At 74.0% G+C, this 57671-nt stretch carries 38 protein-coding genes (2 of these 38 running past the window's edge); 20 read left to right on the top strand and 18 right to left on the bottom strand.

Annotated elements, in window-relative coordinates; all coding sequences use genetic code 11:
* Positions 1-4799, bottom strand: partial view of a beta strand repeat-containing protein gene (locus ACFFIC_RS22865; protein WP_377054682.1) — the 5' portion only. The gene continues 2254 nt to the left of window position 1, outside the view; 4799 of the gene's 7053 nt are visible here — the first part of the coding sequence; the start codon lies at positions 4797-4799; the stop codon falls past the left edge of the window.
* A 589-nt stretch (positions 4800-5388) separates the two neighbouring features.
* Between ACFFIC_RS22865 and ACFFIC_RS22860 the strand changes: the two genes are divergently transcribed.
* The 12 genes from ACFFIC_RS22860 to ACFFIC_RS22805 are packed head-to-tail and all read left to right on the top strand — an operon-like array spanning position 5389 to position 19328.
* Positions 5389-10548 carry a hypothetical protein gene (locus ACFFIC_RS22860; protein ID WP_377054680.1) on the top strand — a complete coding sequence of 1720 codons (5160 nt, stop codon included), beginning with the start codon at positions 5389-5391 and terminating at the stop codon, positions 10546-10548.
* Positions 10545-12437: a hypothetical protein gene (locus ACFFIC_RS22855; RefSeq protein ID WP_377054678.1), complete on the top strand. Its 1893-nt coding sequence runs from the start codon at positions 10545-10547 to the stop codon at positions 12435-12437. The genes ACFFIC_RS22860 and ACFFIC_RS22855 overlap by 4 nt, the downstream gene beginning before the upstream one ends.
* Positions 12434-13063, top strand: coding sequence for an SCO family protein (locus tag ACFFIC_RS22850; RefSeq protein ID WP_377054676.1), 630 nt, complete (start codon positions 12434-12436; stop codon positions 13061-13063). Before ACFFIC_RS22855 ends, ACFFIC_RS22850 begins: the two co-directional genes overlap by 4 nt.
* The gene (locus tag ACFFIC_RS22845; protein ID WP_377054674.1) at positions 13060-13674 is read left to right on the top strand and encodes an SCO family protein; all 615 of its coding nucleotides are present in this window, start codon (positions 13060-13062) and stop codon (positions 13672-13674) included. Before ACFFIC_RS22850 ends, ACFFIC_RS22845 begins: the two co-directional genes overlap by 4 nt.
* Positions 13662-15191: a hypothetical protein gene (locus tag ACFFIC_RS22840; protein WP_377054672.1), complete on the top strand. Its 1530-nt coding sequence runs from the start codon at positions 13662-13664 to the stop codon at positions 15189-15191. The genes ACFFIC_RS22845 and ACFFIC_RS22840 overlap by 13 nt, the downstream gene beginning before the upstream one ends.
* Before the next feature lie 41 nt (positions 15192-15232).
* Positions 15233-15715, top strand: coding sequence for a type II secretion system major pseudopilin GspG (gspG, locus tag ACFFIC_RS22835; protein WP_377054670.1), 483 nt, complete (start codon positions 15233-15235; stop codon positions 15713-15715).
* A gap of 4 nt (positions 15716-15719) precedes the next feature.
* Complete coding sequence (locus ACFFIC_RS22830) at positions 15720-16154, top strand: GspH/FimT family pseudopilin (RefSeq protein WP_377054668.1); 435 nt, start codon at positions 15720-15722, stop codon at positions 16152-16154.
* Positions 16135-16533: a type II secretion system protein gene (locus ACFFIC_RS22825; RefSeq protein ID WP_377054666.1), complete on the top strand. Its 399-nt coding sequence runs from the start codon at positions 16135-16137 to the stop codon at positions 16531-16533. The genes ACFFIC_RS22830 and ACFFIC_RS22825 overlap by 20 nt, the downstream gene beginning before the upstream one ends.
* Entirely contained in the window at positions 16530-17204 is a 675-nt protein-coding gene (locus tag ACFFIC_RS22820) for a hypothetical protein (protein ID WP_377054664.1), read from the top strand. Before ACFFIC_RS22825 ends, ACFFIC_RS22820 begins: the two co-directional genes overlap by 4 nt.
* Positions 17201-18289: a PilN domain-containing protein gene (locus ACFFIC_RS22815; RefSeq protein WP_377054662.1), complete on the top strand. Its 1089-nt coding sequence runs from the start codon at positions 17201-17203 to the stop codon at positions 18287-18289. The genes ACFFIC_RS22820 and ACFFIC_RS22815 overlap by 4 nt, the downstream gene beginning before the upstream one ends.
* Entirely contained in the window at positions 18286-18855 is a 570-nt protein-coding gene (gspM, locus tag ACFFIC_RS22810) for a type II secretion system protein GspM (protein ID WP_377054660.1), read from the top strand. The genes ACFFIC_RS22815 and gspM overlap by 4 nt, the downstream gene beginning before the upstream one ends.
* Entirely contained in the window at positions 18852-19328 is a 477-nt protein-coding gene (locus ACFFIC_RS22805) for a hypothetical protein (RefSeq protein WP_377054658.1), read from the top strand. The genes gspM and ACFFIC_RS22805 overlap by 4 nt, the downstream gene beginning before the upstream one ends.
* 15 nt (positions 19329-19343) lie before the next feature.
* Here the strand turns inward: ACFFIC_RS22805 and murJ are convergent, their stop codons facing one another.
* The 4 genes from murJ to ACFFIC_RS22785 all read right to left on the bottom strand — a co-directional run bounded on the left by murJ (position 19344) and on the right by ACFFIC_RS22785 (position 24669).
* Positions 19344-20873: a murein biosynthesis integral membrane protein MurJ gene (gene murJ, locus ACFFIC_RS22800; protein ID WP_377054656.1), complete on the bottom strand. Its 1530-nt coding sequence runs from the start codon at positions 20871-20873 to the stop codon at positions 19344-19346.
* A gap of 13 nt (positions 20874-20886) precedes the next feature.
* Positions 20887-21888, bottom strand: a complete 1002-nt coding sequence (trpS, locus tag ACFFIC_RS22795; protein WP_377054654.1) for a tryptophan--tRNA ligase — start codon at positions 21886-21888, stop codon at positions 20887-20889.
* Between the two features lie 126 nt (positions 21889-22014).
* On the bottom strand, positions 22015-23391 hold the full coding sequence (locus ACFFIC_RS22790; RefSeq protein ID WP_377054652.1) for an ATP-binding protein: 1377 nt from the start codon (positions 23389-23391) through the stop codon (positions 22015-22017).
* 30 nt (positions 23392-23421) lie between these two features.
* Positions 23422-24669, bottom strand: a complete 1248-nt coding sequence (locus tag ACFFIC_RS22785; protein WP_377054650.1) for a penicillin-binding protein activator — start codon at positions 24667-24669, stop codon at positions 23422-23424.
* On the opposite strand from ACFFIC_RS22785, the gene rsmI reads away from it, so the two are divergent.
* The 4 genes from rsmI (at position 24612) to ACFFIC_RS22765 (ending at position 29987) form a co-directional block, all read left to right on the top strand.
* On the top strand, positions 24612-25601 hold the full coding sequence (rsmI, locus tag ACFFIC_RS22780; protein WP_377054648.1) for a 16S rRNA (cytidine(1402)-2'-O)-methyltransferase: 990 nt from the start codon (positions 24612-24614) through the stop codon (positions 25599-25601). The genes ACFFIC_RS22785 and rsmI overlap by 58 nt on opposite strands.
* Before the next feature lie 46 nt (positions 25602-25647).
* On the top strand, positions 25648-26802 hold the full coding sequence (locus tag ACFFIC_RS22775; protein ID WP_377054646.1) for a glycosyltransferase family protein: 1155 nt from the start codon (positions 25648-25650) through the stop codon (positions 26800-26802).
* A gap of 93 nt (positions 26803-26895) precedes the next feature.
* Entirely contained in the window at positions 26896-29238 is a 2343-nt protein-coding gene (locus tag ACFFIC_RS22770; RefSeq protein ID WP_377054644.1) for a xanthine dehydrogenase family protein molybdopterin-binding subunit, read from the top strand.
* The gene (locus ACFFIC_RS22765; RefSeq protein ID WP_377054642.1) at positions 29235-29987 is read left to right on the top strand and encodes an SDR family oxidoreductase; all 753 of its coding nucleotides are present in this window, start codon (positions 29235-29237) and stop codon (positions 29985-29987) included. Before ACFFIC_RS22770 ends, ACFFIC_RS22765 begins: the two co-directional genes overlap by 4 nt.
* A gap of 40 nt (positions 29988-30027) precedes the next feature.
* Here the strand turns inward: ACFFIC_RS22765 and acnA are convergent, their stop codons facing one another.
* Both acnA and hemW read right to left on the bottom strand, forming a co-directional pair.
* Positions 30028-32655 carry an aconitate hydratase AcnA gene (gene acnA, locus ACFFIC_RS22760; protein ID WP_377054640.1) on the bottom strand — a complete coding sequence of 876 codons (2628 nt, stop codon included), beginning with the start codon at positions 32653-32655 and terminating at the stop codon, positions 30028-30030.
* A gap of 79 nt (positions 32656-32734) precedes the next feature.
* Positions 32735-33901, bottom strand: a complete 1167-nt coding sequence (hemW, locus tag ACFFIC_RS22755; protein WP_377054814.1) for a radical SAM family heme chaperone HemW — start codon at positions 33899-33901, stop codon at positions 32735-32737.
* Between the two features lie 132 nt (positions 33902-34033).
* Between hemW and ACFFIC_RS22750 the strand changes: the two genes are divergently transcribed.
* Positions 34034-35476, top strand: coding sequence for an MFS transporter (locus ACFFIC_RS22750; RefSeq protein ID WP_377054638.1), 1443 nt, complete (start codon positions 34034-34036; stop codon positions 35474-35476).
* A 56-nt stretch (positions 35477-35532) separates the two neighbouring features.
* On the opposite strand, the gene ACFFIC_RS22745 is transcribed toward ACFFIC_RS22750, so the two are convergent.
* The 3 genes from ACFFIC_RS22745 to ACFFIC_RS22735 form a co-directional block, all read right to left on the bottom strand.
* Positions 35533-35820, bottom strand: coding sequence for a hypothetical protein (locus tag ACFFIC_RS22745; RefSeq protein WP_377054636.1), 288 nt, complete (start codon positions 35818-35820; stop codon positions 35533-35535).
* Positions 35821-35910: 90 nt separating this feature from the next.
* On the bottom strand, positions 35911-38142 hold the full coding sequence (katG, locus tag ACFFIC_RS22740; protein WP_377054634.1) for a catalase/peroxidase HPI: 2232 nt from the start codon (positions 38140-38142) through the stop codon (positions 35911-35913).
* A gap of 239 nt (positions 38143-38381) precedes the next feature.
* Positions 38382-39842: an MFS transporter gene (locus tag ACFFIC_RS22735; RefSeq protein ID WP_377054632.1), complete on the bottom strand. Its 1461-nt coding sequence runs from the start codon at positions 39840-39842 to the stop codon at positions 38382-38384.
* A gap of 153 nt (positions 39843-39995) precedes the next feature.
* Between ACFFIC_RS22735 and ACFFIC_RS22730 the strand changes: the two genes are divergently transcribed.
* Positions 39996-40811, top strand: a complete 816-nt coding sequence (locus ACFFIC_RS22730; RefSeq protein ID WP_377054630.1) for a Crp/Fnr family transcriptional regulator — start codon at positions 39996-39998, stop codon at positions 40809-40811.
* A 13-nt stretch (positions 40812-40824) separates the two neighbouring features.
* On the opposite strand, the gene ACFFIC_RS22725 is transcribed toward ACFFIC_RS22730, so the two are convergent.
* From ACFFIC_RS22725 to ACFFIC_RS22710, 4 genes are read right to left on the bottom strand one after another with little or no spacing between them, the layout of a single operon-like run.
* Positions 40825-41346: a hypothetical protein gene (locus ACFFIC_RS22725; RefSeq protein ID WP_377054628.1), complete on the bottom strand. Its 522-nt coding sequence runs from the start codon at positions 41344-41346 to the stop codon at positions 40825-40827.
* Positions 41343-41636, bottom strand: a complete 294-nt coding sequence (locus ACFFIC_RS22720; RefSeq protein ID WP_377054626.1) for a hypothetical protein — start codon at positions 41634-41636, stop codon at positions 41343-41345. The genes ACFFIC_RS22725 and ACFFIC_RS22720 overlap by 4 nt, the downstream gene beginning before the upstream one ends.
* A complete protein-coding gene (locus ACFFIC_RS22715; protein WP_377054624.1) occupies positions 41626-42663 on the bottom strand; it encodes a radical SAM protein in 1038 nt (345 codons plus the stop codon). Before ACFFIC_RS22715 ends, ACFFIC_RS22720 begins: the two co-directional genes overlap by 11 nt.
* Complete coding sequence (locus tag ACFFIC_RS22710; protein WP_377054622.1) at positions 42660-44690, bottom strand: S8 family serine peptidase; 2031 nt, start codon at positions 44688-44690, stop codon at positions 42660-42662. Before ACFFIC_RS22710 ends, ACFFIC_RS22715 begins: the two co-directional genes overlap by 4 nt.
* Before the next feature lie 157 nt (positions 44691-44847).
* On the opposite strand from ACFFIC_RS22710, the gene ACFFIC_RS22705 reads away from it, so the two are divergent.
* Positions 44848-47760: an AAA family ATPase gene (locus ACFFIC_RS22705; RefSeq protein WP_377054620.1), complete on the top strand. Its 2913-nt coding sequence runs from the start codon at positions 44848-44850 to the stop codon at positions 47758-47760.
* Between the two features lie 302 nt (positions 47761-48062).
* On the opposite strand, the gene ACFFIC_RS22700 is transcribed toward ACFFIC_RS22705, so the two are convergent.
* The 4 genes from ACFFIC_RS22700 to ACFFIC_RS22685 all read right to left on the bottom strand — a co-directional run bounded on the left by ACFFIC_RS22700 (position 48063) and on the right by ACFFIC_RS22685 (position 57201).
* Positions 48063-50114 carry a TRAP transporter permease gene (locus ACFFIC_RS22700; protein ID WP_377054618.1) on the bottom strand — a complete coding sequence of 684 codons (2052 nt, stop codon included), beginning with the start codon at positions 50112-50114 and terminating at the stop codon, positions 48063-48065.
* Positions 50114-51085, bottom strand: a complete 972-nt coding sequence (locus ACFFIC_RS22695; protein ID WP_377054616.1) for a TAXI family TRAP transporter solute-binding subunit — start codon at positions 51083-51085, stop codon at positions 50114-50116. The genes ACFFIC_RS22700 and ACFFIC_RS22695 overlap by 1 nt, the downstream gene beginning before the upstream one ends.
* 79 nt (positions 51086-51164) lie before the next feature.
* Positions 51165-52445: an MFS transporter gene (locus tag ACFFIC_RS22690; RefSeq protein ID WP_377054614.1), complete on the bottom strand. Its 1281-nt coding sequence runs from the start codon at positions 52443-52445 to the stop codon at positions 51165-51167.
* A gap of 79 nt (positions 52446-52524) precedes the next feature.
* Positions 52525-57201, bottom strand: coding sequence for an NAD-glutamate dehydrogenase (locus ACFFIC_RS22685; protein ID WP_377054612.1), 4677 nt, complete (start codon positions 57199-57201; stop codon positions 52525-52527).
* A gap of 456 nt (positions 57202-57657) precedes the next feature.
* On the opposite strand from ACFFIC_RS22685, the gene ACFFIC_RS22680 reads away from it, so the two are divergent.
* A protein-coding gene (locus ACFFIC_RS22680) for a curli assembly protein CsgF (RefSeq protein ID WP_377054610.1) crosses the window boundary here: on the top strand, positions 57658-57671 show its 5' end (the start). 445 nt of this gene lie beyond the right edge of the window; the window shows 14 of its 459 coding nt (coding positions 1-14); the start codon lies at positions 57658-57660; its stop codon lies beyond the right edge, outside the window.

Below are 57671 nucleotides of genomic sequence, written 5' to 3'. Positions count from 1 at the left end.
CCGACAAGCACCAGGTTCTCCAGCCCCCCGCTCAGCAGGAAGGTCACGCCCGGCTGCGTGAGGGAAACCTGCACGGTGTCGAGGCCCTGGTCGGTGCCCACGGCCTCGGCCACGCGATCGCCCAGGTTGTCGACGATGTAGAGGTCGTCGCCCGTGCCGCCCGTCATGGTGTCGGCGCCGGCGCCGCCGTCGAGGGTGTCGTGGCCCGCGTTCCCGAACAGCGTGTCCCGCCCGCCGCGCCCGAGCAGGAGGTTGTTGCCGTCCGTGCCGGTGATCAGGTTCGCCAGGCCGTTGCCGGTGCCGTTGAAGTCACCGGCCGAGCCCGGGGTGAACTCCAGGTTTTCCAGGTTCGCGCCCAGGACGTAGCTTCCCGCGGCCCGGACCGTGTCGTTGCCCGCCCCGGCCGTCTCGACCACGACATCGCCGTCGCTGTTGACGAAGTAGAAGTCGTCGCCGGCGCCGCCGATCATGCTGTCGGCGCCCAGCCCGCCATCCAGCGTGTCGTTGCCGTCGCCCCCGTCGATCGTGTCGCGGCCCTGGCCGCCCGACAGGCTGTCGGCACCGGCATCGCCGATCAGGCGGTCGTTGTCGTCCCCGCCCAGCAGCGTGTCCGCCCCGGCCCCGCCGTCGAGGAGGTCATCGCCCGCCCCGCCCTCCAGGCGGTCGTTGTTCTGCCCGCCCGACAGCGTGTCGTTGCCGTTGCGGCCGAACAGCAGGTCGTTGCCGGTGCCGCCCACCAGGCTGTCCGCGCCCGCCCCGCCGTCCAGCGTGTCGTCGCCGGCCAGGCCCAGCAGGACATCCGGGCCGCCGCGCCCCAGGATGGTGTCGGCGTTCTGTGTGCCCTGGATGGTTTCCCCCCTTGCGGTGCCGGTGATGGGCGCGCCGGGCGTTCCCGTGGGCGGGGGGTTGCCGGCGATCAGCTGGCCGATCGGAATGGACGGACGATCCGAGAAGGACACGAACTCGATGCCGCTGAAGGTATCCACCCCATCCGAGCCCGCCTCGGGCGAGTTGTGCGTGATGGTGTAGACGCCGTTCTGCACGATGACGGTGTATTCGGCGCGAACAAAGGCGAAGGTCAGCGTATCCGCCGTGCCGGCGCCGCCCACCACCGTGTCGTTCCCCGCGCCGGCGTCGAAGGTGTCGTCGCCATCGCCGCCAACAAGGGAATCACCGCCGGCCCCGCCCAGCAGGGAGTCGTTGCCGCCGCCGCCCTCCAGCGTGTCGCTGCCGCCATTCCCGATCAGCTCGTTCGCGCCCGCGGTGCCCGAAAGGCGGTCGTTGCCCTCGCCGCCGCGCGCGTTCTCGATGGAGGTGAAGGTGTCCTCCACCCCCGAGGCGCCGCTCGCGCCCGTCAGCGGGTCGCGGTTGCTCACCGTGGTCCCGGCGGCGAGGGCCACGGTGAAGCTGGCGAACTCCCCCTGGTAGGAGAGGGTGTCCGAGCCCGCGCCGCCGCTGATCACGTCCGCGCCGAAGCCGCCCAGCAGCAGGTCGTCGCCGTCCTCGCCGTTCAGCACGTCGTTCTCGCTGCCGCCGACCAGCGTGTCGTTCTCGGCGCCGCCGAACAGCGTGTCGTTCTCGCTGCCCCCGATCAGCAGGTCGCTGCCCAGGCCGCCATGGAGCTCGTCCTCGGCCACGCGGCCGTCCATCACGTCGTTGCCGGCGGTGCCCACCAGCAGGTCGGCGGGCGCGCCGTCGCGCGGGCCGATGATCTGCGCGCCGGGCGTGCGGGTGTCGAGCACCTGCCCGATGATCCCGTTCTCCGCCCCCCCGCTGGTGGTCAGCTGCCCCTCGGCAGCCACCACCAGCCGCCCGTCCGTCAGCCCCGCCGCCGAGAAGCCACCCGCTTCCGACAGGCCCGTGAGGGTGTCGAACACCGGCACCGTGCTGCCGGTGGGAGCGGCATCGGGGCCGAAGACCTGGGTGAAGATCGTGGTGGTGCCGAGTCCGGCGTCCGCCACCTCCCAGAACAGGGCGAAGCCGCCGCCCAGGTCGCTCTCGGCCGTGGGGGCGATGTGGAACTCGCCGGTGAAGCCCTCCGGAAGCACGAAGGGGGCGCTGGTGGCCACCACCTCCCAGCCGCCGCCCAGGGGCGCGACGATGCGCGCCTCGATCGCCGGTACCTCCACCGTGCCGACCAGGGTGGTGGTGGTGTAGGCGACCACGAAGCTGGTGGTCAGGCTGGCCACCTCATAGGTGGCGCCGGAGTCCAGTTCGGCGATGTTGAAGGTATCGGGGAATCCGAAGCTCGTGACTCCGCCGGTGGTGGCGGCGTCCAGCACCGCCGCCTTGAGCATGTTGCCCTCGACGAAGGTCACGACCAGCTCGCCGTCGTGCTGCGACACGGCGCCGACGTCGCGCACATCCCCCGCGATCTGGAGCCGGAGGCCGGAGGCGCCGTTCAGCGGCGTGGGCACGGGCGGCGATTCGACCGAGGTGGTCGGGTTGAAGGGAATGACGAAGCGGTTGACGTAGAGGTGGCTGACGTTGGTGGCGTCCACCTCGGTGTAGACCACGTTGAAGCCGTACTCGATCGTGTCGTTGTTCGCGTCCACGATCTCGTAGCCCACCACGGCGGCGTCGCGCTGGGTCGCGCCGGAGGCGGGAGCCGAGACCTGGATCGGCGCGGCCCCGGTCGGGCCGTTCACCGCCGAAACGTGGCGGGCATAGATCGCCGTCCCCGCGCCGGGATTCGCCGGATCCACGGGCGCCTGCCAGGTGGCGACGACGCCCAGCCCGCCCGCCATGCTGGCGGACAGGCCGGACATGCCCGGCACCGCCTCGCCCGAGGCGACCTGCAGCACCCCGCCGGCGCCGCCAAAGGCCGCGTCGGGCTGGCCGAGCGTGTTGAAGGCCTTGATCAGCACCTGTTCGCCGGCGCGCCACACGAAGGCGTAGTTGTCCAGCATCGAGACGGCGACGGGCAGGTCCTCCACCGCCGTGTCGCCGGGGTTCACCGCGAAGGAGGCGGTATCCTCCAGCCCCCAGGGCTGCGGCGTGCCGAACGCGTCGTAGCCGACCGGGACCTCGTTGTTGCCGCCGAAGAAGCTGCCCGTGGAGACCCATTGCGCGGCGGGCGGGAGCGTCAGCACCCCGCCCTGGCCCAGCGCGGTGCCGATGCCGGAATCGAAGGCCATCTGCTCGACGCCGTCGATGATGTCCTGGCCATCCGGCCCGGGGTCGCGGCCCCTGTTGCCCAGGCGCATGTCCTTGACGGTGAAGCTGCCGTCGCCGTTGACCGTGACGGAGTAAACCTCGCGCGCGCCCCGATAGGCGGCGACGTCGCTCCCCACGCCGCCATCCAGCACGTCGCTGTCGCCGCCGCCATACAGCGTGTCGTCGCCCATGCCGCCGAACACGGTGTCGGTGTCGCTGTCGCCGTTCCGCGCATCACCCCGGTCGGCGATGATCGTGTCGTTGACGATCGTGCCCACGATCAGGTCCGGGCGCGCATCCACCCGCTCGGGGATGCCGTCGTTGTTGGCGTCGCGCACCCGGTCGCCCAGCAGCACCGGGCTCGTGCTGGTGTCGCGCGTGTCCAGCATCTGGGCGCGGATGTTGTCGAAGCCGTCCGCCCCCACCACCACGAAGCGGTCGCTGACCAGCGTGGCCACCCCGAAGCCGCCGGAGGCGTTCAGGCTGGGATCGACGTCGGCCGCCACCTGGGAGGTGGGCTGGCCCCCGGCGTCGAAGCCGATGGCGTGGATGACGTTGTCCGACGTCGCGAAGGACACCACGCCGCCGTCATTGGCCTCGCCCAGCCCCACCACGCTGAAGGTGCCGGCGTAGTTGCCGGGCAGCTCGATGATGGTCCGCACGGGCTGCGGCACCCAGTCGTTGCCGCCCGCATCCAGCAGCAGGAAGGTCCGGCCCTTGAGCGCCAGGCCGCCCGCCGCGCCCTCGTCCACCCAGAAGACCCCGAAGTTGCCGGCGCCGAGCCCGACCACGTGCGCCTCCTGCCCGGCCGGCACGGTGATGCCGGCCAGCGCCGCGTTGAGGTTCACCGTTCCCGCGGAAAGCGGGGTGGTGAAGAACTGCCCGCGCAACTGGCCGCTCCCCTCGACCCAGACCACCGCGGTCTCGCCGTCGTGCAGCACCGAGACGGAGACGTCGCGCCCCAGCACCTCCGCGGCCCCGTTCAGGACCGGTCCGCCCGGTGACGGCACCAGCGACACGGGGTTGCCCAGCGCGTCGTTGGTTGCCTCGAAGCGCTCCATCCGCACGACGGACTTGCCGCCAAAGGTTTCCGTCCATGCGGCGATGAAGCCGATCACGGTGTCCGCGCCGCGCACCTCCTCGAAGAAGGAAAGCGACACGTTGCCCTGCACGAGCGAAGGGTCGGGGGCGGCCGGCGCCCCCAGCGCGAACTCCTCGCCGAGCAGGCCGGTCGGGCCCGTGGCGCGGGCGCGCAGCACGGTCTGCCCGGCACCGTTCAGCTCCTGCCAGACGCCGGCATAGCCCTCGCCCCAGCTCACCACGGCCGGGCTGGTGGTGCCGACAACCTTGCCGTTGCCGTCGTTGAGCGTGACGGGTCCCGGGAACACCTCGTTCAGTGGCTTGAGCACATGGTCGTAGGCGCGGAAGCGCACGTAGAACCCCGGCGCAAGCGCGCCCGGCTCGGGCGCGGCCGGATCGGGCGGCGGGACCTCGGAGAGGTAGACCACGCCGAAATTCTCGCCGGACGCGTCGGCCACGGCCGGACGCGATTGCAACCCGTCGGGCAGGTCCCCCCCGGGTCCGGTGACATCGAAGCCTGCCAGCTCATTGCTGGTATTCGCCCAGGCGCTCGGCACAACCATCACATGGCTCCTCAGGTCCGGCACGGGAAAAAATTCCGGGATTCCGCAGGACAGGGAGGGTTTCTAAATGCAACGCAGAGTTCCGGCACAAGTATAAATCAAGTCCTAACAGACTTGTGACCGGTTTACTTCTTGATCATTTGTTTAATTTGAGAAGTGAGCACATGAGGGTACTTCAGATTGAAGCATTGGCTTCAATCAGTTCTTGTTCCCGCCCAAGTCGTAGATCAGAGCGCGAAAATTTAAAAATGTTAGAAGTCGGCGTCGATCGTCTCAATTTAGACAAATGAGCATTCGTTTTCGTGATCAACATAGTTCTTGCTCTCGAAGTTGGCAACGGATTAATGGAAACCCTGGGAAGATCAGAACGACCTGGGCTTGACAGCCGGGATACGTTCTGAATTCCAAACGGACGTCCTTACAGTCTGCAACACTACCCAGCAAATCAACTCGTGGTTGCATTCCATTTCTTGCAAGTAAAGGGATGCACCCTTCCACAAGGGAGCGAGAGATGAATTCGCGCGGTTGGGCCGGTTCGCCTCGAATGGACGGTGACGCCGGAGTGAAGGGCTGTCGTTTCTCTTCGGCGATGGCCGGCCTGCTTGCCTTGGGCGCGGGCCTGACCGCCGCCGGGCAAGCCCTGGCCCAGACGCAACCCCCCGCGGCCACCTGCGTCCGCGAGCTTGTCGCGGACGTGGTCGCGATGGACCAGGCCGTTCAGTTCAACCGCTACGGCTCCCACCACCCGGCCTACATGGTCTACGCCCTGCGCGGGGACGTGGTGGCCAAGAACGGCGGTTCCTCGCTGACCCCGGGCGCCGTGAAGCTGCGCGAGGATCTCCGGCCGCGCCCGCTCGTGCTGCGTGCCAACATCGGCGACTGCCTGACCATCAACTTCCAGAACCTGCTGAACCCGACACCCGTTTCCGTGCCGGGCGTGTCGGTGGACCAGCCCGCCACGCGCGCGGCCGGCCTGCACGCGGACGGCATGAACTACGTCGGCGGCATCGGCGCGGACGGCGCCAACGTGGGCGCCAACACCTCCAGCCTCGTGCTGCCCGGCGGCCGGACGACCTACAAGCTGCATGCGACGCGCGAGGGCGTCTTCGGATTCTACAACCCCGCATCGCAGAACGGCGGGGAAAGCAACATCGGCTCGCTCGCCTTCGGGATGTTCGGCGCCATCGCCGTGCAGCCGCGCGGCGCGGAATGGTACCGCAGCCAGGTCAGCCGCGCGGAGCTCGACCTCGCGACCCGGCGGGATCCGGCCAATCCTGGCGTCCTGAGAACCCTGGACACCGGCCATCCCGACATCGACTACACCGCCGTGTATCCGGCCGGCCACCCGCGGGCGGGCCGGCCCATACTGGCGATGCTGCACGAAAACCAGATCGTGCACGGCGACATCAACGCCATCATCACCGGACCCAGCCGCGGGCGCTTCCCGGACAACACGTTCCGCGCCAACCCGGTGCTGGAGCCCAACCGCACCGTCGCGCAGGGCGAGGGAGCCGGCACGCGCACCCGCCACGATCCCTACCGCGAGTTCGTGCTGCAGTTCCACGACGAGGTGAAGGCGATTCAGGCCTTCTCGCAGTTCGAGGACCCCGTTCTCGGCCACACGCTGCACAGCGTGCGCGACGGCTTCGCCATCAACTACGGCATCACCGGCGCGGGCGCGCAGATCCTGGCCAACCGCTTCGGCGTCGGCCCCGCCGCCACCTGCGCGGAATGCAAGTACGAAGAGTTCTTCCTCACCGCCTGGGCCGGCGGCGACCCGGCCCTGCTCGTGGACGTCCCGGCCAATGCCCAGCTCGGCCCCGACGACAAGCGCGACAGCGATGTCGCGCCCTCCAGCCGCGCGCTCTACCCGGCGGACCCGTCCAACGTCACCTCCAGCTATCTCGGCGACCGCGTGGTGATGCGGAACCTGCACTTCGGCAAGGAAGCGCACATCTTCCACCTTCACGCCCACCAGTGGCTGTTCAACCCCGACCAGCCCGCCGGCTCATCCTATCTCGACAGCCAGATGATCGCGCCCGGCTCGGGCTACTCCTACGAGATCGCCTACAACGGTTCGGGCAACCGCAACCAGACGGTCGGAGACAGCATCTACCATTGCCACCTCTACCCACACTTCGCCCAGGGCATGTGGGGGTTGTGGCGCGTGCACGACGTGTTCGAGCGCGGCACGGAACTCGACGCCAACGGCGTCGCCATTCCCTCCTCGCGCGCCCTGCCGGACGGCGAGATCATGGCCGGCACCGCCATGCCCGCCCTGGTGCCGCTGCCCACCATGGCCCTGGCCCCGATGCCCGCGCCCGTGCACATCGCCAACGGCCAGGCCGTGTTCGACGCGCCCGGCACGGCGGCGGAGAACAACCCGGGCTTTCCCTTCTTCATCGCCGGCCAGGCCGGCCGCCGCCCGCCCCGCCCGCCCATGGACGTGATCGACGACGGCGGCCTGCGCCGCCACATCGTGGTCGGCGGCGAGGCCGTGGCCCAGATGACCCGCCACGACCTCGACAAGGTGAGCGAGAGCCTGGAGATCCGCTGGCTTGACGAGGCCGGAGAGCCGCAGGAGCGCGCGGCCATGGCCTTCCACGCGCTGCGCGTCCATCCCAGCCGCACGCCGGAGGGGACGCCGCGCGCCTTCGTCACCAACGGCCGCCCACCGGTGCGCGGCGCGCCCTATGCCGACCCTTGCGTGCTGGACAACGGCGCCGCGGCGCCCGGCGCCGCCACCCCGCGCGTCTACAAGGGCGCGGTCCACCAGATGCGCCTGGTGATGAACCGCGCCGGCTGGCACTACCCGCAGGCGCGCATGATCTCGCTCTGGCAGGACGTGCAGGCGACCTATGAGGGCACCCGCGCGCCCGAACCCCTGGTGATGCGCGCCACCTCCAACGAGTGCATCGAGTTCCACCACACCAACCTCGTGCCCTCGATCAGCGAACTCGACGACTACCAGGTGCGCACGCCGACCGACATCATCGGCCAGCACATCCACCTCGTGAAGTTCGACGTGACCAGCTCAGACGGTTCAGGCAACGGCTGGAACTACGAGGACGGCACCATGGCCCCGGCCGAGGTGCGCGAGCGCGTCCAAGCCATCCGCCGACACTACGGCTGCCAAGGGGACGACAGCCAGGGCGCCGGCAACTGCCCGGTGGCGCGCCCGCACCCCTTCTTCGGCGCGGGCCCGGACAACGCCTGGCTCGGCGCCCAGACCACCGTGCAGCGCTGGTTCGCCGATCCCGTGGTGAACACCACCGGCAAGGACAACACGCTGCGCACGGTGTTCACCCATGACCACTTCGGTCCCTCCTCGCACCAGCAGAACGGCCTCTACGCCGCGCTGGTGATCGCGCCCGAGGGCACGAGCTGGACCCACCCGGAAACGGGCGCCGCGCTGAACGCGCGCGGCGGGCGCGCCGATGGCGGCCCGACCAGCTGGATGGCCAATGTGCGCACGCCGAACGTCGCGGATTCCTACCGCGAGTTCGTGCTGCAGATCGCCGACTATGCCAGCGCCTACGAGTCCGGCGGCGGCATAGACAGCAACGGCCGCTCGATCCCCGATCCGGCCCGCGCCATCAACCCGCCCCATCGCGACCGCCTCGGCCTGCCCTACCTGATCGGCCGGCCGCGGGTCTGCCCCGGTGGCGGTTCGCCGCCCTGCCCGGAGGCCGTTTCGGCCGCCGACCCCGGCGTGTTCGCCGTGAACTACCGCAACGAGCCCCTGGCGCTGCGCCTCTACGACCCCAACGCGCGGCGCGCGGATGGCAGCGGAAACGGCGCCCAGGCGGCGGGCCTGGCGGGCGACCCCGCCTATGCCCTGCGCTCGGACGTGCCCCGCGCCATGCCGCAGTTCAACAGCCAGCCCAGCCGCAGCTCCACCAACTACACCCACCCCGCGCTGACCGCCGGGCTGGAACCGGGCGACCCCTGGACGCCCATGCTGCGCGCCTATCGCCGCGACCGCGTGCAGGTCCGCATGATGGCCGGCGCGCACGAGGAGATGCACCAGATCCATTTCGGCGGCCTGCGCTGGCTGTGGAACTCGATGGACCCGAACTCGGGCTATCGCTCCTCGTCCATCCAGGCGATCTCCGAGCACTTCGAGATGGAGATCCCGCTGGTGGCGCCCGAGGGCGACATCGGGCCGCACACCGACCACGTCTACGCCGCCTCGGCCAGCGCGGGTGGCTACTGGCACGGCACCTGGGGGCTGGTGCGCGCCTATGAGTACCAGCGGCCCGACCTGCGGCCGCTGCCCAACAACACCCCGCCCAGCACACCCACCAACCGCACCCTGTCCGACGGCACGGTGGTTCCGCTGGGCACCACGGCCACCGCGCGCAACCTGCCGAACTTCCGGGGCGTCTGCCCGATCGCGGCCCCGGTGCGCCGCTACGCGGTTTCGGCGGTCGCGGCCAACGTGGCGATCGGGGCCCAGGGCCTGGTCTACAACGACCGCCCGGGCAACTATTCCGGCCAGCGCGGCCCGCTCTCCGATCCCACGGCCGCGCTTTACGTGCTCGACAGCGACCTCAGCAACGGCAAGATCATCGCCGGCCGGCCGATCGAGCCGCTGGTGCTGCGCGCCGCCGCCGGGGATTGCGTCGAGGTGACGCTGACCAACCGCCTGCCGGCCAACTGGGCCGACCAGGTGGTGGCCACCGCCAACCACGGCTTCTTCGCCCTGCCGGGCAACGTGGACCGCTTCAACGCCAACCAGCTCAAGCCCTCCATGCGCGTCGGCTTCAGCCCGCAGCTCCTTGCCAGCGACGTGACCCGGGGAGAGGGCATCCATGTCGGCCTGAACCGCGCGCCGGCCAATGCCGCCCGCCAGCTCACGGTTGGGCCGGGGGAGACCACCACCTACCGCTGGTATGCGGGGCTGCTGACCATGTCGCCCACCAACGACCTGACGGCGACGCCCGTGGAGTTCGGCGCCCTGAACCTGCTGCCGGCGGATCGCCTCCGGCACAGCAACAAGGGCCTGATCGCCGGCATGGTGGTGCTGCCCCAGGGCTCCAGCTGGACCACCGACACCACCACCCGCATGGCGGCCACCGTCACCATGCCGGGCGGGCGGACGTTCCGCGACTTCGTGGTGATGTTCCAGAATGACGTGAACCTGCGCGCCGCCGGCCGGCCCGTCTGCCCCTCCGGCGCCATGGAGGGCCTGGAGACGGCAACGCCCCAGAGCGTGGCCACCGTCGGCTGCAAGGGCGCCGAGGACTGGGAGGATGCCGGCAACACCGCCATCAACTACCGCTCCGAGCCCATGTGGTTCCGCCTGGGCTTCCCGCCCGGTGAGAACATGGACCTGCTGCGGCGCGTGAACTACGCCAACGCGCTCTCCAACAGCCAGGCCGGGGGCGATCCGCGCACCCCCGTCTTCACCGCCCGCAAGGGGCAGGAGGTCCGCTTCCGCCTGCTCCAGAACGGCGGCCACCCGCGGGCGGGGATCTTCACCCTGCACGGCCACAACTGGTCCACCCTTCCCTACGCGAACGGCACCGTGCCGTCGCAGCGGATCGAGGGCGTGCGGACGCAGGCGGGCTACGTGCCCTCCCCGGCCTCCGGCACCCGCGACGCCATGGGCCCCGCGCAGCACCACAACGTCGTGGTGGAGCAGGCGGGCGGCCCCGCCGGGGTCACCGGGGACTACCTGTTCCGCAACCAGGGGCCCGATGCCTTCGACCAGGGCGCCTGGGGCATCATGCGGGTGACGCCGTGACGCGCATCGCCCACCGCTTGGCCGGAGGGGGGCTGCCCCTCCTCCTCGCGCTCGCCGGCGGGGCCGCGGCCCCGCCGGCCCTGGCCAGCGGCCCCTTCGCCGCCACGGCCTCCGACCGCGGCATCGAGGCGCGGCTGGAACTGCTGCCCAACGGGGAGGCGCTGCGGCCCGGCGAACCCGTCCGCATACGGGTGAGCTTCACAACCGCGGAGAACCCCGGCTCGGCCGCCGCGCCGCTGCGCGGCGCCCGCCCCGCCGCCTGGGCCGAGCGCGGCGGCGGCCGCGCCCTGGAATGCCGCGAGCGCGTGCGCGGCCTGATCGAGAAGCGCCTGGGGCGGGAGCCCGAGGTGGACTTCAACGCCTGGCACCTCGCCTATCTCGGCAGCAACGGCGCGGTGCAGGTGATCGACCCGCTGGGCGGCAACGCCCGCACCCGCCTTCTCGCCGCCCTCAACCTCGGCGCCCGCCCCGGCGGCTGGGCGGTGGACGCGGCGCGCGGCACCATCCACGTCTCCGTGCCCGAGAAGGGCGAGGTCGTGGAGATCGACGCCATGCGCTGGGTGGAGCGCCGCCGCATCGCGGTGGGCGGCCGCCCGGCCCGCCTGGTGCACGAGGCCGGCGCGGCCCGCCTCTGGATCGGCCAGGACGGGGAGGAGGGCGCGGGCCCCGAGATCGTGCTGCTGGACCTCAACAGCGGCGAGGTGGCGGCGCGCCTGCCCGCCGGCCCCGGCCCGCACCGGCTCGCGGCCACCGGGCCCGGCCAGGCCGTCGCGGCCTCCGCCGCCGGCGCCGTGCTGCTGGACGCGGAGGAGGCCCGCCCCCTGCCGGGCCTCGGCGGCGGCTTCGACGACGTCGCGCATTCCACCCTCGCCGGCGCCACCCTTCTGCTGGACGCGGCGGGCGGGCGCGTGATCGCCATCCGTGCGGATGGCCGCCCCGACTCCGCCTGGGAGGTCGCGGCCAGCGCCGCCGGCCTTTTCCTGGACCCGGCGGGCCGTCTTCTGTTCGTGCCGGAAGCCGGGGAGCACCGGGTCACGGTGATCGACCTCGCCCGCGGCGCCGTGGCCCATCGCGTGCCGGTGGAGGGCGCGCCGCTCCGCATCGGCTTCAGCGCCACCCAGGCCTATGTGCAGTCCGAGGCCGGCGCCTCGGTGGCGCTCATCGCGCTCGGCAGCCTGGGGGAGTCCGGCACCCCCGCCGTGACCACCATCGCGGCCGGGGAGGGCGGGCTGGTCCCGGGGGAGGCGCTGGGGCCCATGGTCGCCTCCGCGCCGGGGGACTCCGGCATGCTCATCGCCGCCCCGGCGGAGGGGGTGGTGCATGTCTACATGGAGGGCATGGCGGCGCCCGCCGGCCTGCTGCGCGTGCCGCGCGGCCGCCCCCTGGCCATCGCCCCGCTCGACCGCGGGCTGCGCGAGACCGCCCCCGGCCAGTTCGAGACCGACGGCATCTTTCCCGCCGCGGGCCGCTACGTCCTGCCCGTGCTCCTTCAGGGCAACAGCTTCCTCCACTGCTTCGAGGCGGAGGTGGGCGGGGAGGAGGTTCTCCCGCTCAGCCGCCGCCTCAGGCTGGAACTCGCGGGCAACGGCGCCGGGCCGGCCGCACGCACCCTGCAGGCCGGCGCCCCCGCCTCTCTCCGCCTGCGCATCCAGGGCCCGGAGGAGGAGGGCGCCTGGCGCGAGGCCGGGGATCTTTCCGCCCGCGTGGTGCAGTTCGTCGGCCACTGGCAGGCCCAGCTCCCCATGCGCCCGCTGGGCGACGGCCTCTACGAGGTGGCGGGCGTGGCGCCGCCGCGCGCCGGGCCGGTCACGCTTTACGTCGAATCCCCCTCGCTCGGCCTCGAGCCGGGCACCCTTCCCACCATCCTGCTCCGTGCGGTGGCCCCATGAACCCGATCTCCCGCCGCCGGGCGCTGGTTCTGCTCGGCGCCGCGTCCGCCTTGGCCGCGGCCCCCCCCGCCCTGGCGCATGAGGGCCATGCCGCCCCGGCCGTGCCGCTCCCGCCCGCAGCGGGCGCGACCGACCGCCTGCGCGGCCCCCTGCCCGATGCCCGCGTGGTGGACGCCAGCCAGCGCCGCCGCCGCCTGGTGTCGGAGGTGATCGGGCGCCGCGTGGTGGCGATCGACTTCGTTCTGACCGACTGCTCCACCGTGTGCAGCATCATCTCCGCGGGCATGGCGGGCGCGCAGTCCCTCCTCGGCCCGCGCCTGGCCGGGGAGGCCGGGCTGCTGAGCCTCGCGCTCGACCCCATCGGCGGCACGCCGGAGGAGCTGGCCCGCTATGCCCGGCGCTTCGGCGCGGGGCCGGGCTGGGACTTCGTGAACCTGCCCCCGGCCTCGCTCGACCTCGTGCTGCGCCGCCTGGGAGGCCCGGCGGCGGGCAATGCCGACCACGCCCCCATGGTGGTGGTGCTGGATCCCCTGCGCGGCGAGTTGCGCCGCCTGCCGGGCATGCCCGGCGCCGAGGCGATCGCCGCCGCCGTTGAAGCCGCCCTGGCCGCGAGAACGCAGGCATGAACCCGATCGCCCGCCGCGGCCTGCTGCTCGCCGCCCCCGCCCTTCTCCTGGGTGGCCTACGCCCGGATCCGGCCGCGGCCCTGGAATGCGACCGGCGCGAGCGCGAGTATTTCAGCAACCGCGTGCTGATCAACCAGCACGGCCAGCCCGTGCGCTTCTACGAGGACGTGCTGCGCGACCGCACGGTGCTGGTGGGCTGGATCTTCACCAGCTGCCCCGATGCCTGCCCGCTGCTGGCCGCGCGCTCCCTGCAGATCGCCGATGCCGCCGCGCGCGCCGGCGCGCCGCCCCGCATCGTCCACCTGAGCACCGATCCGCGCACCGACCGGCCGGAAAAGCTCAAGGCCTGGGCCGCCCGCTTCGGCGATTATGCCGACTGGGTGCTGCTGACCGGCGCCCCCGCGGACCTGCGCGACGTCGCGCGCCGCCTCGGGCAGACCGTGAACGAGGCGCGGCCCGACCAGCACACCACGCTGATGCTGGGCGGCAACGTGGCCGCGCGGCGCTGGGCCAAGCTGCGCCCGGACCTGCCGCCCGAGGCCGCCGGCGCCCAGCTGGCCGACTTCTCCCTCGTGCCGCGCGCGGTGGATGCCGCAGCATGCACGAGCTGAGCGCCACGGCCCCCCTTCCGCCGCCGGGCAAGGCGCGGCCCGAACCTGGCCTGCCCGCACCCCGCCGCCACACGCTCAACCCGCCCGGACGCTGCCTGCTCGCGCCCGCCCTGCTGGCCACCGCCCTGCTGCTGACCGGCGCCCCCGCGCTGGCGGACGCCGCCGCGCTGCTGGGCGGCGAGGCTCTTTTCACGTCCGGCACCCGGTTGGGCGGCGAGGCGCCGCGCGCCACGGTCGCCAGCGGCAACACCGTGTCCGCCTCCGCCCTGCCCTGCGCCACCTGCCACGGGGCGGAGGGCGCCGGCCGGGCGGCCGAGGCGGGCGTCGCCCCGCCCGCCATCACCTGGTCCGCCCTGTCCCGCGCCAGCGCCGCCCGCCCCGCCTATGACGAGCCCTCCGCGCTGCGCGCGGTGGTGCAGGGCATCGGCGCCGGCGGCCGGGCGCTGGACAACGTGATGCCGCGCTACGCCCTGTCCATCGAGGACGGGCGCAACCTCGTCGCCTTTCTGCGCGCGCTCGACACCCGCCCGCTCCCTGGGGTGGAGGACAGCCTGGTCCGCATCGGCCTCCTCCTGCCGCCCGGCCGTGCGGGCGACGCCTTCGCCGCCGCCTTCGAGGCCGCGCTGGCCGCCGCCGCGCCGGAGGGCGTCTTCGGCCGCAGGCCCGGCGTGCTCCGCGCCACCGTCGCCCGCCCCGGCGACGCCCGCGCGGCGGCCGAGCGCCTGCTGGCCCAGTCCCCGCTGGCCATCGTCTCCGCGCTCCCCGGCGAGGTCGCGGCGGCGGCGGCGGGCGCCGCCACGGCCGCGCGGGTTCCCGTGCTCAACGCGCGCGCCACCGCCGCCCCGCCGCCGCTGTCCTTCGCCCTGCTGCCCGGCATCGTGGAGGAAGGCGCGGCCCTTCTCGGCGGCCTGCCCGAGCCCGGCCGCGCGCTGGTGGTGGCGGCCAGTCCGGACCAGCGCCGCCTGGCCGACGCGATCGCCGCGCGCATCGCCCAGGTCTCGGACGACGAGCCCCGCGTGGTCTCCCCCGCCGACCTCCCCGTTGCCGCCGCCGAGGCCTCCGGCGTGCTGCTGCTGCTGGCGCCGCCCGCGGCGCTCTCGGCCGTGCAGGCCCTGCGGAACGGCCCGCTGCCCGTGCTGCTGCCCGGCGCCGCCGGGGGTGCTGAGGCACCGGACCTGGCCCAGGCCCTGGGACGCCCGCTCCGGGTGGGGATCGGCGTTCCCGCCGGCATCGGCGCCGGTGCCCCGGCCGAGCGCTTCGCCGCCGGCCCCGCCCGGCAATCCGGCCTGCCCGGCCGCCTCGGCCACGCGGCGGGGGAGGTGGTGGTGGAAGCCCTGCGCCGCGCCGGGCGGGACGTGACGCGGGACCGGATCGCGGCCGTCCTCGGTGCGCCGGAGACCTTTGAGCCCGGTTCGCTGCCCGGGCTGCGGCTGGCCGGCGGCGCCAGGGCGGGATCGGTCGCGGTGTGGACGGCGGATATCGGCGGCGCGGGCCTCATACCCCCGCCCGCGCCCTGAGGGCCGCGGCGGGCGGGCCAGGAAGGGGAGGAACCAACAACATGCAACACACCATCCGCACCTGGCCGTCCATGGCGGCCCTCGGGCACCTCCGCTTCGCAAGGCTCCGCCGGACCGCGGCGCGCCCGGGCTTCACCCTGGTGGAACTCCTGGTCGTGCTCGTGATCCTCGGCCTGCTCGCCTCCGTCGCGGCGCCCCAGGCCATGCGCTATCTCGGCGGCGCCAAGCACGACGCGGCCAAGCTCCAGCTCCAGGGCCTGATGACGGCGGTGGACCTCTACCGGCTGGATGTCGGCCGCTACCCCACGCGGGAGGAAGGGCTGGCCGCCCTGATGCAGCGCCCCTCCGGGGTGGACCGCTGGAACGGGCCCTATGTGCGCAAGGCCGACCAGCTCCAGGACCCCTGGTCCCGCCCCTACCGCTACCGCTTTCCCGGGGAGAACGGGGTTTATGACCTCTTCACCCTGGGCGCGGACGACCGCGCCGGCGGCACCGGCGAGGACCGCGACGTGACGAGCTGGTGACCCCGTGCGCGCGCCCGGCTTCACCCTTCTCGAAATGCTGGTGGTGCTGCTGATCATGGCGCTCGCCGCCACCGCCGCGCCGCGCCTGCTGGGCGCCGGGCGTGGCGGCCTTCTCCGCGCCGCGGCCGACGACGCCGGGGCCATGCTGCGCGAGGCCCGCGCCGAGGCCCGCCGCACCGGGCGCGACGCGCGCGTGGTGTTCGACACGGCGCAGGGCAGCTTCCACCGCGTGGGCGGCAACCGCATCGGCCGGGTTCCGGCCGGCGCCGCCCTGGTGGTGGACGGCGCCCGGGAGGAGGCCGATGGCGAGGGCCGCATCGCGCTGCGCTTCGACGCCGAGGGCGGCTCCACCGGCGGCCGCGTGCGCCTCGCCTCCGGCGCGGCCTCGGCGGGGGTGGAGGTGGACTGGATGACCGGCCTTGTCCGCGCCCTGCCCTGACCCCCGCCCGACCGCGAAGCCCGGCTTTACCCTGCCCGGCTTCACCTTGGTGGAGGCGCTGGTGGCGCTGCTGGTGATCGGCGGCGCCATCGCCGCGGTGATGCCGCCCCTGGGCAATGCCCTGCGCGCCAAGGGGGAGCGCGAGGCGGAGCTGTCCGCCGTGCTGATGGCCCAGTCCATCCTGGACGCCCAGGCCCCGCCCGGCCTGGCGCGGGAAGGCCTGCGCGAGGGCCGCTGGGCCGGCGGCCGATGGGCCCTGGAGATCGGCCGGGGGGAGGAAGGCCCGGAGGGCCTCGCGCTCCGGCCCGTCCGGGTCGCGGTCGGCACGGTGGTGCTGCACACGCTGCGGCCCGGCCCCCCGGCGGAGGCCCGGCCGTGACGCCTCTGGCTCGCCCCGGCATGACCCTGGCGGAAACCCTGGTGGGCCTTGTCCTGCTCGGCCTCGTGGCGGCCCTCGGCCTGTCCGCGCTGGGCCTGGTCGGCCGCGCCGCCGCCTCGGCGGGGGCGGATCCCGGCGCGGTCGGCGCCGCGCAGGATCTTCTCCGCCTCCGCCTTTCCGCCGCCCTGCCCAGCCTGGGCGAGGGGCGCCGCGGACAGGCCGCCCTTCTGTTCGAGGGAGGCCCCGAGCGCCTGACCTTTCCCGCCGAGCTTCCCCCCCGCTTCGGCCTGCCCGGCCCCGCCCTGCTGGAACTCCGCCGCGCGGAGGGCGCGCTGCGCCTCTTCTGGCGTCCCCTTTCCGCCGCGCCGGCCACGGCCCAGGGCGGGGAGGGGGCGGCCGGGCGCGTGCTGCTGGACGACGTCGCCGCCCTGCGCCTGCGCTATTTCGGCGCGCCCCGCCCGTCGGAGCCCGTTGCCTGGCGGGAAAGCTGGTCGGACGCCGCCCTGCTGCCCACGCTGGTCGAGCTGACCGTCGAGTTCCGCGACGACCCGCCCGGCGCGGCCCGCCAATGGCCGCCCCTGGTGGTCGCCCCCCGCTTCGCCCGCCCCGCCTCCACCGCCCCGGCGGACGCCGCCCCTTCGGCCCCCCGCAACGGAGGATCCTCCCGATGATCCAGCGCGCGGACCTCGCCTCCCTGCTGTCCCGGGGCGCGGCCTTTCTCCGGTGGTGGCGGCGGGAGCTGCTGGGCATGCTGCCCGCCTCCCTCCGCGCCGCCGGCCCCCGCACCATCCTGGACCTGCGCGGCGGCTCCCCCATCCTGGCCCGCGCGAAACGGGGCGCCTGGCATCCCCTCGCCCCGGCGGAAGGCGTCGTGCCCAAGGGTCCGATCGCCCGCGCCATGTGCGCCGAGGACCGGTTGGTGGTCGCCATTCCCTCCGCCTGGATCATGACGCGGGTGCTGCGCCTGCCCGCCGTCGCCGAGCCGCGCCTGGACGCGGTGCTCGGCTTCGAGCTGGAGCAGCATGTCCCCTTCGCCGCCGAGGAGGTGGTCTGGTCCCACCGCGTGCTGCGCCGCCTGCCGGATTCCCAGGGCATCGAGGTGGAGGCCGCGATCCTGCCGCGCGCCATGGTGGCTGCCGCCGCGGGGGCGCTCCGCGCGCTCGGTGCCCGGGCCCCCATCCAGGCCCGCCCCGATCCCGCCGCCGAGTGGCCGGCCATCCCGCTCGACGCGCTGAGCCCGCCCCGCCGCGGCTGGCGCGGCCGGGTGGAGGCGGCGCTGGCGCTGGCCGCCGCGCTCCTGTTGCTCCAGCTCGGCCACGACGAGCTCAGCCGCCAGCAGGCCGTGCTGGACGCCGTCCAGGCCCGCGCCGTCGCCGCCCGCACGGCGGCGGAGCGCGTGCTGACGCTGCAGGCCGGGGTGGACGAGGCGCGCGGCCGGCTGTCCGCCGCCATGGCGCTGCGCAGCGGCCGCCCCGCCGCCGTGGCGGTGCTGGAGGACCTGGCCCAGCGCCTGCCCGACGACGCCTGGCTGACCGAACTGCGCCTGACGGGCAGCCAGCTTTCCGTGTCCGGCTTCGCTGCCCGCCCCGACGCCCTGCTGGAGGTGCTCGACGCCTCCCCCATCCTCCGGGAGGTGCGCTTCGCCGCCCCCCTCACCCGCGGCCCGCGCGACACGGCGGACCGCTTCCAGCTCGCCATGCGCGTCGTGCCGGACGCCGCCCTTCCGGTGGCGCCGGTGCAGGTGGTGGCGCGGTGACCGCCCTCTCGCCCACCCCCCTGTCACCGGGGGCGCGGCGCGCGGCCGCCCTCGCGCTGCTCCTGCTGCCGCCGCTGCTGCTCTGGCTGCTGCTGGTCGATCCCTGGCTCTCGGCCCGCGCCGCGCTGTCCGACCGGATCGGGGAAGCGCTGGCGATGGAGGCGCGCGCCACCGCCGTCGCCGCGCGCGAGCCCGCGCTCGCCGCGGAGGGCGAGGCCCTGCGGCAGGCCCTGGCCGGGGCCGCGGACCTTCCCACCGCCGCCAGCCATGCCCTGGCCGGCGCCGAGCTGCAGCGCCGCCTGCGCGAGGCCGCCGCCCGCCACCGCGGCACCGTGCAGAGCCTGGAAACCCTGCCCGAGGACCGCGCCTCCGGCATGATCGGCATCCGCGCGCGGCTGCAGGTTGGCCCGGAAGGGCTGCAGGCCATCCTGGCGGAGCTGGAGGCCGGGCGGTCGCTGATCCAGGTGGAATCCCTCACCCTGGCCGTGGCGGGGGTCGGCACCCGCCGCCCGCTCGACGCCCAGCTTCACCTGCGGGCCCTGCGGCGCGAGGAGGCGCGGCCATGAGCGCCCGCCCGCTGCTTCTGCTCGCGGCCTGCGCGGGCCTGGCCGCGCTGGCCGTGACGCGGGAGGCGCCCGTTCTGCCGCCCCCGCCCGGCGCAGGCACGGCGGCCGGTGGCTACGCGCCCGTCGCCGCCCTGCCGGAGCCGCCCCGCGGCCCCTGGGCGGAGCAGGTCGCGCGCCCCCTCTTCGCCCAGGACCGCCGCCCGCCCGTCCTGGCCACGCCCGTCGCGACGCGCCGCGAGCCGGAGCCACCCCCGCCGCTGGCGGCGGCCGGCATCGTGCTCCAGGCCGGCGTAGCGGTGGCCCTGCTGCGCCTGCCGGACGACCGCGTCGTCCGCGTCGCGGTGGGCGACGAGGTGGGGGGTTGGCAGGTTTCGCGCATCGCCGACGACGGCGTGCTCCTCACGCGCGGTTCGCGCAGCGTGACGCTGAACGCGCGCATCGCCTCGGCCGGCGGCCTGTCCCGCATCCCCTAAGGAAAGGAGGGCGGCTCAGGCGCGCCGCCGCCGGATCTCCGCCAGGTGCAGCCCGCCGATGGCCTGCGCCACCCCGAAATAGGTCACCAGCCCCGCCCCGACATAAAGCGCCAGCACGGCCAGCCGCGCCGAGGAGCCCACGGGCTCCGGCACCAGCGCGCGCAGCGCCAGCAGCACCACCGCCATCGCCAGCGTCGCGATCAGCAGCCGCGGCAGGCGCCGGCGCAGCCGCCGGTCCGGCCGCCAGGCCGCGCGGCGCCGCAGCAGGAAGGCCAGCGCGGCCACGTTCACCCAGGCCGAGATCCCCGTGGACAGCGCGATGCCCACATGCGCGAGGTAGCGCGTCAGCACGAGGTTGAGCGCGAGGTTCAGCGCCACCACGGCCAGCCCGATCTTCACCGGCGTCGCCGTGTCGCCGCGCGCGAAGAAGCCGGGCACGAAGGCCTTCACCAGGATGAAGGCGGGCAGCCCCAGCGCATAGGCCGTCAGCGCCGCCGCCGTTGCCGCCGCCTCCAGCTCCCCGAAGGCGCCGCGCATGAACAGGCCGGAGATGATGGGCCAGGCCAGCAGCGCCTGCGCCGCCGCCGCCGGCAGGGCGAGGGCCAGGGACAATTCCAGCGCGCGGTTCATGGTGCGGTGCGCGGACAGGGGCTTGCCGCCCCGCAGCTGCTTGGACAGCAGCGGCAGCATCGCCGTGCCCACCGCCGCCCCGATGACGCCGAGCGGAAGCTGCCCGATCCGGTCGGCGTAATAGAGGTAGGACACGGCCCCCGCCGGCAGCAGGGACGAGATGATCACGTCCACTGCCAGGTTGAGCTGCGTCACCCCCGCTCCGATCAGCCCGGGGCCCATGCGCCGCAGCACCGTCCGCACCTCCGGCGTCATGCTGGGGCGCGAGACGATCCGCATCGGCATCCCCGCCCGCGCCGCCGCCACCCAGACCAGCAGGAGCTGCGCCGCCCCCGAGATCGTCACCCCCCAGGCCAGCGCGTGCCCGGGCGTGGCCACGAAGGGCGTCAGCGCGAAGAGGGCCGCCATGGACAGGATGTTGAACAGCACCGGCGCCCCGGCGGCGGCGCCGAAGCGGTCCAGCCCGTTGAGCACGCCCGAGACCAGCGCCGTCAGGCAGATGAACACCAGATAGGGAAAGGTGATCCGCGTCATCTCGACCGCGAGCTGGAAGCGCAGGGGCTCGTCGACGAAGCCCGGCGCCAGCGCCCGCATCACCTGCGGCATGAAGATGATGCCCAGCACCGTCAGCAGCGTCAGCCACAGCGTCATCAGCGTGGACATGCGTTCGGCCAGGGCCCGGGCCTGGGCGGGCCCGGACACCGCCAGCGTGCCCGCGAAGGCCGGCACGAAGGCAGCGTTGAAGGCACCCTCCCCGAACAGCCGGCGGAACAGGTTGGGCAGCTTGAGCGCGATGAAGAAGGCATCGGCGATCGGCCCGGCGCCGAGGCTCGCCGCGATCAGCATGTCGCGCAGGAAGCCCAGCGCGCGGCTCGCCAGCGTCCAGCTTCCGACGGTGAGGATGCCCTTCAGCACGGCAGGGCCGGGCTCAGCGCGGCGGCAGGAAGCCGACCAGCTCCTCCGCCCTCGCCACGATCGGCTCCGCGATCGCCCGCGCGCGCTCCGCGCCCTGCCGCAGCAGCGCGTCCACCGCGCCCGGGTCGTCCAGCAGGCGCCGCGTCTCGGCGGCGATGGGCGAGAGATGCGCGGTCAGCGCATCGGCCAGGATGCCCTTGAAGGTGCCGAAGCCCTGGCCGCCGTGCTGGCGCAGCACCTCCTCGGGCGTCGTGCCGGTGACGGCGGCGAGGATGCCCACCAGGTTCCGCGCCTCCGGCCGGTTCTCCAGCCCCTGCATCTCGGAGGGCAGCGGCTCGGGATCGGTCTTCGCGCGCCGGATCTTGAGCGAGATCGTGTCCGCATCGTCCGAAAGGTTGATGCGCGACTGGTCGGAGGGGTCCGACTTGCTCATCTTCTTCGTGCCGTCGCGCAGGCTCATCACGCGCGCGGCAACCCCCATGATGTGCGGGTCGATATGCGGGAAGAACTCCACGCCGTAGTCGTGGTTGAACTTCTCGGCGATGTCGTTGGCCAGCTCCAGGTGCTGCTTCTGGTCCTCGCCCACGGGCACGCGCGTCGCGTGATAGGCGTGGATGTCGGCGGCCATCAGGTTCGGATAGACGTAGAGCCCGGCGCCGGCGTTGTCGCGGTCCTTGCCGGCCTTGTCCTTGAACTGCGTCATGCGGTTCAGCCAGCCGATCCGCGCCACGCAGTTGAAGATCCAGGCCAGCCGCGTGTGCGCGTGGACGTGGGACTGCACGAACAGCGTGCAGCGCGCGGGGTCCAGCCCGCAGGCCAGCAGGGCGGCGGCCATGTCGCGCGTCTGGCGCGTCAGCTCGCGCGGGTCCTGCCACTGGGTGATGGCGTGCTGGTCCACCACGCAGAAGATCGCCTCGTGCGTGTCCTGCATCGGCACCCAGTTGCGGATGGCCCCCAGGTAGTTGCCGAGGGTGGGGACGCCGGAGGGCTGGATGCCCGAGAAGACGCGCTGCATGGAACGGGTTTCCTGGCCGGCCGGCGGTTGGAGTGCCGGGGGCTCGTTGGGGGTGCGCGCGGGGTGTCCCGCCCGGAGGTGGCGGCGTCAAGGCAGGGCAGGGGCCCGGGCCGGCGAAGGATTCCGTCAGCCCCCCGGAAGCCACACCCGCATGGTCGTCCCCCGGCCCAGCTCGCTCTCGATCAGCAACTGCCCGCGGTGGTGGGAGACGATGTGCTTCACGATGGCGAGCCCGAGACCCGTGCCGCCCGCGCCCCGCGCCCGCCCGGAATCCACCCGGTAGAAGCGCTCGGTCAGCCGCGGGATGTGCTCGCGCGCGATGCCCGGCCCGTCATCGGCCACCTGCAGCAGCACCCCCGGCGGCAGCCCGCCCTCCGCCACCGGCATGGCGCGGACCGAGAGCACCACCCGCCCCCCTTCCCGCCCGTAGCGCACCGCGTTCTCCATCAGGTTGCGCAGCACCTGGGCGAGCTGGCCGGGGTCGGCCGGGGCGGCGGTGGCGGGGGACAGGTCCAGCTCCAGCCTCGCCCCCCGTGCCGCGAAGATCGGCGCCAGCGCCTCCGCCTCGCCCCGCGCCAGCGAGTCCAGGCGCGCCTCGCCGGTCGGCGCCTGGTGCTCCGTCATCTCGATGCGCGACAGGCCCAGAAGGTCCTCGATCAGCCGGCGCATGCGCTCGGCCTGCTCGGCGATGATGGCCAGGAAGCGCGTGCGCGCCTCCGCATCGCCCTCCGCCGGGCCGCGGAGCGTTTCCACGAAGCCCATGATGGAGGCCAGCGGCGTGCGCAGCTCATGGCTGGCATTGGCCACGAAATCGGCCCGCATCCGCTCGGCCGCCCGTGCCTGGGTGCGGTCCGCCAGCACCACCAGCAGCCGCCCGCGATCCGACAGCGGCGGGTCCAGCGGGATCACCTGGGTGGACAGGTCGCGCGCCACCGGCACGGGCAGCACGGCCTCGGCCGATTGCGCCACCCCCTCCGCCAGCGCCCGGTCCACCGCCCCGGCGATGATGGGGTGGCGCAGAAAGGCGGCGGCATCCGCCCGGCCTTCCCCCCCGGCACCGAAGAAGCGCCGCGCCGCCGCGTTGGCGCGGAGCGGGCGGCGGTCCTCCGCCAGCACGATCAGCGGGTCGGGCAGCGCCTCGATGATGGCGGCATCGGCCTCGCGCAGCCGGCCGACGGTGGCCTCGCGCTCCGCCAGGTCGCGGGAAAGCCGCGCGGCCGCCACGGAAAGCCGCACCGCCGCCCGCGGCAGGCCGCGGCCGGGCGGGGCGGGAAGGCCGCCCCCGGCCGCGACCCGCAACCCCTCCTCCAGCCGTGCCAGCACCCCCAGCCAGAACCGCGCCAGCAGCAGCGCCGCCGCCGATGTCGCCGCCAGGCCCAGCAGGACGGCGCCGGGCTCGGCCCGCCCCGTGGCCGCCAGCAGCGCCAGCACCAGCCCCGGCGCCGCGCCGAACAGCCCGGCCATCCGCAGCAGGTCGCCGGGCGATGGCCGGCCGGTGCTCACGCCATCCGCGGCGGAATCATGGGCTGCCCGTCAGGACCCGGCGGCGCCGGGCAGCACCGGCGGCTCCACCATCTGCGGCTCGGCCCCGGGCGTCAGGGCATAAACCGCCAGCGCCCGCTGCAACTGGCCGGTGGGCAGCAGCCGGAAGGCCCCGTCCGCGCCCTGCAACGGCTCGCCCACCGGCAGCGCCGCCGGGGCGTTCGGGTCGCCGGGCCGCACCGAGCGCAGCGCGGCCGAGGTGGCGTCGTAGGCCGTGGCCGCCAGCCGCGGCGGCCGCTCCCCGAAGGAGGACTGGTAGCGCGCCTCGAAGGCGCTGCGCGCGCCCGGGTCGGGGCCCGGGATCAGCGCCCCCGCCAGCGCCGGCTCGGAGGCCAGGGTGGCGTCGCCGGCCCAGAGCGTGGGACCGCCGAGGCGCGTCTGCGGTGCCCCCAGCCCGGCCGCCGCCAGGGCCGCCGCCATTTCCCGCGCCTGCGCCCCGCTGTCGGCCAGCATCAGCAGGCCGATGCCCTCCGTCCCCGCCTGGGCCACCATCTGCCCGGCCGCCTGCGGTCGGGAGGCGCTGGCCGGATAGGTCACGATCACCGGGGCCGACATCCCGGCCTCGCGCGAGGCGTTGCGCAGCGCGTTCGCGAGCTGGCGCGTGAAGGCACCCTCCGGCCCCGCCAGCCCCACGCGGCGGACCCCGCCCGCCTGGGCCGAGGCCACGAGCCGCCGCACCTGCTGGGAGGGCGTGATGCCCGTCACCCAGACGCCGTTGCCGCCCTGCTCCACGTCGTTGGTGAAGGCCAGCACGGGCACGCCGGCCGCCCGCGCCTGGCCGGCCGCGGCCGTGGTCTCGGCCCCCGTCAGCGGCCCGACCACCACCCGCGCCCCGTCCGCCAGGGCCGAGCGCACGGCCTCCGAGGCGCCGGCCGCCGAGCCCCGGGTGTCGCGCGGCACCAGCTCCACCCCGCGCGCGCCGGATTCGAACAGCGCCATGGTGGCCGCGTTCAGCATGGCCGGGCCCAGCGCCGCCTGCGGCCCGCTCATGGGCAGCAGCAGCGCGACGCGGGCCGGAACCGGCTCGGCCGGCGCCGCCGGCCCGCCGAACAGCGGCGCCGGCTGGCCGTAGCCGTAGTATCCCCCGCGCGGCCCTTGCGGGGCGCAGGCCGCGAGCCCCACAACCGCCAGCAGCGCCGCCAGGGCGCCAAGGCGGGGATGACGGCTTGCAGGGCGCCGGGATGAATGACGAAGCGGAAGGCGGAACAGGGCCGGGGCCCGGAACGGGTGAGGATCCACGCGAGGCCCCTTCTGGTGGCGAATCGGGTGCCGGGAGCCCGGAAATCGGCGCGTCAATCGGCGCGTCCGTCGGCGCGTCCGCCGGGCTGGCTCCTGGGTTATGGCTGGTCGCGACCCCCATCGGCAACCTGGGGGACCTTTCCCCCCGCGCAGTCGTGACCCTGCGCGGGGCCGACCTCATCCTGTGCGAGGACACCCGGGTCACCGCGCCGCTCCTCGCCCGCCACGGCATCGGCGCCCCGCTGGCGGCCCTGCATGACCACAACGAGGCGCGCGAGGTCCCGCGCCTGCTCGAGCGCCTGCTCGCCGGGGCGCGGCTGGCGCTGGTTTCGGATGCCGGCACCCCCCTGGTCAGCGACCCCGGCTTCCGCCTGGCCCGCGCGGCCATGGAGGCCGGCGCCCATGTCTCGGCCGTGCCCGGCCCCAACGCGGCGGTCATGGCGCTGACGCTTTCCGGCCTGCCGCCGCAGCCCTTCCTGTTCATGGGCTTCCTGCCCCCCCGCGCCGCCGCCCGCGCGGAGGCGATCGGCCGCCTGCGCGCCGCCGAGGGCGCCGGGCTGTCGGCCACGCTGATCTTCTTCGAGGCCCCGCACCGGCTGGCCGAATGCCTGGCCTCCCTGGCGGAGGGCTTCGGCGGCCGCCCGGCGGCGGTGGCGCGCGAACTCACCAAGCGCTTCGAGGAGGTGCGGCGGGCCACCCTGCCCGAGCTGGCCGCCCATTACGCCGCGCAGCCCGCCCGCGGCGAGATCGTGGTGGTGGTGGGTCCCGCGCCCGAGGCGACGGGCGGCGCCGACGAGGTGGAGGAGCGCCTGCGCGCGGCGCTGGCCGCCGGCCAGTCCCTGCGTGACGCCGCGGCCATGGTGGCCACCGCGACCGGCCTGCCGCGCCGCCAGGTTTATGCCCGCGCCCTGGAGATGGGCCGCGAGGACTGACCCCGTTGCCAACCCTCCCGCCCCCCCTCTGCCAGAAGAACCCGGAATGAGCGGCCGCCCGGCATTTCCCTCCCTGCACCTCCGCCCCCAGCCCCGCCTGCTGGACGTGCCCGTCGTTCTTTTCGCCTTCAAGCGCCCGGACTACCTGGCGCGCGTCTGCGCCTCCCTGCTGCGCCAGGACGGCATCATGCTGGACCCGCGCCGCGTCTTTCTGCTGCAGGACGGTCCCGTCTCTCCCCGCAGCGGCCTGCGCTACGCGGAGGACGCGGAGATCCAGGCCTCGGTGGCCGCCTTCCGCACCCATTTCCCCCGCGGGGAGGTGCTGGCGAGCCCGGACAACCTCGGCATCTCCGTCAACATCCGCCGCGGCGAGACCCTGGCCTTCGAGACGCTGGACCGCGACTGCGCCTATTTCTTCGAGGACGACCTCGAGCTGGGCCCCGACTACCTCCGGATCATGGAGGAGCTGCGCGCGCTGTCGGACCAGGACCCCCGGATCGGCTACTTCGCCTGTTACGGCGACCACGCCGCCATGCCGCCCGGCCCCGCCGCCCACCTGCTGATGCTCCAGCACCACTGGGCCTTCGGCCTGAAGCGCGAGCCCTGGCGGCGCCTGCGGGAATGGCTCGCCCCCTATGACCGCATCCTGGAGGGCGCGGACTACGCCTTTCGCGACGACGTCGCGATCTTCCGCTGGATGGAGAGCCTGCCGGTCGCGGGCGGCTTTTCCTCGCAGGACGCGGTGAAGACGCTCGGCTGCAACGCCCTGGGCATCGCCCGTGTGATGACCGATGTGTGTTTCGCCCGCTACATCGGCGCCGAGGGCGCCTCCTTCAGCGCCGCGAAGTTCCGCGAGATGGGCTATGACCGCATGGAATGGGTGCGCGGTCCGGAGCACCACCTGGCGCCCGAGGCCGCCTCGGAGGTGACCGCCATCATCGAGGAACCCCGCAAGCGCCACGAGCACTACCGCCAGCACCGCCTGGCGGGGCTGCTGGAGCAACAGCTCCGCCTCCGCCTGGAGCGCGACCGCCCGGCCACGCGGGAGGACGTGGTGACCCTCTACCGCTTCCTGCTGGACCGCACCCCGGAGGAGGCCGCGGTGGACGACCTGGCCGGCCGCTACTCGGTGCGCCGGGTGCGCGAGATCCTGCTGGAAAGCCGCGAGTACCGGGGCCGGAACCCGCGACGCCCCGGATAGGGAAGGGGAGGGGGGTTTCGCGCCGCAGCATCACCGCCCACCTTGGGGGGTGAAGGGGCGCGCGCCGCCCCCGCCGCTGATCAGGACCCCCGCATGAACCTTCCGCTCGACCCCTCCCGGCTGAAGTTCGGCATCGGCCAGCCCGTTTCCCGCAAGGAGGACCCGGTGCTGCTGCGGGGCGAGGGGCGCTACAGCGACGACCTTTCCCTGCCCGGCCAGGCCCATGCCGTGATGGTCCGCAGCCCCTTCGCCCACGGCACCATCCGCGGCATCGGCACCGAGGCCGCCCGCGCCATGCCCGGCGTGCTCGCCATCGTCACCGGCGCCGACCTCGAGGCCGCCGGCGTCGGCCCCATGTCGCTCAACGTCGGCCAGAAGAACCGGGACGGCAGCCCGCCCCACCTGCCGCGCCAGCCCGTGCTGACCACGGACAAGGTGCGCTTCGTCGGCGACCCCGTGGCCATGGTGGTGGCCGAAACCGCCAAGGAGGCCCGCGACGCCGCCGAGGCCGTGATGCTCGACGTGGATGCCCTGCCCGCCGTGACCGAGGGGCGGGATGCCGTGGCCCCGGGCGCCCCCCTCCTGCACGAGGCCGTGCCCGGCAACGTCGTGGTCGATTTCCACTACGGCGACGCCGAGGCCGTCGCCGCCGCCTTTGCCCGCGCCGCCCATGTCGTGCGCCTGCCCATCCGCAACAGCCGCGTCGTCGTCTCGCCGATGGAGCCGCGCTCGGCCATCGGAACCTTCGAGGACGGCCGCTACGTGCTGCGCGCCGGCAGCCAGGGCGTCTTCGGCATGCGCGGCGGCCTCGCCAAGGTCATGGGCGTGGAGGTGGACGCCGTGCGCATGCTCACCGGCAACGTCGGCGGCTCCTTCGGCATGAAGGCGAGCGTTTATCCCGAATACCCGGCCCTGCTGCACGCGGCCCGCGCGCTGGGCCGCCCCGTGAAGTGGACGGACACGCGCTCCGAGAGCTTCCTGTCGGACAGCCACGGCCGCGACCACGACATGGTGGGCGAACTGGCGCTGGACGCCGAGGGCCACTTCCTCGCGGTGCGCCTGACCGGCTTCGGCAACCTCGGCGCCTATCTTTCCAACGCGACCACGCTGCCCTCGACCGCCAACACCGTGAAGAACGTCATCGGCGTCTACCGCACGCCGCTGGTGGAGGTCTCCACGCGCTGCGTGCTGACCAACACCACTCCCGTGGGCGCCTATCGCGGCGCGGGGCGGCCCGAGGGCAACTACTACATGGAGCGCCTGGTCGACACGGCCGCGCGCGAGATGGGCATCGACCGCGTGGAGCTTCGCCGCCGCAACCACATCCGCGCCGACCAGATCCCCTATGACGCGCCGTCCGGCATGCACTACGACAGCGGCGACTTCCCGGCGATCCTGGAGGAGGCGCTGGCCGCGGCCGACTGGGACGACTTCCCCGCCCGCCGCGCCGAGGCCCGCCGCCGCGGCCGGCTGCGCGGCATCGGCATCGGCCACTACCTGGAAGTGACGGCGCCGCCGTCCAAGGAAATGGGTGGCATCCGCTTCGACGAGGACGGCGGCGTCACCATCCTCACCGGCACGCTCGACTACGGCCAGGGCCACGCCTCGCCCTTCGCCCAGGTGCTGGTGGACCGCCTCGGCATTCCCTTCGACCGCATCCGGCTGATGCAGGGCGACAGCGACCTGCTGATCGCCGGCGGCGGCACGGGCGGCTCGCGCTCCATGATGGCGAGCGGCACGGCGCTCTCCACCGCCAGCGCGCAGGTGATCGAGCGCGGGCGCAAGCTCGCCGGCCACGTGCTGGAGGCCTCGGCGGAGGACATCGAGTTTTCCTCGGGGCGCTTCAGCATCGCCGGCACGGACCGTGGCATCGGCCTTCTGGAACTGGCCGCGCAGCTCCGCACGATGCCCGCCCCGCCGGACGGCCTGCCCGACACGCTGGATGTCTCCACCACCGACCAGTACGAGGACAGCGCCTTCCCCAACGGCTGCCACGTCGCCGAGGTGGAGATCGACCCCGAGACCGGCGAGACCGAGGTCGTCCGCTACGTCACCGTCAACGACTTCGGCACGCTGGTGAACCCGATGCTCGTGGCGGGGCAGGCGCATGGCGGCATCGTGCAGGGCATCGGCCAGGCGCTGACCGAGCACACCGCCTATGACGAGGACGGCCAGCTCCTCAGCGGCTCCTACATGGATTACGGCCTGCCGCGCGCCGAGCACGCGCCCTCGCTCGGCTTCAGCAGCCATCCCGTGCCGGCGCGAACCAACGCGCTCGGCGCCAAGGGCTGCGGCGAGGCCGGCTGCGCGGGCGCGCTGCCCTCCGTGATGAACGCGGTGGTCGATGCCCTGGCCGAGCGCGGCATCGCCCATGTGGACATGCCCGCCACGCCGCTGAAGGTCTGGCGCCTGCTGCACGAGGGGGTCGCCGCATGATCGTCCTGATCACCGGCGCCACCTCCGGCTTCGGCGCCGCGACCGCCCGCCGCTTCGCCGAGGACGGCGCCCGCATCGTCGCCGTCGGGCGCCGCGCGGACCGCCTGGAGGCGCTGCGCAGCGAACTCGGCGCGGAAATGGTCCACCCCGTCACGCTCGACGTGCGCGACCGCGCGGCCGTCGCGCAGGCCATCGAGGCGCTGCCCGCCGCGTGGTCCGCCATCGACGTCCTCGTCAACAACGCCGGCCTCGCCCGCGGCCTCGGCCCCGCGCAGGAGGCGGCGCTCGACGACTGGGACGCGATGGTGGACACCAACGTGAAGGGGCTGATGTACCTCACCCGCGCCGTGCTGCCCGGCATGGTCGCGCGCGGCCGCGGCCACGTCGTCAACATCGGGTCCACCGCCGCCGAGTTCCCCTATCCCGGCGGCAACGTCTACGGCGCCACCAAGGCCTTCGTCCGCCAGTTCAGCCTCAACCTCCGCGCCGACCTCTACGGCACGCCGGTGCGCGTGACGGACATCGAGCCCGGCCTCGTCGGCGGCACCGAGTTCAGCAACGTCCGCTTCGGCGACGATGCCCGCGCCGCCGCCGTCTACCAGGGCGCCGACGCGCTGACGCCCGAGGACATCGCCGACGCCATCCACTGGGTGGCCTCCCGCCCGGCGCGGGTGAACGTCAACACGCTGCAGGTGATGCCCGTGGCCCAGAGCTTCGGCCCGCTCCGGGTGCACAAGCCCGGGCAGTAGGGCTGGCCGCCGCGGCGGGCGAGGGGGCCTGGCCCGGGCTTTACGCCCGCGCCTCCAGCGCGCGGCGCAGGATGGTCGGGATCATCCCCCCGGCCCGGATCAGCCCCACCTCCCGCGCGGTGTCGAGCAGCGCCGTCGCCGTGCCGTGCAGCGCCGCGCCATCGGCCCGCCGCAGCGTCACGGGCACCGGCGCGCGCGGCGCGAGCGTGTCCGGCCTCCAGCCGATCTCGACCACGTCGCCGGGCCTCACCCCCAGCCCGTCGAAGCGCCAGCCCTCCGGCAGGCGCAGCGGCAGCACGCCCATGCCGATCAGGTTGGACCGGTGGATGCGCTCGAAGCTGTTGGCCAGCACCGCCCGCGCGCCCAGCAGCTGCGCGCCCTTGGCCGCCCAGTCGCGCGACGAACCCGTGCCGTAGCGCTCCCCCGCCAGGATCACCACGGGCATCCCGGCATCGGCGTAGCGCGCGGCGGCGCGCCAGGCCGGCAGCACCTCGCCGGTCGGCGCGAACACCGTGTGCGCCGGGGCCAGCCCGGGCGCCAAGTGGTTCACCGCCGCCTTGTTGGTGAACAGCCCGCGCAGCATCACCTCCCAGTTGCCGCGGCGCGAGGCATAGACGTTGAGGTCCAGCGGGTTCTCGCCGCGCTCCACCAGCCAAGCCGCGGCGTCGCTGTTCGCGGGGATCGCGCCCGCCGGGGAGATGTGGTCGGTGGTGATGTCGTCCCCCAGCACCAGCAGCGGGTGGGCGCACAGCAGCCCGGCCGCCTGTTCCTCCGACCCGAGGCGCACGAAGGGCGGCGGGCGCAGGTAGGTGGAGGTGGGTTCCCAGGGAAACAGCGGCGCGTCCGGCGCCTCCAGAGCGGCCCAGCCGGGGGAGCGGTCCGCCTCCTCGCCCGCCGCCGCGATGTCGGCCGGATCGCCCGCCGCCGCCACGGCCGCCTCGATCTCGGCCGCCCGTGGCCAGAGATCGCTCAGGTGGACGAGCCGCCCGTCTGGCGCCCGGCCCAGCGCGTCGCGCGTGATGTCGATCCCCGCGCGCCCGGCCACGGCATAGGCCACCACCATGGGCGGCGAGGCCAGGAAGGCGGATTCGATCTGCGCGTGCACCCGCCCCGGGAAGTTCCGGTTGCCCGACAGCACCGCCACCGGCCGCAGCCCCTCCGCCTCCACCGCCGCCGCGACCGCGGGCAGCAGGGGGCCCGAATTGCCGATGCAGGTGGCGCAGCCATAGCCCGCGATGCCGAAGCCCAGCGCCTCCAGCTCCTCCAGCAGCCCGGCCCGGCGCAGCCGCCGCTCCGCGCTCGGCGATCCCGGCGTCAGCGAGGTCTTCACCCAGGAGGGCACCGTGAGCCCCAGCGCCCTGGCCTTGCGCGCCACCAGCCCGGCCGCCACCAGCAGGCCGAGATCGGTGGTGTTGGTGCAGGAGGTGATGGCCGCGATCGCCACGGCATCGCCGGGAATGCCGCCCGCCGCCGCGCCGCGCGCACCGGCCAGCGCGGCCGGCACCTCCGCCGGGGCCAGCCGGTCCTGCGGGCGTCGCGGCCCGGCGAGCGACGGCCCGATCGCCGAAAGGTCCAGTTCCAGCACGCTGGTGTAGCGCGGCGCGTTGTCCGGGTCGTGCCAGAGCCCCTGGGCGCGGGCATAGGCCTCCACCAGCGCCACCTGGGCGGCATCACGCCCGGTGGCACGCAGGTAGTCCAGCGTGTGGCCGTCGATCGGGAACATGCCGGTGGTCGCCCCGTATTCGGGCGCCATGTTGGACACCACGGCCCGCTGCCCCGCCGTCAGCGCGCCCACCCCCGGCCCGAAGAACTCCACGAACTCCCCGGAGGTGCCGGCGCGGCGCAGCCGCTGCGTGACGGCGAGGGCGAGGTCGGTCGCGAAGCTGCCCTCGGGCAGGGCGCCCAGCAGCCGCACGCCCGTCACCTCCGGCACGCGCAGCGACACCGGCACGTCGAACATCACGCCCTCGGCCTCGATCCCGCCGACGCCCCAGCCCAGCACGCCCAGTCCGTTCACCATGGGCGTGTGGCTGTCCGTGCCCACCAGCGTGTCCGGCACCGCCCAGGCCTCGCCGCCCCGCATCTCCGTCGCCACCACGGTGGCCAGCCGTTCGAGGTTGATGGTGTGCATGATGCCCGTGCCCGGCGGAAACACCCGGAAGCCCGACAGCGCGGTTGAGGCCCATTTCATGAAGCGGTAGCGCTCGGCGTTGCGCCCCATCTCGTTGGCCATGTTGGCCGCCAGCGCGCCGGGGATGCCCGAGACGTCCACCGGCAGCGAATGGTCCGTGGAGGTCGCCACCGGCACGGCCGGGTTCAGCCGCGCGGGATCGCCGCCCGCCCGCGCCAGCACGTCGCGCATGGCGGCGATGTCCACCAGCGCCGGGCCGCAGGTGGTGTCGTGCATCAGGATGCGCGTGGGCGCGAAGGGGATCTCCGCCTCCGAGCGCCCGCTTTCCAGCCAGCCCAGCAGCGCGGCCCGCCCGGCCTCCCGCGCCTCCGCCTCCGGCTGCCGCAGCAGGTTCTCCAGCAGGATGCGGTGGCACCAGGGCATCCGGGCCAGGGTCGCGGCACCGCCCGCCGCCGCCGGAAGGTCGATGATCCGCCGCAGGCCGAAGGGTCCGGAAAGCAAGGCAGCGGGAACCGCGCCGGTGGTGAACGACGGCATCGTTGTTCTGGCGCTCCCGCTCAGGGCGAAGGCGCCAGCGTGTAGGGTAGGCGCGCCGAAAACACCAACCCGCAGGGCCTCAGCGCAGCAGCACCGGCAGCAGCGCGTCCAGCCGCAGCCGCCCCTCCATCGTCGCCGCCAGCCGCCCGTTGGGCAGCCATTCGAGATAGCCCTCCTCGCGCAGCGCCTCCAGCATGGACCGGTCCACCACCGCGTCGAACGCAAGCCGGCTGCGTGCCGCGATCCGCGCGGGGTCCACGCCCTCTGACAGCCGCAGCCCCATCAGCATCGCCTCCCGCCCGCGGTCCACGGGGGAAAGCGCCTCCTCCTCCACCCGCGCGTGGCCGTCGCGCTCCACCCGCTCCAGCCAGACCTCCGGCGCCCGGTGCCGCCGCGCCGCCAGGAGATCGCCGTCCCGCGTCAACCGCTGATGGGCCCCGGCGCCGATGCCGAGGTAATCGCCGTAGCGCCAGTAGGCGAGGTTGTGCCGGCTTTCCGCGCCCGGCTTCGCGTAGTTGCTGACCTCATAGGGGGCAAGCCCGAAGCGCCCCGCCTCCTCCGCCGTCGCGGCGTACAGCGCCGCCGCGTCGTCGCCCTCGGGCAGGTGGAAGGCCCCGCGCGCGTGCTCCGTCGCGAAGCGCGTCCCCGGCTCCACCGTCAGCTGGTAGAGCGAGAGGTGGTCCGCCGCCAGGGACAGTGCCCGCCGCAGCTCCGCCCGCCATTCGGCCTCCGCCTGCCCCGGCCGGGCATAGATCAGGTCGAAGGACAGGCGCGGAAAGGTTTGCCGCGCGTGCTCCAGCGCCGCGATCGCTTCCCCCGCCGAATGGTTGCGCCCGAGAAAGCCGAGCGAGGCCGCGTCCAGCGCCTGCACCCCCAGCGACAGCCGGTTCACCCCGGCCGCGCGGAACTCGCGAAGCCTGCCGGCCTCCACGCTGGTCGGGTTCGCCTCCAGCGTGATCTCGAGGTCCGGCTCGGCGTCGAACAGCGCCCGCGCCCGCGCGATCACCGCCGCCACCGCCTCGGGCGGCATCAGGGAGGGCGTGCCGCCCCCGAAGAAGATCGAGGCCAGGCGCCGCCGCCCGGACCATGCGCCCAGCCGCGCCGCCTCGCCCTCCAGCTCCCGCAGCAGCGCCCGCCCGTGCCGCGCGCCGTCCACGGCGGGCCGCACATGGGAGTTGAAGTCGCAGTAAGGGCACTTGGCCGCGCAGAAGGGCCAGTGGACGTAAAGGGCCAGCGGCTCCGCCATGCGCGGGGCGGCGGCCAGGATCGGGGCATCGCTCACGCGCCGGATATGGTCACGCCCCGCGCCTGCGGCAAAGCATCGCGGGCGCCACCCGGCCCATTGCCCCACGCATCCCCCCGGGCGCAGAGAGAAGCTGTGCCGCCCCCATCCGAACCCACCCCGCGAGACGACACGCCGCCCGGCCAGGCCGCGCCCGCACCGGATCACCCCGGCGCCATCCCCGGTGCCATCCCCGACGGGCTGCCCTATCCCCGCCGCCGATGGGCCACCGCGGCCGTTGCGCTCGCCATCACCATGGCGGTGATCGACGGCACCATCGCGGGCGCCGCCCTGCCCACGATCGCCGCCAGCTTCGGCATCTCGCCCGCCGACTCCATCTGGGCCACCAACGCCTACCAGCTCGCCGTCACCGTCTCCCTCCTGCCGCTGGCCGCGCTCGGGGAGATCGTGGGCTACCGGCGCATCTATCTTGGCGGCCTCGTCGTCTTCACCCTGGCCTCGCTGGCCTGCGCCCTGTCCGGCTCCTTCGAGGGCCTGGTGGTGGCGCGCGCCGCGCAGGGCTTCGGCGCCGCCGGGCTGATGAGCGTGAACTCCGCCCTGGTGCGCTTCATCCAGCCGCGCGCGCATCTGGGGCGGGGCCTCGGCTTCAACGCCATGGTGGTTTCCACCGCAGCCGCCGCCGGCCCCACTGCCGCCGGCCTCATCCTCGGCGTCGCGTCCTGGCCCTGGATCTTCGCGGTCAACCTGCCCATCGGCATCCTCACGCTCGCGATCGCCTGGCGATCCCTGCCCGAAAGCCCGCGCGGGACGCAGCGCTTCGACGTGCTGAGCGCCGTGCTCTCGGCCGGCACCTTCGGCCTGCTGATCCTGGGGCTGGATTCGCTGGCCCATGGCGGCACCGCCTCCTCCGCCCTGGCCGTGGTGGTGCTCGGCCTCGTGGCCGGCACCTGGCTGGTCCGCCGCCAGGCCGGCGTCGCGCGGCCGCTGCTTCCGGTGGACCTGCTGCGCATCCCCGTCTTCGCCCTCTCGATCGCGACCTCGCTCTGCTCCTTCATGGCGCAGATGCTCGCCTTCGCCTCCCTGCCCTTCCTGCTGCAAACCGGCTTCGGCTTCTCGGTCTTCCTGGCGGGGCTGCTCACCACGCCCTGGTTCATCGCCACCGCCTGCGCCGCCCCCCTGTCGGGACGGCTGATGGAGCGCTTCCCGGCCGGGCTGCTCGGCGGCGTCGGCCTCGCGATCCTCGCGGGCGGCCTCGCGGCCCTGGCGCTGCTTCCCGCCGGCCCGGCCCCCTGGGACATCGCCTGGCGCATGGCCGTCTGCGGCTTCGGCTTCGGCCTGTTCCAGACGCCCAACAACCGCACCATGGTGGGCGCCGCCCCGCCCGAGCGCGCGGGGGGCGCCAGCGGCATGCTCAGCACCGCCCGCCTCGTCGGGCAGACGGCCGGCGCCGCGCTGGTGGGGCTGGTGCTGGGCTGGATGCCCGGCATGCCCGTGGAGGGGCCGAAGACCGCCCTGGAGATCGGCTGCGCGCTCGCGGCCCTCGGCGCCTGCGTCAGCCTCCTGCGCCTGCGGGCCTGACGCAGGCCGCCCGGCACCCGGCGAATCGCGGCCGGCGGGCGTACCCGCCGGTCAGCTCAGTCCATGCCCAGAAGCCATCGGTCCAGCGGAACGGCGCGTATCCTGGCGCCGGGAAGCGCGCGGTTGAGGTCCGCCCGGTTCTCCATGATCCAGCGCAGGCAGCTGAGCTGGCTGTCGAAGGGCACGAACTCGTCCCGGCTTGCCCGCAGCGTCCGGCAATCGACCAGGTATCTCGCGCCCCGGCGGCAGCCGGGCGCTCCCGCCCAGTTCCGTTCGGGCGAAACAAGTGTCGGCACCCAGTAGGCGCGGGCCGGATCCAGCCGGTCGACATCGCACCGACGCATCGGTCATCCCCTTCCACCACCCTGGCCGGTGCCGCGGCGCCAGGGCGCCGCGGCAGGGAACGGCCCGCCGCGCGGCGGGCCGCGGGGTGGTCAGGACCGGGCCAGGTCGAAGCGATCGGCGTTCATCACCTTGTTCCAGGCCGCGACGAAGTCATCGACGAACTTCCTCTTCGCGTCGGACGCCGCGTAAACCTCCGAAAGCGCCCGGAGCTGGGAGTTGGAGCCGAAGACGAGGTCGGTGCGCGTCGCCGTCCACTTCTCCTGGTCCGTCCTGCGGCAGGTGCCGAGGAAGACGTCGTCGGCGTGCCCGTCCACCATCTTCCACGCCGTGCCCATGTCGAGCAGGTTGACGAAGAAGTCGTTGGTGAGCTGGCCCGGGCGGTCCGTGAGCACGCCCTCCTTCCGGCCGCCATGGTTGGCGCCCAGCACGCGCAGCCCGCCGACGAGCACCGCCATCTCCGGCGCGCTCAGCCCGAGGAGCTGGGCGCGGTCGAGCAGCAGCTCCTCGGTCGGGACGTTGAACTCGACCTGGAGGTAGTTGCGGAAGCCGTCCGCACGCGGCTCCAGCGGCTGGAAGTTCTCGATGTCGGTCTGCTCGGCCGAGGCATCGGTGCGGCCGGGGGTGAAGGGCACCTCGATCTCGTGGCCACCATCCCGCGCCGCCTTCTCCACCGCCGCCGCGCCGCCGAGCACGATGAGGTCGGCGATCGACACCTTCTTGCCCCCTCCATCCTTGCCGCCGGACGCCGCGCCGTCGAACCCGGCCTTGATGCCTTCCAGCACGCCCAGCACCCTGGCGAGCCGCCCGGGCTCGTTCACCTCCCAGTCCTTCTGGGGCGCGAGGCGGATGCGCCCGCCATTGGCGCCGCCCCGGTGGTCCGAGCCGCGGTAGGTCGAGGCCGAGGCCCAGGCGGTGGCCACCAGCTCGCTGACGGTGAGGCCGGAGGCGAGGATCCTGTTCTTGAGGGCCGCGACGTCGGCGGCGTCGATCGGCGCGTAGTCCGCGGCGGGGATCGGGTCCTGCCAGATCAGGTCCTCGGCCGGGACATCCGGGCCCAGGTAGCGCGCCTTGGGCCCCATGTCGCGGTGGCACAGCTTGAACCAGGCGCGGGCGAAGGCGTCGGCGAACCCGGCCGGATCGGCACGGAACCGCTCCGAGATCGCCCGGTACTTCGGATCGACCTTCATCGCCATGTCGGCGGTGGTCATCATCGTCGGCAGGCGGCGGTCGGGGCTGTGCGCGCCCGGCGCCATGTCCTGGGGTGCCTGGTTCTTCGGCTGCCACTGCTTGGCGCCGGCGGGGCTGAGCACGAGCTCGTAGTCGTAGTCGAGCAGCATGTGGAAGTAGCCGTCGTCCCACTGCGTCGGATGCGGCGTCCAGGCGCCCTCGAGCCCGCTGGTGATGGTGTGGTCGCCGATGCCGCTCTCATGGCCGCTCTGCCAGCCCAGGCCCTGCTGCGCGATGTCGGAGCCCTCGGGTTCCGCGCCCACCTTCTTGGCGTCGCCCGCGCCATGGCACTTGCCGAAGGTGTGGCCGCCCGCGACGAGGGCCACGGTTTCCTCGTCGTTCATGCCCATGCGGGCAAAGGTCTCGCGGATGTCGCGGCCTGAACCGACGGGGTCGGGATGGCCGCCCGGGCCCTCGGGGTTGACGTAGATCAGGCCCATCTGGATCGCGGCCAGCGGGCTCTCCATCACCTTCTCCTCGGTGATGCGGGTGTCGCCCAGCCACTCCTCCTCGGTGCCCCAGTAGATGTCCTTCTCGGGTTCGAACACGTCCTCGCGCCCGCCGCCGAAGCCGAAGACGGGCCCGCCCATGGACTCGATGGCGACGTTGCCGGCCAGGATCATCAGGTCGGCCCAGGAAAGCTTGCGCCCGTATTTCTGCTTGACCGGCCAGAGCAGGCGCCGCGCCTTGTCGAGGTTGGCGTTGTCGGGCCAGGAGTTGAGCGGCGCGAAGCGCTGCGAGCCCGAGGACGCGCCGCCACGGCCGTCCCCGGTGCGGTAGGTGCCGGCGCTGTGCCAGGCCATGCGGATGAGGAACGGGCCGTAGTGCCCATAGTCGGCCGGCCACCAGGGCTGGCTGTCGGTCATCAGCGCGTGGAGGTCCCGCTTCACCGCCGCGAGGTCGAGCGACCGGAACTCCTTCGCGTAGTCGAAGTCGTCGCCCATCGGGTTCCCGGTGAGACCCTTCTGATGGAGCATGTCGAGCGAAAGGTGGTTCGGCCACCAGTCGCGGTTGGTGCGCCCGAGAAGCGACCGCAGCGCGGCCGGCTTCTTCATCGGGCAGCTCAGCGGACCGCTGGGTTGATTGGTGTCCATCGTTCTGGCCCTCCCCTTTTCTGACCGTTGGGCACAGGCTAGGCGCGGCGCGCGATCGGTAGAAACAATTTTTTTCGATCAGGAACATCGAGCGGATCGATCGGAAATCCCGTCATGGGCGTCGCGGCTCAGGGTCTGCCGCAGTTCATGCCGATCCGGCCGCCCGGCCCGGCGGGAAGCAGCACCGGGGTGAGCCGCCATCGCCGCGCGGGGCATGAGCGGCCCGCGCGGCGGGCACGCTAGGCCAGCCGCCCTTCACCACTCCGCAGCCCGCGCCCGGCGCGCGCGCTGGCGGAGCCCGGCCTCGCGGCATCGGCCTTCGCGGCGCGCCCTTTGATGGCACCCGTGCCCCTCACGCCGGCCTGGAGCGCGCCGGCATCGCCCCGGGGCCACCCCGTGGCGACCGCCAGCAAGGCCGTGCCCGCCAGGGCCACCGCCGCCGCCACCCAGAGCGGCACCGCCTGCCCCGCCCCTGCCGCCAGCGCCGCCGCGCAGGGCGCCCCCAGCAGCACCGACAGAGCCCGCGCGGCGAAGAGCACCCCGATCAGCCCACCCGCCGAGCGCCGCCCGTAGAGGTCCACCACCACGCTCGGCAGCAGCGCCACGAAACCGCCCTGGAACAAGCCGAAGCCCAGCGCGAAGACGGCGAAGCCCGGCAGGCTCGCCGCCTCCGCCCACCAGCCCATCATGCCCGCCACCCCCAGGCCGCAGCCCAGCAACACCCGGTCCCGGCCCAGCCGGTCCGACGCCACCCCGATCACGACCCGCCCGAGGACCGAGCCGAGCCCGATCAGCCCCAGCAGCCACAGCGCGTCCTCCGCCCGGAGCCCCGCCGCACGCGCCGTCGCCACGATGTCGGCGAAGGGCAGCGACACCGGTGCCGAAAGCAGCACACCGCCCAGAAGCAGCACCGCGAAGCGGCGGCCGCGGATCACCCGCCGCAGCACCATTCCTTCCAGCGCCGGGGCGAACCCGCCCGGCCGCGCCGCATCCCCCGGCCACCGCTTCGGCCAGCCGTCCGGGAGCAACCCGTATGCCTCCGGCGAGCGCGCCAGCGAGAGCGCCGCCAGCGGTCCGCACACCGCGATCACCGCCGCCATGGCCAGAAAGGCGCTCCGCCAGTCTCCTCCCGACAGGAACAGCCAGGCGCTCACCGGCACCAGCGCCGTCCCCGCCCCGACCCCCGCCGTCGCGAGGCCCGAGGCGAGGCCGCGCCAGGCGACGAACCAGCGCTGCACCACCGCCACCGCCGGCACGTAGCAGAGGCCCGCTCCCGTCCCCACCAGAAGCCCGTAGGCCAGCAGCACCCCCAGGAAGCCATCCGCCACCGCCGCGAGAAGGAAGCCCGATGCCATCACCGCCATGCCCAGCATCACCGGCCAGCGCGCGCCCACCCGGTCCGCCAGCGGACCGCTCAGCGCACCCGTGGCGAAGGTCATCGCCCCGCTCACGCCGTAAACCAGGCTGAGGGAAACCTCCGAGGCCACGAAGTCCCGCCCGAGGGCTTCGGCATAGGCGGGAAAGGAGTAAACGGCCACGAAGCAGAGCGCCTGCACCGCGAAGGACCCGGCCACCACGCCCCAGCCCCGGAAGGAGAGCGGCGGGCGGGGAACGGCCGCCCGCGCCCCGCCCGATGGCGGCGGTGTCGGATGGTGCCCGGGGCTGCCGGTTCCGCCCGCATCGGGCGCGTCGGAGAACATGCGTGGGCGAGCCTGTGGGATCATGGCGATCACTCGTTCGGTGCGGAGCCCCGAACCTGACCGCCCCGGCCGCCGCCGCGCGGTGCCCGATGTCACACCGCGCCACGCCCGGCGGGATGAGGCTGGCCGCCCATCCCCGCGAGGCCGCCATCCATGCGCCAGCCCCTTTCCCGCTTCCTCCCCAACCCGGCCCGCGCGGCGCCACGCCGCGCCGGCCCCGCCGCGCGTTTACGCCGCGCGCCCACCGCGTCACTGTGGCTGGATGAGCCCTGCCTGATGGACGAGCTGAGCCGCCTTCCCTTCTTCCGCCCCTTCGGCCAGGCCGCGCTGGAACCGCTCGCGGCCGTCGCCCGCTGGCGCGGCTATTCGGCGGGGCAGGCCGTGCTGGAAGCCGGCGACCCCACGCGGGAGGTAAGCCTGATCGCGGAGGGCGAGCTGCGCGTGGTCATGCGCAGCGCCGGCGGGCACGAGATGATCCTGGCCGAGCTTCGCGCGGGCAGCATGTTCGGCGAGATCGCGGCGATCGACGGCGGGCAGCGCTCGGCCAGCATCGTGGCCCTCACCCGCGCCCGCGTCTGCTCCATCGCGGCCGGCCCCTTCATGGCCTTCGCCCTCTCCACGCCCGAGGCGTCGCACCACCTCATGCGCAGCCTGACTGCCCTGGTGCGGGAAAAGGACATGCGGCTGATGGAGCTGGCGGTGCTGCCCGTGCGCGCCCGCCTCGCCGCCCTGCTGCTGCGCCTTTCGCGCCCGCGCGGCGGCAGCGGCCAAATCGTTTCCCCGCCCCCGCCGCACCACGAGCTGGCATCGCGCATCGGCACGCGGCGCGAGGTCGTCTCGCGCACGCTCGGCGCCATGCAGCGCGAGGGCCTGATCGAACTCACGCGCGGCGGCTTCGTCCTGCCGCGGCCCGAGGCGCTGGAGGCGGAGGTGGAGGCCGGCTACGGCGCCACGCCGCAGAAGGCCTGACGCCGGGCCGCCCTCACAGGATCGTCGCGGCCGCGAGCTGCAGGATCACCTGGCTGCGGCCCGCCGTGTAGTCGGGATCGCGGAAGCCCATCAGCTCCTTCACCGCCTGCCCCCAGGGATCGGCGGCATCGGCCACCTTCGCGCTCATCTCCTCCATCTGGGAGAGCTGCTGGAAGTCCCACAGCGTGCGGAAGCTGCCGAGGCTGCGCTCGCTCTGCTGGAACACCGTGAAGGTGCCGAGATAGCGTGGCGCGCCGGGCGGCGAATCGCTCAGCGTCGCGTGATTGTCGCGCAGGAAGTCCAGGAACCTGGCGTAGTGCTCCCGCGGCACTTCGTAGCCCCATTCCAGCAGCATGCGGTTCAGCGTCCCCGCCGGCTGGCCGGCGGCCACCCCCGCCGCGGGCGGCGGCAGGATCAGGAACTGCTCCCCGCTGCGGACCACGGACACCAGCGGCACCGCGCTGGCCGGCGGAACATGTCCCTGCGCGCGCAGCAGCGCCTCCGCCGCGCCGGCGGGATCGATCGGGTCGCTCATGCGGAAGTCTCCCCCTGGGGTGGAACGCAACGCAGCAGGCCGGACGCGCGCAGCCCCGCCAGCCCATCCTCCAGCACGCCGCGCGCGGCGCCGGCGGACAGCGCGGGCGCCGTGCGCGTGGCGAAGGCCGCCAGCAGCGCCGCGTCGTCGCGCCCGTCCACCAGCTCCAGGATCAGCCAGGCGGTGGCGTTCAACTGGTGCAGCCGCGGGGCGGCCGGCGTATAGGCCAGGCAGGCCCCCAGCTCCGGCACCGGGCGAAGCCGCAGGCCGGGCGCGCGCTCATGCCGCACCGGGCGTTCCCCCGGCGTCCGGCAGCACCCGCAGGTCCACGCCCCCATTCAGCCCGGCATCGAAGGGATCGGGCGCCTCCCACCTTCCGTGAAAGGCGAAGGCGGTGGAGCGGCATCCGCCGTGCGTGCCCTGCGTGGAGGCGCATCCGCCGCAGCTCGCCTCCACCTTGCCTTCCCGCAGGCGGCGGTAGAGCGGGTCCTCCCAGGTCTGGAGAAAGGGCATCGTGGTGACGTCGCCGTAGTCCACGTATTCGCGCAGGTACATGCAGCCGATGGAGCGTCCATAGGCGTTCACCGCCGCCATCTGCCAGCAGCAGTTCGCGTCGTTCGGGTGCCAGGACTGCATCAGCCGCAGCCCCGCGGGCGGCGCGAGCGCCGCGATCGCCGCCATCATCGCATCCAGCGAGAGCGACAGCTCGGCCCAGTCCCGCCGCATGCGCCCCAGCGGATAGGGGCGCAGCACGCCCACCGCCTCCGCGCCCTCGGCATGGGCCAGCTCCAGCAGCGGCTGCAATTCCCCGTGGTTCAGCCGGTTCATGATCACCAGCACCGTCACGGGCAACCCGGCACGGCGCAGGGCACGGATGCCCGCGATGCTGCGCGCGAAGCTGCCCGCCACGCCCGTCAGCGCGTCATGCGTCGCGGCGGTGGCGCCCAGCAGGTCCACCATGGCGTCGCCCAGCCCGATGCGCTTCAGCCGCGCGGCCATCGCGTCGTCCACGAGCGTCGCGTTGGTGCGCAGCCGCGTCATCGCGCGCGGCGCCGCATGGGCGATCACCTCCAGCACCTCCGGCCGGTGCAGCGGCTCGCCGCCCTCGATCATCACCGAGATCACGCCCGCCTCGAAGAACTGGTCGAGCAGCCCGATCCAGGTCGCCCCGTCCAGCTCGCGCGGGGAGGGCTCGCGCGTGCAGTCGGCGTAGCAGACGCGGCAATCGAGGTTGCAGGACTGCGTGAAGCCGATCGTCACCTTCATAGGCCGGTGCAGCGGCGGGGAGCCGCCGACAAGGTCCGCCGCCCCGCTCATTCCGGCTCTCCCATGACCATCGCCAGCGCCGCCCTCGCATCCACCCGCCCGTGCCCCAGCGCATGGTCCCAGGCCGCGCCAGGATCGGCCTGCCGTTCCGCCGTGGTGGCGCAAAGGATCTCGCGGATGCGCGCGGCGGAAAGGCGCGGCCGCAGTTGCAGCATCAGCGCCACGATCCCCGCGACCTGCGGCGCCGCGGCGCTGGTGCCGTCCATCGCGACGCTCGCCCGCTGCGTGAGCCCGTCCGCGTCGCGCAACCCCCCCAGCCCGGAGGCGCCGGGCACCCCGATCCCGGGCGCGGCCAGATCCGGCTTCTCCCCCCCGCTCCGCGTCCGCCCGCAGGAGCTGAAGGACGCCGCCTTCCCGCCCGGCAGCGCATAGGCGCCCACGCAGATCGGCCCCTCCGCGCAGGCGAGCGACCCGAGCGAGCAGCCCGCCCCGTTCGGCTCCTGCGGCGGCGCGAAACGCGACCCGCTGTTGGGCCTGAGGTCGTCGCGCTCGATCCAGGCGTCGAAGCCCCAGCGCGCCGCCGCCCCGCCCGGCAGCAGCCCCAGCGTCACCCACCAGGTTTCCTCCGCGCCCGAGGGCCTGAGCCGGATCTCGAAGTGCTGCACCGGGGCCTCGGTGCCCGGAGGCAGGGTGGTGGCGACCGCGGTGCCGATCAGCCCCGTGCCCACCTCGGGCCGCAGGATCACCGCCGCCTGCCCGCCGATGCGCCGGAGCGGGCCGGGACGATCCATCGCGTCCTCCATCCCGCCCGCCGCCACCTCCTCCGCCGTCATGCTGCCCGGCCAGCCCAGCGAAAGCTCCAGCGCCGGCATGCCTTCCTGCATGGGCGCGTAAACGCGCAGCATGTTCACGGTGCTGTCCCCGGCCTGGAACCGCCAGCCCAGCGTCAGCGGCCTTCCCACCTCGGCGGACCGGTGCAGCCCCTTGTCGCGCGCGTTGCCGGCGGCCACCGTGATCGCGCGCCCGGGCGCCTGAAGAAGCGCGTCAAAGGCCCGCTCCATCAGCCCCTGCCCGTCATGCGCGCCCGTGTTGGCGCCGATGCTGAGGTTGACCACCGCCGGCATGCCCCCGCGCGCCGCCAGGTCGAACAGCGCGCAAACGCCGTCCAGCACGTCCACCGCATCGCCCTCGGACACCAGCGCGCGCGGGCGCAGGTGCACGAAGCCCAACGCGGCCGCGGGGGCCACGCCCGCCACCACCGGCCTCGCCCAGGCCCCCTCCGCCGGCCGCCGCCCGGCCGCCACCGACAGCACATGCGTGCCGTGCACCTGCGCGCGCCGGTCCGTCTCGGACATCCGCACGTGCACGGCCCCCGTGTCCTCCACCACGTAGCCGTTCTCCCAGGGCACGTAGCCTCCGGCGGCATAGGGATCGGGCCTGGCCAGCAGCGCGTCGATCTCGGCCGGCGCGTAGAAGCGCCCGGGCAGGCTCGCCCCCGGCGCGGCGCGGCCGTTCTGGTCCCACAGCATCCGCAGCCGCGTGCCCCCCAGCCCGTCCGCGCCCAGGCGGAAGGCCGGGTGGGCGAAGGCGCAGCCGAAATCCACCGCCCCCACCAGCACGCCCGTCCCGTCCGGCGCGCCGAGCCCCAGGCCCTCCAGGTCCGCCGGCCGCGCGTGCAGCGCCTCCATCGTGGCGGAGAAGGGGCTGCCGGCCAGGCGCTGGACCTGCATGTTCCAGCCCTCCGCCTCCAGCTCCTGCAGCTTGGTGAGAAGGTCCCGCATGAGGAGGTCCCCGTTCACCTCCCTTTCGCCCGCCTCCGCCCCAGCGGCCCCGAGCAGGTCGATCCGCAGCGTGGCGAACAGCGCCCCGTCCGCGCGGGGCGGGCCTTCCCTGGGCGGCAGCACCGTGCCGTCCGCCTCCAGCACCGCGTGGCCGAAGCGGATGCCGGGCCGCGCCTGGATCGCCTGGCCGTCCGGGATGCGGGCCAGCACGCCGAACTCCGTCTGCTGCGGGTTCAGCGCCAGCGCATAGGCCGCGGCGCGCAGAACAGGGTCCAGGGTGGTCGGCCACCGGTCCACGTCGGGGAGTCCGCGCTCGAACAGGTTTCCGCCTCCCCTTGACAGTCCGATGCTAACCGCGCCCGAGATGCACTTGCAGTAACTTTCCTCACCAGCCGCCCCATCTCCGGCAGGGCGCGGCCCACCGAAGACGCTGCGAGGTCCGTTCCTGAGTCCCGTGCCGCCCGCCGTCCTCTGCAACGCCTGCGGCTTCGGCAATCCCCGCGGGATGCGCTTCTGCGGCGCCTGCGGCGAGCGCCTCCGCCCGGAAGCCGAGGCCCCCGACACCGGCGCGGGCGAGCGCCGCCCCATCTCCGTCCTTTTCGCCGACCTCGTGGGCTCCAGCGAGCTCGCCGCCCGCCTGGACCCGGAGGACTTCCGCGACCTCCTTCTCGCCTACCGGGAAGCCGCGGGCGCGGCCGTCGCCGCCCAGGGCGGCAGCCTCGCCCAGCACCAGGGCGACGGCCTGCTCGCCCGCTTCGGCTTCCCTGTCGCGCGCGAGGACGACGCGGCCCGCGCGCTGCGCGCGGGGCTGGACCTGGCGGCGGCGGTGGAGGACCTCCGCGCCCGCCTCGGCCATCCCCTGCGCGTGCGGGTCGCCGTGCACAGCGGCATCGTGGTGGTGGCCACCCTCGGCCACGGCCTGGCCGCCGAGCCCGGCGCCATGGTGGGGGAGGCGACCACCATCGCCGCCCGCCTGCAGCACGCCGCCGCCCCGGGCGAGGTCTGGTGCAGCGAGGCCACGCGCCGCCTCGCCCCCCGCCGCTTCCGCTTCGCCGCCCAGGGGGAGATCGCCCTCGCCGGCCTGCCGCGCCCCGTTCCGGCCCATCGGGTGGAGGGTGTGGTGCCCCCCGGCCTGCTGCCCCCCAGCCTGCCCCTGGTGGGCCGCGAGAACGAGCTGCGCGGCCTGTTCTCCGCCTGGCGTGACGCCGGCGCCGGCGCCGGCACGGCCCTGGTGATCGAGGCCGAGCCCGGCCACGGCAAGAGCCGCCTGGTGGACGAGTTCCGGGCCCGCCTGGGGGTGATGGGCGACGCCGCCGTGCTGATCGCCTGCAACGCCGGCGACGAGGCCAGCGCCTTCCGCCCGCTGATCGCCTGGCTGAGCAATGCCGCCGGGATCCCCCCCCGGGCCGCCTCCGCCCAGGCGCGCGCCGCCCTGCTGGACTGGCTGGCCCGCCACGGCCTGGCCGGGAGCGGCCATGCCGCGCCCCTGGCCGTGCTGCTGGACTGCGCCACCCCGGCGGAGGCCGCGGAGATGGAGAGCAGCGGCCGCCGCCGCCGCCGCCGGAACATGGCGGCCTTTCTCGCGGCCCTGCATGCCGCCGCCACCGGCCCCACCCCCCTCTTCATCGCCGAGGACATCCACTGGGCCGATGACAGCACGCTGGCCGTGCTGCGCGCCCTGGCCGACGCCGCCCAGGCGCCCGACGCCGCCACCCTGCTGCTGATGACCCGCAGGCGCGAGGGCCACGCCCTGCCGGGCCCGGCACCGCTCACGCTGCGCCTGGCGCCGCTGGGGGAGGAGGAGGCCCGCCGCCTCGCCGCCGCCGCCGCGCCGGAGGGCGCCGACCCGGCACGGCTGGACGGCATCATCGCGCGTGCCGGCGGCGTGCCGATCTTCCTGGTGGAGGCCGCGCGCGACGCCCAGGCCGACACCGTCCTTCCCCTCAGCCTGCGCGCCGGCCTCACCGCCCGGCTGGACGCCCTGCCGGACGCCAAGCCGCTGGCGCAGCTCGCCGCCGTGATCGGCCGCTCCTTCCGGGGCGACGTGATCGAGGCCCTGGCCGAGGCCGTCGGCCTGCCCGCCTCCCGCCGCCCGCTCCGCCGCCTGGTGGAGGCCGGGCTGATGGAGCCCGAGGGCCCGCCCGACGCGCCCACCGGCTACGCCTTCCGCCACCAGCTCATGCGCGACATGGCCTACGACACCCTGCTGCGTCGCCGCCGCGCCAGCCTGCACCTGGCCCTGGCTCGCCTGCTGCCGGCGCGCTTCGCCGAGATGGTGGCGGCCCGCCCCGAACTCCTCGCCGGCCACCTCGCCGCCGGCGGCGCCGCGGCCGAGGCCATCGCCACCTATGAGCAGGCCGCCGCCCGCGCCGCCCGCGCCGGCGCCCATGGGGAGGCGGCGAAACACCTCCGCGCCGCGCTCGCGCAGCTCCCCAACCTGGTGGAACCGCTGCGGGACGGCGTGCAGGCGCGCCTGCAGGTGGCGCTGGCCGCCCAGCTCACCCTGACGCGCGGCAATGCCGCCCCGGAGGTGGGCGAGGCCTTCGCCTCCGCCCATGCCGCGGCCCTTCGCCTGGACGACCGCGCGCTGCTGCTGCGCACGCTGCGCGGCCTGCAGACCTTCCACCTCGTGCGCGGCGCCGTGCGCGAGGGCCACGCCATCGGCGAGCGCATCATGGCCCTGATGGAAGGGGAGGGGGACGGCGCGGTGCTGCTCCAGGCCCACCGCCCCTTCGGCCTCGGCCTGCTTTATCTCGGCCGCCACGCGGAGGCGCGGCACCACCTGGAGCGCGTGCTCGCCCTTTATGATCCCACGCGGGACGAGCCGCACCGCTTCGACTACGGCTCCGACCCCGCCGTGCTGGCGCGTGCCCACCTCGCATGGGTGCACTGGTTCCAGGGCGACGCGAAGGCCGCCTTCGCCGCCGATGCGGAAGCCGTCGCCGCGGCGCGCGAACTGGGCCACGCGCACAGCCTCTGCTTCGCGCTGGCCTTCCGCGCCGCCCTGCACGCCTTCGCCGGACAGCCGGCGGAAGCCCTGGCCGCGGCGGGCGAACTCGCCGCCCTCTCCGCCGCGCAGGACTTCGCCTACTGGTCCGCCTGGGCCGCCATCATCGAGGGCTGGGCCCGCGCCCGCGCCGGGGAGGCGGCCGAGGGCCAGGCCCTGCTCCGCCGCGGCCTCGATGCCTACACCGCCATGGGCGCCGGCCTGCTGCGCCCCTACGCGCTCGCCCTGCTCGCCCAGGTGCTGCCGCCCGGTGCGCAGGAGGCCGCCGCGCTGCTGGACGAGGCCGCGCGAGGAAGCGCCGACGGCATCGCCTTCTCCGCCGAACTGGTCGAGGCTATTCGGCGCGGACGGGGGCTCTGATCTTCCGGGAAGGGCGCTGCCCTCCGGACGAAGGCCCGGCGTTCGTCCCGCTCCGGACGTTCAAGGCAGTGCCCTGAATCCCGCCAGGGCCCGAGGCCCCCGGAGCCTTGTCCGGCTCGCGCGGACGTGGCGATCGGGGGGCCGTTCCTGGCCGCCTTTCCTGCCCTTGCAGTCGCCGAGGCGCACCATCCGCCGGGGTCCCCAACCCGGAAAAGAAGACGATGGAGAGGGGCCCGGGGAAAGGAAGAATTCCTTCCTCCTTTTCCCTGGGGTCACAAGCGCCGCCGAGCCAGGGGCCTGCCTCAGGCCACGGCCCGCGTCCGCCCTTGCAGCACCAGCAACCCCGCCGCCAGCGCCATGCCGATCCAGTGCGGCGCGGGCAGCCAGGGCGCGAGCCCCTCCAGCAGCGCCGGGAACACCAGCAGCAGCCCCGCCAGCGTGAAGCCCGCCCTTTCCAGGCCATTCAGGGCGCGCAGGAAGAAGCCCTGGCAGGCCGCCGCCAGCGCCGCGAGGCCCAGCGTCGCCAGCAGGATCTGCCAGGCGACATCCAGCCAGGTCATGCTCGGCGTGAGGGAAAGCAGCAGCCCCACGCCCTCCGGGTCGGTCACGAAGACGAAGGGCAGCACAAAGGCCGGAAGCGTGTATTTCCAGGCCTGCAGGGTCGTGGAGTAGGGCCCGGCCCCGGTGATCGCGGCGGCCGCGAAGGGCGACAGCGCGGTGGGCGGCGAAACCTCGCTCAGCACGGCGTAGTAGAAGACGAACATGTGCGCGGCGTAGTCGGGCACGCCGAGCTTCATCAGCGCTGGCGCCGCGACCACCGCGCAGATGATGTAGCTGGCCGTCACGGGCACCGCGAGGCCGATGATCCAGACGATCAGCCCCGTGAACAGCGCCGTGCCCAGGATCGATCCGTTCGCCGCCTGGATCGCGATGTCCGAGAACTTCAGCCCGAGCCCCGTCAGCGTGATCACGCCCACGATGATCCCCGCGCAGGCGCAGGTGGCCGCGATGCCCACAGACTGGATCGCACCGATCGCCAGCGCCTCCACCAGCTTCCTCGGCACCAGCGCCGTGTCCCGCCGGAGGAAGGACAGCACCACAGCCACAACCATCGCGTAGAGCACCGCGAGCGTGGAGCTGTAGCCGAGCACCATGAACACGATGATCGCGAGGAGGGAGGAGAAGTGGAACCCGTACTTCTTCACCAGCTCCCGGGCCGGCGTGGCGGAGGGCACCTCCACCACCTTGCCGGCCGCGCCGAGCCGCCGCTGGTCCAGCTCCACCATGAACAGCAGCGAGGCGTAGTAGAGACAGGTGGGCACGATCGCCATGCGCAGCACGTCGAGATAGCCGATCTTGAGATATTCGGAGATCAGGAAGGCCGCCGCACCCAGCACGGGCGGCGAGATGATCGCGCCAAGCCCCCCCGCCGCCAGCAGCCCGCCGGCATCCGAGGCCTTGTACCCCACCTTCTTCATCATCGGCCACGCGACGGTGCCGAGCGTCACCGTGGTCGCGACGCCCGAGCCCGAGGGCCCACCCAGCAGAAAGGACGACAGCACCACCGTCCGCCCCGCGGAGGACGCCTTGCCCCCCATGACGGAGAAGGAGAAGTCCACGAAGAACTTCCCCGCGCCGCTCAGCTGCAGGATCGCGCCGTAAATGGTGAACAGGATGATCAGCGTCGCCGACACGTCCACCGCCGTGCCGAAGATGCCGTCGAGCCCCACCGCGAGATGCGGAATCAGCCGCTCGGAATCATAGCCCCGGTGCGTCCAGGGCGAGGGAAGCAGGTTGCCGAAGAAGGCATAGGCGATGAAGGCGATGGCCACCACCGGCATCACCGGCCCCGTGGTGCGCCGCGTCACCTCCAGCACCAGCCCCACCAGCAGCCAGCCCACCACGAGGTCCATCGGCTCCGGAAAGATCACCCGGTCCTGCAGGTCGTCCCCGCCGGAGACGAGATACCAGATGACGTAGAGCGACACCGCGATCAGCACGGCATCCCAAGCCATGAACCGGTGGCGGAACCGCTTCGAGACCGGGAACAGGAAGAACCCGATCGCCAGCGCGAAGCCCACATGCGCGAAGCGCAGCGTGGTGGTCGGCACGATGTCCCAGGCGGCCCAGAGATGGAACAGGCTCATCGCCAGCGCCAGCGCCGTGCCGATCCAGGCCAACACGCCCCGGAAGCGATGCTGCGCCCCTTCCTCCTCCTCGATCAGCGCCTCGACCCGCGCGGTGGTGGCGGCGTCCAGCGATCCCGGCGCCACCTCGAAGGGCAGCCCCGCGCCCAACCCTGGCGCCGCCCCGGCCGGTCCGTCGGACGGAACCGCCACCTCCTCGCGGCGCATCAGGCGAGCGACGCGCCGACCGAGCGCCAATAGGCCTCGGCCGCCGGGTGCCAGGGGATGCCGGCCGCCGCCGTCTTCTGCCCTTCCAGCTTGAAGTTGCGCGCCTCCGCATGGGTGCGCGCCAGGTCCTCGCGCCCCTCCCAGGTCAGCTTGATCAGGCTCGTCACCATCTCGGGCGGCATGTCCTCGCGCACGGCCAGGACATTGGCCACCGACATCTGCTTGTTGTCGGTGGCCTGCCCGGGATAGGTGCCCGCCGGAATCACCTCGTTGAAGTAAACGGGGCCGTGCTTCTCCACGATCTTCGCCGTGTACTGGTCGTGGTCGATCATCTGGATCTGCACGCCCGGGCTGGCGCCCAGGTCGGTGATCGCGCTCGTCGGAATGCCCGAGACGAAGAAATACGCGTCGAGCTTCCCGTCCTTCACCGCATTGGTGGATTCGGCCGGCGACAGCCGCTCCCGCGCGCGGAAGTCCTTCGCGGGGTCGAGCCCCGCCGCCTCGATCAGCCGCAGCGCCATCACCTCGGTGGCCGAGCCCGGCGCGCCCGTCGAGACGCGCTTGCCCTTCATGTCGGGGATCGACTTGATGCCGGTGCTCGCCACCGTCACGGCCTGCATGCGGTTGGTGTAGATCACCGCGATCGCCCGCGCCGGCACCGGGCGCCCGCGGAAGCGGTCGTTGCCGCGGATCGCGTCCACCGCCGCATCCACCTGGGTGAAGATCAGCCCCACCCGCCCGGCGCCCAGGAGCTGGAGGTTGCCGACCGACCCGCCCGTCACCTCCACGGTGGCCGACATGCCCGGGATCTGGCGGGAGATCAGGTTCGCGAGCGCGCCGCCCAGCGGGTAGTAGACACCCCCCGTGGTGCCCGTCGCGATCGCCAGCTGCTGCGCCTGCGCGGAAACCAGCCGTGGCGCCGCCAGCACGGCGGCGGTGGCGAGAATGCCTCGACGCGGGATGTTTCCCATCGCCCGAACTCCTTGGATCGTTTTCCTGGCGGCAGCATAGACCGCGCTTCCGAACCGGCGGAAGGGCCGCGGCCCGGCCTCACGCCCCCGTCACGGCCCCGCCCTCAGCCTGGCCTACCTTGCCCTGCCGGACACCCAGCAGCAGCACCGCCCCCAGCGCCATGAACCCGGCCGTCGTCGCCATGCCCAGCCGCTGGCTCCCGCTCCACTGCGTCACCGCCGCCAGCACCGCCGGCCCCAGGAACCCGGTGATCCGGCCGGACAGCGCGAACAACCCGAAATGCGCGGCCATCTCCCCATCCGGCGCCATGCGCGCCATCAGCGTGCGCGACGCCGCCTGGGCCGGCCCGAAGAACAGCCCCAGCACCATCGCCAGCCCCCAGAACACCGCCGTGCTCCCCACCACCACCAGCGCGCAGCCGATCGTCACCAGCGCCGCCAGGGACACCAGCACCGTCCGCTTCGATCCCAGGCGGTCCTCGACCAGCCCGCCCAGCGCCGCCCCGATCCCCGCCGAGACGTTCATGGCGATCCCGAGAAGCAGCACCTCCTGGAAGCCCAGCCCGTGCACCCCGGCGGCAAAGATCGCCCCGAAGGCGAACAGCGTGTTCAGCCCGTCCGTGTAGAACAGCCGCGCGACAAGGAACCGCAGCATGGCCGGCCGCCCCGGCAATCCCCGCAGCACCCCGCCCAATTCCTCCAGGCCAGCCCGCGCCGCCTTTGCCCAGCCAGGCTTCGCCCCCGGCGGATCGGGCAGCGCCGCGATCACGGGCCAGCCGAACACCAGCAGCCAGCCCCCGACGAAAACCGCCGCCGCCCGGATCGTCTCGCCCGCTGCCTTGTCCAGTCCAAAAGGCGCCGGATCGGGCCGGATCAGCACGAACAGGCACAGAACGAGGCAGGTGAGCCCCCCGGCATAGCCCAGCCCCCAGGCCAGCCCCGAAACCCGCCCGATGCGCGCGGGCGAGGCCACATCGGGCAGCATCGCGTTGTAGAAAACCGTGCCCACCTCGAAGAACACCGTGGCCAGCCCCACGCAGCCCAACACATAGAGAACCGAGGAGGCCTCGGGCCGCGCGAACCAGATCGCGGCGGTGGAAACGGCGGTCGCCACCGTGCACAGCGCCAGCATCAGCCGCCGCCGCCCGCCGGCATCCGCCACCGCCCCCAGAACCGGCGACAGCACGGCGATCGCCAGCCCCGCCGCCGTCTGCATCCACCCCCACATCGCCTGGCCGGACGCGGGATCGGGCGCGACCGCCTGCGCGAACCAGGTGGCGACCACGAAGGTGGTCACCACCGTCGGAAAGGCGCTGTTGGCCCAGTCGTAAAGCGACCAGGCGAATTCGCGCGGGGTCACGAAGGAAAGGCAGGGGAGAAGGAGTGTTCACCCGGCCCCTCCTCTTCCCCGGAACCGCCGCGCGCCGGCCGGGCCGGGGTCACGCCCGCGCCAGCGCGCGCAGCGCCACCGAGACGGCCGAAAGCTCGCCCAGCCCCGCCGCCTCCCGCGCCAGCCGCACCGCATCCACCGGCGGCGTCACGGGTTGCCCGGCCAGCGCGGCGCGCGCCAGCCGGGTCTGCAAGGCCGCCAGATCCTCCAGCAGCGCCGCCCGTGCCCTGGGCCCGAAGGCGCCGGGCGCCGGTGCGGCCTGCGCCGCGCTCCGCAGCGCCTCCAGCCCGAACTCCCGCCCGGCGGCATCCCAGGCCGCCGCCGCCCGCTCCGGCGACACCTCAGTCCCAGCCGCCAGCCGCACGATCCCGATCGCGGCGGACAGCGATCCCGCCCCCGCCACCAGCCGCGCGGCCGCCTCCGGCAGCACGGTGTCGCGCGGCACCGGCACGGCGGCGATCAGCGCCTCCACCCCGGGCCGCAGCAGCCGCTCCGCCTCGGCCAGGGGCGTCGCGTCGCCCAGCAGCGCCCGTGCGGCATCCTCGTGCAGGCGCCGCAGCACCAGAAGGGCCGCGCGCCTGGCATCGGGGGGAAGGGGGGCCGCCTCCAGCGAATCCTCGGCCGCCCCGATCCCGAACAGCCGGTCCGCCAGCCAGGCCGCGCGCGCCACCGAGGCCCCGTCCCCCTCCGCCGCCAGCCGCGACACCCCGGCGGGCCCCAGCCGGTTGGCCGCCGCATTGGCCAGCATGGTCGCGACCAGGTTCCGGCGCAGCCGATGCCCTGCGATCAGCCCCGGAAAGCGCTCCTGCAACGGGTGCGGAAAATACCCCCGGAGCAGGGGCAGCAGCGCCGGGTCGTCCGGCAGGGCGCCTTCCTCCACCGCATCCGCCAGCCACAGCTTGGCCACGGGCAGCAGCGCGGCGATCTCGGGGCGCGTCAGCGCGTCCCCCGCCCCGATCCGCTCCGCCATCCTGGCGGCCGAGGGGAGGCCGAGCACGGCGCGGTCCAGCAGCCCCACGCCTTCCAGCCGCACCATCAGCGCCGCCTGCGCCGGCAGCGCCTCCGCCCCCGCCGCCTGCTCCAGCGACAGCGCGCCGAACTGCGCGGCGTTGTCCGCCAGCACCAGCGCCGCCACCTCCTCCGTCATGGATTCCAGCAGGTCGTCGCGCTGCCGGCGCGTGATGGCGCCGCCCCGCTCGGCCTCGGCCAGCAGGATCTTGATGTTCACCTCGTGGTCCGAGGTGCTGACCCCCGCGGAGTTGTCGAGCGCATCCGTGTCGAGCGCGACGCCCGCGCGCGCCGCCTCGATGCGCCCGGCCTGCGTCACCGCGAGGTTGGCGCCCTCGCCGAGAACGCGCGCGCGCACCTCCCCGCCGTCGATCCGCAGCGCGTCGTTCGCGCGGTCGCCGGCCTCCGCCTGGCTCTCCGTGGCCGCCTTCACATAGGTCCCGATGCCGCCGAAGTAGAGCAGGTCCACCTCGGCCCTGAGGATCGCGCGCATCACGGCCGCGGGCTCCGCGCGCTCTTCCTCGATCCCCAGCAGCGCCCGCGCCTGGGGGGAAAGCGGGATAAACCGCGCGTTGCGCGGGAACACGCCGCCCCCCTCGCTCACCAGCCGCACCTCGTAATCCGCCCAGGACGACCGCGGCAGCGCGAAGAGCCGCGCCCGCTCGTTGAAGGAAACCTCCGGGTCCGGATCGGGGTCGATGAAGATGTGCCGGTGGTCGAAGGCCGCGACCAGCCGCGTCTGGCGCGAGATCAGCAGCCCGTTGCCGAACACGTCGCCGGACATGTCGCCAACACCCGCGCAGGTGAAGGGCTCCGCCTGGATGTCGCGCCCCATCTCCGCGAAGTGCCGCGCGATCATCACCCAGGCGCCGCGCGCGGTGATGCCCATCTCCTTGTGGTCGTATCCCGCCGAACCGCCGGAGGCGAAGGCGTCCCCCAGCCAGAACCCGTATTCCCCCGACAGCCCGTTCGCGATGTCCGAGAAGGTGGCCGTCCCCTTGTCCGCCGCCGCCACGATGTAGGGATCGTCCCCGTCCCGCCGCACCACGCGCGCGGGCGGCACCACGGAGCCGTCCGCGCCGTAGTTGTCGGTCACGTCCAGCATCGCGCGGATCAGGGTTTGGTAGGCCGCGATCCCCGCCGCCATGAAGGCTTCCCGGTCGGACGCCGCGGGCACGTTCCCCTTCAGGATGAAGCCGCCCTTCGCGCCGGTCGGCACGATGATCACGTTCTTCAGCCGCTGCGCCTTCATCAGCCCCAGGATCTCCGTCCGAAAATCCTCCCGCCGGTCGCTCCAGCGGATGCCCCCGCGGGCCACGGGCCCCGCCCGCAGGTGGCACCCTTCCATGTGCATGGCGGAGACGAAGATCTCCCGCCACGGCCGCGGGTCGGGCATCTCCCCGGCGCGCGCGCTCTCGATCTTCAGCGACAGGTAGTCCTTGCCCTGGAAGTAGTTGGTGCGCACCACGGCATCGAGCGCGGTTCGCAGCCGCGCGAGGATGCGGTCCGTGTCCGGGTCCGCGATCCCTTCCACCAGGGCCGCCCATCCCGCGGCCGCCCGCGCCTCCTCCCCCGCGCGGTCGGTTGCGTCCGGATCGAAGCGCGCCTTGAACAGGGCCACGAGAAGCCGCGCCGCCTCCGGCACCGCGGCCAGCGCCCCCTCCACCGCCGGCTGCGGAAAGGCGAAGCCCACCTGCTTGCACCAGCGGAACACCGCCCGCAGCAGCCAGGCCTCGCGCCAGGTGATGCCGGCCCGCAGCGCCAGCCGGTTGAAGCCGTCGGCCTCCGCGCGCCCCTCCAGCAGCGCGGAAAGCGCGTCCAGGAGCTCGTCGAAGCGGTCCTCCGCGGCCTCCGTTCCCGCCTCCAGGGCAAAGACATGCAGCACCACCGGGGCGGCCCCGGCAGGGGCGAGCCGCCAGGGCTGCTCCTCGATCGCCCGCAGGTCCAGGCTCTCGAACAGCGGCAGGGCATCGGCCAGCGGCAGCGGCCCGCCCGGGCTCGCCAGCCGCAGCGACAGCCGCCGCGCCCCTTCGCCGGGAATGCGCGACACGCTCGCCACCGGCCGCCCGGCGGCCAGCGCGGCCTCCGCCAGCCGCAGGTCGGCCACGGCCTGCGCCGCCGTCATCTCCTCCGCGTAGGATGCCGGGAAGGCTTCCGCCCAGCGCGCCGCCAGCCGCGCCCCCTCGGCCTCTCCCGCGGCCTCTGCCAGCGCCTCGCCCAGCGCCTCCGGGAAGCGCCGCGCGGCGCGCGCGATCGCCACCTCCAGCGCACCCGCGTCCAGCGCGGGCGCCACCCCGGGGTCGGTGCCGATCACGTAGTGGACCCGCGCCAGCGGTGTGTCGCCGATCGCGATGTAGAAGGCCGAGAGCCGCCCCCCGAAGGCCGCCGCCAGCAGCCGCCCCACCCGCTCCCGCAGGCGCGTGTCGAAGCCTTCCCGCGGCAGCCACGCGATGGCCGACACGAAGCGCCCGAACGGGTCGCGCCGCAGCACCAGGGCCGGGCGCGGGCGAATCGCCAGGTCCACCGCCCGCCGCGCGCCCGCCAGGATCTCCGCCTCCTCCGCCTGGAACAGCTCGTCCCGCGGCCAGGTGTCCAGCACCGACTGGAAGGCCCGCGCGTCATGGCTGTCCGGCACCGCGCCCGATGCCGCCAGGATCCGCTTCACCTTGGGCCCCAGCCAGGGGATGGAGCGCGGGTTGCGGTTATAGGCCGTGGCCGCGAAGAGCCCCATGAACAGCCGCAGCCCCACCACCCTGCCATCGGCGGCCAGAATGCGCGTCGCGATCACGTCCGCATGGCTCGGACGGTGCACCAGCAGCCGCATGTTCGCCTTGGCCACCGCCAGCGCCACCGGCTGGGCCAGCGCCTCCCGCACGGGGGCGGGCACCGCCGAAAGGTCGCGCAGCGCGTCGAACACCGGCACGCCCTCGTCGCGCAGCAGGCCGAGGCCGTCCTCCATCGCAATCGGCCCGCCACCCGGCGGCAGGCGCAGCACGCGGTGCCCGAGGAAGACGAAGTTGTCCTCGGCCAGCCAGCGCAGGAAGGCGATCGCCTCCTCCCCCTCCGGCGCGCCTGAAACCTCGACCTCCGCCTGGCGCAGCCGCTCCAGCATGGGCGCGAAGTCGCCCACCGCGAGCCGCACCTCCGCGAGCGCCCGGCGCAGCGTCGCCTCCACCGCCGGCCAGTCCGCGGGCGCCGCCCGGCCCGTGCCGGAGGCCGCGATCTCGATCCGCATCAGGCTCTCGTTGGGCCCGCCCGGCGCCGCCGGGCCGATCGCCTGCACCCGCCCCGCCGCGTCCCGCCGCACGGACAGGATCGGGTGCATCAGCCGCCGCACCCCCCGGCCCGAGAGCGAGAGCGCGGCCAGCGCGCTTTCCACCAGGAAGGGCATGTCGTCGGTCGCGACCTCCGCCACGGCCCCCACCCCGGCGCTGCCCCCGCTCCCCTGCGGCGGCGTCAGCCGCAGCGCCACCGTGCCCGCCTTCCGCACCGCCGCCACCGAGAACAAGGAGGCCGCCTCCGCCGCCAGAGCCTCCGGCGCCACCGCGGCAAGCTCCTCCAGCGGCAGGCCGGCGCCCAGACCCCGCAGCAGGTCCTGCGCCGCCGGCGGCAGGGCAGGCGCCATCCGCATCAGCGCCGCCGCCCCATCGGCCAGCAGCGCCGCGCGCATCCCCTCGCCGCCGGACGGGTGGGGGGCGGATGTCAGGTCGTCGGGCATGCGATCTTCTCCTCCGGGGCGAGGGAAGAGTCGCCCCGCGCACCGGTCGGCGCAAGCGCAGCGCGAGGACAAGGCGAACTAGGGCTGCGCTGTGCCAGGCCCGGATGGGTCCAGGACCACCACTGGATCGCAGGTCGAGGTTCCGTCGCAGAATCCGAAGCGGTGGAGCGATTTTCAGACATAACACAAAAACGTGAAGATGCAACCATTCCGCGAAAGGCCTCGACGCTGCCAAAAAAAGTTGAGAATAGCAACTTAAAGCGGTCTCCTTTCACCAATCAGCGGTAGCAAAGAAAGCCAAGAAAGCGCCGATTCCGGTTTTTTGATCCGATAAAACAACGAATTGTCACGAAAGGGACGAAAACTTTTCGCTGTGCGCCAATGCGTTCTTCCGGGTAATTCTTCGTCACCAAAGTTCAAAATTTAGAAAACATCAGCCTATTGCGGGAGGCGTGATTGCATTCGTTCCG

The sequence above is a fragment of the Muricoccus vinaceus genome (genome assembly GCF_042433125.1).
GTDB classification, from domain to species: Bacteria; Pseudomonadota; Alphaproteobacteria; order Acetobacterales; family Acetobacteraceae; genus Roseomonas; species Roseomonas vinacea.
The sequence above is the reverse complement of the archived record's forward strand: the minus strand, read 5'-3'. Positions and strand labels throughout refer to the sequence as shown.

Excerpts from the sequence above, each read along its gene's own strand:
- ACFFIC_RS22860 (WP_377054680.1), top strand. The coding sequence starts at position 5,389 with ATGGCCGGCCTGCTTGCCTTGGGCGCGGGCCTGACCGCCGCCGGGCAA.
- ACFFIC_RS22850 (WP_377054676.1), top strand. The coding sequence starts at position 12,434 with ATGAACCCGATCTCCCGCCGCCGGGCGCTGGTTCTGCTCGGCGCCGCG.
- ACFFIC_RS22845 (WP_377054674.1), top strand. The coding sequence starts at position 13,060 with ATGAACCCGATCGCCCGCCGCGGCCTGCTGCTCGCCGCCCCCGCCCTT.
- ACFFIC_RS22840 (WP_377054672.1), top strand. The coding sequence starts at position 13,662 with ATGCACGAGCTGAGCGCCACGGCCCCCCTTCCGCCGCCGGGCAAGGCG.
- gspG (WP_377054670.1), top strand. The coding sequence starts at position 15,233 with ATGCAACACACCATCCGCACCTGGCCGTCCATGGCGGCCCTCGGGCAC.
- ACFFIC_RS22815 (WP_377054662.1), top strand. The coding sequence starts at position 17,201 with ATGATCCAGCGCGCGGACCTCGCCTCCCTGCTGTCCCGGGGCGCGGCC.
- ACFFIC_RS22805 (WP_377054658.1), top strand. The coding sequence starts at position 18,852 with ATGAGCGCCCGCCCGCTGCTTCTGCTCGCGGCCTGCGCGGGCCTGGCC.
- trpS (WP_377054654.1), bottom strand. The coding sequence starts at position 21,888 with ATGCAGCGCGTCTTCTCGGGCATCCAGCCCTCCGGCGTCCCCACCCTC.
- rsmI (WP_377054648.1), top strand. The coding sequence starts at position 24,612 with ATGAATGACGAAGCGGAAGGCGGAACAGGGCCGGGGCCCGGAACGGGT.
- ACFFIC_RS22775 (WP_377054646.1), top strand. The coding sequence starts at position 25,648 with ATGAGCGGCCGCCCGGCATTTCCCTCCCTGCACCTCCGCCCCCAGCCC.
- ACFFIC_RS22770 (WP_377054644.1), top strand. The coding sequence starts at position 26,896 with ATGAACCTTCCGCTCGACCCCTCCCGGCTGAAGTTCGGCATCGGCCAG.
- ACFFIC_RS22765 (WP_377054642.1), top strand. The coding sequence starts at position 29,235 with ATGATCGTCCTGATCACCGGCGCCACCTCCGGCTTCGGCGCCGCGACC.
- acnA (WP_377054640.1), bottom strand. The coding sequence starts at position 32,655 with ATGCCGTCGTTCACCACCGGCGCGGTTCCCGCTGCCTTGCTTTCCGGA.
- hemW (WP_377054814.1), bottom strand. The coding sequence starts at position 33,901 with ATGGCGGAGCCGCTGGCCCTTTACGTCCACTGGCCCTTCTGCGCGGCC.
- ACFFIC_RS22745 (WP_377054636.1), bottom strand. The coding sequence starts at position 35,820 with ATGCGTCGGTGCGATGTCGACCGGCTGGATCCGGCCCGCGCCTACTGG.
- katG (WP_377054634.1), bottom strand. The coding sequence starts at position 38,142 with ATGGACACCAATCAACCCAGCGGTCCGCTGAGCTGCCCGATGAAGAAG.
- ACFFIC_RS22735 (WP_377054632.1), bottom strand. The coding sequence starts at position 39,842 with ATGTTCTCCGACGCGCCCGATGCGGGCGGAACCGGCAGCCCCGGGCAC.
- ACFFIC_RS22730 (WP_377054630.1), top strand. The coding sequence starts at position 39,996 with ATGCGCCAGCCCCTTTCCCGCTTCCTCCCCAACCCGGCCCGCGCGGCG.
- ACFFIC_RS22725 (WP_377054628.1), bottom strand. The coding sequence starts at position 41,346 with ATGAGCGACCCGATCGATCCCGCCGGCGCGGCGGAGGCGCTGCTGCGC.
- ACFFIC_RS22715 (WP_377054624.1), bottom strand. The coding sequence starts at position 42,663 with ATGAGCGGGGCGGCGGACCTTGTCGGCGGCTCCCCGCCGCTGCACCGG.
- ACFFIC_RS22700 (WP_377054618.1), bottom strand. The coding sequence starts at position 50,114 with ATGCGCCGCGAGGAGGTGGCGGTTCCGTCCGACGGACCGGCCGGGGCG.
- ACFFIC_RS22695 (WP_377054616.1), bottom strand. The coding sequence starts at position 51,085 with ATGGGAAACATCCCGCGTCGAGGCATTCTCGCCACCGCCGCCGTGCTG.
- ACFFIC_RS22685 (WP_377054612.1), bottom strand. The coding sequence starts at position 57,201 with ATGCCCGACGACCTGACATCCGCCCCCCACCCGTCCGGCGGCGAGGGG.